Here is a 54548-nt window from a genome sequence, read left to right as displayed (position 1 = left end):
TGCAGGCGATCAAGGCGGCGCTGCAGGCGGGGCAGTAGTCCGGCGTCGTGCAGGGTGCGCGGTGCGCACCGTCTATTCTCTCCCGGGTGCGCGCGGCGCACCCTACGCCTCAATCTCCGCCGCCAGCCGGCGGATTTCCTCCTGACGCTCGGCGTACTGCCCGCGGATCGCCCCGTTCAACGTCGACCATTCGGGGTGGGCGCGCGCCCGCTGCAGCGCCGCCGGCAACTGGCCCTCGCGCCAGGCCTGCGCCTGCGGGGTGTCCAGGCGGATCTGCTGCTGCGCGGCGTGGCCGCGGGCCTCCAGCGCACCGAGCAGCTGGCGCTGGCGCAGGGCCAGCAGGCGCAGCACGGCGTCGTCGACGCTCAGCTCGCGCTGGCCGGTCAGCTTGCCCTTGATCCGGCCGCCGTAGTTGCGCAGGGTCTGCCAGGTGCCGCCGGCGATGGCCCCCAGCGCCGCTGCGGCGCCGAGGGTGATGCCGCCGGCCAGCAGGTCGATGCCGGCGCCGGCGGCGGCGCCCGCTGCCATGCCGCCACCGACCTTCACCCCCAGCTGCTTGAGGGTTGCCGGATGGAACAGGTCGTCGCCCCAGCGTCCGTCCAACAGCGGCAGCTCGCCGGCCTCGGCGTCGTCGCTGCGGAAGGCGTACAGGCGCAGCAGGTCGTCGACGCAGCGCTGTTCGCGGCTGCGCAGGTCGCTGCGCAGCTGCGTGGTGGCCGAGGCCAGGCTGGCCTCGTCGCCCGGCACCAGGCGGCGGCCGGCGGCGGCGTCCAGCAGCAGCTCGGCGATCAGCCGCGCAGCGGCCTGGCGGCGGGCGCGGCGCTGCGCCTCGTGGTCGACGATCAGGCGCTCCAGCTGCGGCCGCGCCCGCTCCAGCAGCAACGCCAGGCTTTCATACAGGCGCCGCTCGCCGTCCAGCGGCGGCGCCACGCTGTCGAAGCGCACCAGCGCGTGCAGGCCGAGGCGGGCCAGCGCCGTGCGCCAGTCAGCCTCGCGATGTTCGGCACTGGCGACGAAATTGAGCACCGGCAGCAGTGGCTTGCCGCAGTCGGCCAGCACCGCCAGCTCGTCGCGGTACTTGGCCAGCACCGGCTCGCGGGCGTCGATCACGTACAACCCGGCGTCGGAGGCGAGCAGCTGGCGCAGCACCTTGGCCTCCTGCTCGAAGCGGGCGCGCGCCTCGGGACTGGCCAGCAGGCGCTGGATGCGTTCGGGGCCGTCCAGGCGCACGCCGGGCGGCTCGAGGGCGTCGAGGTAGTCGCGCAGGGCGATGGCGTCCTCCAGACCGGGGGTGTCGTACAGCTCGAGCAGCGCCTCGCCGTCCACCGACAGCCGCGCGCCCTCCACGTGGCGGGTGGTGCTGGGGCGGTGGGAGACCTCGCCGAAGCCGACGTCGCGGGTCAGGGTGCGCAGCAGCGAGGTCTTGCCGACGTTGGTATGGCCGACCACGGCCAGCTTCAGCGGCTCAGTCATGTCCCGTCTCCAGCCAGCTCAGCGCGGCGTGGTTCGCCGCGGGCAGCTGCAGGCGCGCGAGGGCGGCGTGCCAGTCGCCGAGGCGCGCCGCGTCCAGCGCCTCGCCGGGCGGTGCTGGCAGCAGCCAGATGCGTGTTTCCGCGGCCGTGCGCGCCAGTTCGCCGAGCAGCGCCAGGGTGCCGCGATCCGGCGAGCGGCGCGGATCGCAGGCGACCAGCAGGCGCGCGGGCGGCTGGCGGGTCAGCTGCTCGAGCAGGGCGCGGCGCTGGCTGCGCTCGTCGAGGATGCCGGCATCGGTCACGCCGGCCGGCAACGCCGGCGGCCAGGGGCGGCGGTCGTCCAGTTCCACCGCGACCAGCAGGGCGCCCTGGCTGGCGGTCTGGGCATGACCGGCCGGCGGCTGGTGCAGCTGCGCCGGCGCCGCATCGCTGACACCGAGGCGCTCGCTGGAGGGCAGCAGGCGCTCGCGCAGGCGGCTGTAGCCGGGCTGCTCGAGGTCCAGCTGCAGCTCGCCCAGTCCGCGTTGCCACTGGAAGAAGCACAGCAGGGCGAGCAGCGCGCGCGGCAGCAGGCCGTAGACGACGAACACGCCGAGCAGCCAGCCGGCCCAGGTCTGCCGCGCCGTCTCGCCACCGACCACCGCCTCGCCGCTGGCGCGCAGCAGGTCGAGGTCGGGCTGCGGGAAGCCGAGCAGCGCCGGCAGGGCGCCGAGGCCGTGGATCAGGCTGGCGAAGCTCGGCGCCGGCAGCAGGGTGGTTTCCCACACGAAGCCGTAGCGGCGGGTGGCCAGCAGGGCCAGCAGCAGAAGCAGCGCGGCGAGCAGGGCGAGCAGCCACAGGCCGTGGCTGAGCAGGCCCAGCGCCCAGCGCTGCAGCCCGGCGCGGCCGAGCAGCAGGGACAGCGCCGGGCCGAGCAGGGCGCCGCGGCTGTCGCGCGCCAGGCGGCCGGTCAGCCCCAACCACAGGCGGCCGAGGGCGCTGCCGGCTGCGCCGCCGAAGACCAGGCCCAGCAGCCAGCCGAGCAGGGTCAGCAGGTGCAGGCCGAGCAGGCTGCCCAGCGCCCACAGCAGATTGACCGGGCGCACACCATCGCCCAGCGCGGCGAAGGCCAGCCCGCCACCGCTGAGCAGCGCCAGCACGCTGAGCAGGACGAGGCCGAGGCCGGCACCCTGGCGCCAGTGCTGCAGGGCCAGGTCGAGGCCGTCGCGGCGCGCCAGCTGGCTGGCGCGGGCGACGATGCGTCCGCGCAGCTCGCCGCCGGCGGCACGCGCCTGGCGGCAGGCTTCGGCGTCTTCCAGGGGGCCGCTGTGTTCTTCGGCGAGGCGCACGGCTTCGGCGAGCCAGAGGGCGTCAGGGATGTGCTTCAGGGGCAAACGGCCTCCTCGATCGGTTGAGTCCCAGGCGCCAGGATGGTGCGCAGGCGCTGGCTGAACGCCGAGTCCTGGCTGGCGGTGAGCAGCAGGTGCTCCAGCGAGCGGGTCATGCCGACGTAGAGCACGCGGCTTTCGTCGTCGACGGACTCGACCTTGGGGTGCGGCAGACGGCCGACGAAGGGGATGGCCACCGCCTCGAACTCCAGGCCCTTGCTGGCGTGCAGGGTCAACACCTTCACACTGTCCTCGACCAGTGCTGCCTGCGCGTCCTTCTGCGCCAGCAGGCCGGCGGGAATGCCGACGCGCTGCAAGTGGTCGCGGACTTTCTCGCAGTCGGCGTTGGTGCGCACCAGCACGGCCAACTGCCCCCAGCTGTCCAGGCCGGCGCGGCGCTCGCGCAGGAAGGCGGCCACCGCGGCGAGTTCGGCGGCCTCGTCGGCGCACTCGCGCCACAGCGGCTGCGGGCCGTGGCGGCCAACGCTCTGCGGCGGCACCCGCGGGATGCCGTCTTCCTCGGCGGTCTGCTCGGCCAGCCCGTCGCCGGCGAAGCGCGCGGCGACCTGGAGGATTTCGGCGGTGTTGCGGTAGTTCAGGCGCAGGATGGTGGTGCGCCCGCGGGCCTGGATGCCGACGCTGGAGAAGCTGAACTTGCGCCGCCGGTACAGGCTCTGGGCGTCGTCGTAGAGCACCAGCAGCGACTGGCTGGCGGGGTCGACCTGTTGGGTGGCGAGCTGGAACCACTCCGGCGCGAAGTCGTGGCCCTCGTCGATCAGGATGGCGCCGTACTGGCCGGTCGGGATCTGCCCGGCGGCGACGGCCTCGAGGGTTCTCGACACCAGTTGCTCGTTGTATGCGTTGGCGCCCCCTCGAGCCTGCGGCAGGGGGAGGCCGTGGCGGCGCAGCAGCTCGCCGCACCAGGCGTGGAAGTGGCGCACCTGGACCTTCTCGCCGACGCCATGGCCGTCCATCTGCAGCGCCAGGCGCGCGGCCAGTGCCTTGTTGAAGCACAGCACCAGGATCGGCGTGTGCAGCAGCCTGGCCAGATGCAGGGCGCGGTAGCCGAGGATCATGGTCTTGCCCGAGCCGGCCACGCCGTGGATCACCCGGTGGCCCTCGCCGAGGTTGCGCGCCAGCTGCTCCTGCTGCAGGTCCATGATGCGGATCAGGTCGGGTGCCGCGGCCGGCGGCTGGCCGGGGTCGGGGGCGTCCTCGAACAGGCTCTGCTGCGAGCTGCGCAGGCGCAGTTCGGGGAACAGGTGCCAGCGCACCCGGTCGACCTGGGCGGGGCCGAGGTGGCAGGGGAAGGCGACGGTGAACATGTCCCACAGGCGGGTCTGCAGGGCTTCCGGATCCTGGTCCTCGCCGAGTTCGTCCTTGCAGATCACCTGGCTGGGATTCATGGCCTCGCCGAGGCCGGCCGCGTCGAACTGCGCGCGGCTGATCTGGGTGAGGATCACCCCGTGGCCCCAGGGCAGCAGCAACTGGCCCTGGCGGGGACCGTCCCGGTGGACCAGCTGGGGGTCACGCTGCAGCAGGCCGGCCAGCACATGGCAGTACTGGCGTACCTGCTCCAGCGGGTTGCTGGCCTGTTTGGGCCCTGAGGGTAGCATGAGGGTGGCCTGCTTGCGGTCGAGCTTGTGCAGGGTGGACAGCTTCCAGTCCTTGACCTCCAGCAGCAGAATGCCGCGCAGCGGGTGCAGGAGGGTGAAGTCCGGACGCTGGCCGCGCGGGCCGAGCGGCACGTCGAACCAGCACAGGTAGTCCTCGTCGAGCAGGCGGTCGAACAAGCTGGCGACCTTTCGTTCGCCGCTTGTGGCCGGGCAGCCGTTGAGCGAGGTGAGCAGGGTGGCCATCACAACTCCATGTGTCTGTCTGATGCTGCGCAGGATACCGCAAAGGCCCCGCGCCATCGTCAGCGGCGCCCGCCGGCTGCTATCCTCGCCGCCATGAACACGACACCGCTCCCCCTCGCCCTGATCGCCGCGCTGGCCGACAACCGCGTGATCGGCATCGACAATCGTCTGCCCTGGCACCTGCCGGCGGATCTCAAGCACTTCAAGGCCGTGACCCTCGGCAAGCCGATCATCATGGGTCGCAAGACCTGGGATTCGCTCGGCCGGCCGCTGCCCGGGCGGCTCAACCTGGTGGTCAGCCGCCAGGCCGGCCTCACGCTGGAGGGCGCCGAGGTGTTCACCTCGCTGCCGGCCGCCATCGCCCGCGCCGACCAGTGGGCGCGCGCGCAGGGCGTCGACGAGCTGATGCTGATCGGCGGCGCCGAGCTGTACGCGCAAGGCTTGCCGCTGGCGCAGCGCCTGTACCTGACCCGCGTGCATCTGCAGCCGGACGGCGATGCCTTCTTCCCGGAGTTCGCCGAGGCCGACTGGCGGCTGGCCGAACGCGAGACGCACGAGCCGGCGGCGGATGTGCCGGGGCATGCCTACGAACTGTGGACGCGCGGCTGAGACGCCGCAGTGGGCCGCCGCGGGGCGCGCGAGGCGCCCCGCGGGCGGTTCAGAACTTGTCGGGGAACTGCTTGACCAGTGCTCCGGCCAGTGCATCGGCAACGCCGAGAATGTGCTCGCGCATGGCGTGCCAGGTCTTCGCCTCGCCGGCATAGTCCTTTTTGGCGAACTGGTCGATCTGGCTGAGGTGGTGTCCGCCGTGGGCGCTGAGCAGGGTCACCAGGGTGTCTTCCGGCAGGTAGGGGTTGGCCTTGGCGAGGAAGGCGGCGATGGCCTTGGCGTTGCTCACCAGGGTGTCCATGGCGGCTTTCTGCTTGGCCGCGTTCTTGACCACCGTAGCGTCACTGTAGTCCTTGATCGCCCCCCAGTGGCCGGCCAGCAGCTTGAGCATCTGGTCGGCGGCCGGCTGGCCGTACAGCGGTTGCAGGCTGTTGGCGATCGCCGTGGCGTTGGCTACCACCTCCTTGGCGGCGGTCTCGGCCTGGGCGGCCTTGCCGTTCTGGTTGGCCAGTGCGTAGTTCCTGACCCAGAAGATGTGCTCGACCCACAGGTCGCGCAGGGCCAGGCGGGTGGTCAGGGCGGCGTTCGGCTTTTCGGCCTGGGCGGCAGCGGGCGCTGCCGGGGTTTGGCTCCAGGCCAGCGGCGCGCAGCACAGCGTCAGCAGCAGGGCCAGGGTGCGGATGAGCATGTCGATACCCTCACGTGATGGATGGTTCCCCCTGCTCACTAGTGAAGGCCGGAATCGGCGAAAGGCGAACCCGCCGGACGGACGGCGCGGGAAGGTCGCAGGGTGGAAAATGACCGCAGGTCTTATCCGCCTTTGCGGCACAGAGAGCGGTGGAAAATCGCGCCGTGCGTTTTCCACAGGGTGGCCATCCACAGGGTGGCCATCCACGGGGTGGCCATCCACCTTACGAAAACAAACGCCCCGCGATTGCGGGGCGTTTGTCGTTACGGCGGCGGAAACGATCAGTCGTCGAGCAGCGCCTTGTTGCGCACCGCACCCTTGTCGGCGCTGGTGGCGAGCAGGGCGTAGGCCTTCAGCGCGGTGCTGACCTTGCGCGCGCGCGGCGCGGCCGGCTTCCAGCCCTTGTGGTCCTGGTGCAGGCGGCGGGCGTGCAGTTCGTCGGCACCGACCAGCAGGTTGATGCTGCGGTTGGGGATGTCGATGAGGATCTTGTCGCCTTCCTCGACCAGGCCGATGGCGCCGCCGGCGGCCGCTTCCGGCGAGGCGTGGCCGATCGACAGGCCGGAGGTGCCGCCGGAGAAGCGGCCGTCGGTGAGCAGGGCGCACTGCTTGCCCAGGCCCTTGGACTTGAGATACGAAGTCGGATAGAGCATTTCCTGCATGCCCGGACCGCCCTTCGGGCCTTCGTAGCGGATGATCACGATGTCGCCCGGCTTGACCTCGTCGGCGAGGATGCCCTTCACCGCGGCGTCCTGGCTCTCGTAGATCTTCGCCGTGCCTTCGAACACATGGATCGACTCGTCGACGCCGGCGGTCTTCACCACGCAGCCGTCCAGGGCGATGTTGCCGTACAGCACGGCCAGGCCGCCTTCCTGGGAGTAGGCGTTCGCCACGCTGCGGATGCAGCCCTCGAAGCGGTCGGTGTCCAGGCTCGGCCAGCGGGTCCCCTGGCTGAACGCCACCTGGCTGGGGATGCCCGCCGGGCCGGCCTTGAAGAAGGTGTGCACGGCCTCGTCGCTGGTCTGGGTGATGTCCCACTGGGCGATGGCGTCGGCCATGGTCTTGCTGTGCACGGTCGGCACGTCGGTGTGCAGCAGGCCGCCGCGGGCCAGCTCGCCGAGGATCGAGAAGATGCCGCCGGCGCGGTGCACGTCTTCCATGTGGTACTTCTGGATGTTCGGCGCCACCTTGCACAGCTGCGGCACGCGACGCGACAGGGCGTCGATGGCGCGCAGGTCGAAGTCGACCTCGCCTTCCTGGGCGGAAGCCAGCAGGTGCAGGATGGTGTTGGTCGAGCCGCCCATGGCGATGTCCAGGGTCATCGCGTTCTCGAACGCCTTGCGGTTGGCGATGTTGCGCGGCAGCACCGACTCGTCGCCCTCGCCGTAGTAGCGCTGGCACAGCTCGACGATCAGGCGGCCGGCGCGCAGGAACAGCTGCTCGCGGTCGGCGTGGGTGGCCAGGGTGGTGCCGTTGCCCGGCAGCGACAGGCCGAGGGCCTCGGTCAGGCAGTTCATCGAGTTGGCGGTGAACATGCCGGAGCAGCTGCCGCAGGTCGGGCAGGCGCTGCGTTCGTATTCGGCGACGGTCTCGTCCGAGCAGCTGTCGTCGGCGGCGGCGACCATGGCGTCGACCAGGTCGAGGCCGTGGGCGGCCAGCTTGGTCTTGCCGGCTTCCATCGGCCCGCCGGAGACGAACACCACCGGGATGTTCAGGCGCAGGGCGGCCATCAGCATGCCGGGGGTGATCTTGTCGCAGTTGGAGATGCACACGATGGCGTCGGCGCAGTGGGCGTTGACCATGTACTCGACGGAGTCGGCGATGATCTCGCGGCTCGGCAGCGAATAGAGCATGCCGTCGTGGCCCATGGCGATGCCGTCGTCGACGGCGATGGTGTCGAATTCCTTGGCCACGCCGCCGGCCTTCTCGATCTCGCGGGCGACCAGCTGGCCGAGATCCTTCAGGTGCACGTGGCCGGGCACGAACTGGGTGAAGGAGTTGGCGACGGCGATGATCGGCTTCTTGAAGTCCTCGTCCTTCATCCCGGTGGCGCGCCACAGCGCGCGGGCGCCGGCCATGTTGCGGCCGAAGGTGGAGGTTTTCGAGCGATAGTCAGGCATGGCGGGTTCCCGGAATGCAGGCAGATACGGAAGCTGTCAGGATACCGCGATTGGCGGATGGCTGCATCGGGCGGCTGGCCGGGGGGATCTGTGCCCCGGTCGAGCCGGCCCGGGCCACAGGGAGCGCTACAAGCACGCGAGTGTCACTTGATAGGGAGATCGTCGACATGGCCGAAAGGGGCGAGCGTCATCCATTAGGGCTTTATCTGGGGCTGGGGTTTTTCCAGGGGCTGGTGCTGTTGAGCGTGACGGAGTCCTGGGCCTCCGCAGGGGACGGACGAGCGCTGCTGGCCGGGTTGTTGACCTTCGTGCTGGTCGGCACGCTGCAGGTGCAACTGCTCGGGGGGCAGTGGCGCGAGGCACGGCGCGGGCGACTGGTGTTGGGTTGTGCGCTGCTGCTGGCGGTGCTGCTGGCCTGGTTCGTCTGGCAGAGCCGCGGACAAGAGTCGCTGCGCTGGAGCGACGCGCCGGGAAGCACGCTGTTGTTCGGCGAGCTGGTGTTGTTCTACATCCTCACGCCGTTCATCCAGGCGTGGGATTCGCGCTCGGGTGGGCGTTTCGATTACACGGTGCTCTACCGCCACGCCTGGAACAACGGCCTGATCCTGTTGCTGGCGGCCTTGCTGGTCGGTTTGTTCTGGCTGCTGATCGCCCTGTGGGCAGGGTTGTTCTCGGTGCTGGGCATCAAGCTCTTCGCGGCGTTGTTCTTCAACCGCGTGTTTGTCTGGCTCAGCTGTGCGTCGGTGTTCGCGGTGGGCGTGCGCATCGGTCTGCAACGCGACTCGGTGATCGAGGCACTGCGCGGCCTCCTGCTGGCGATCTGCCGGGCCTTGCTACCGCTGACCGTGCTGATCGTCCTGCTGTTCGTGGTGTGCCTGCCGTTCACCGGGCTGGAGCCCTTGTGGGCAACCAAGCGCGCCACGGCGATCCTGCTGGCGCTGGTGTTCGCACATCTGTGCCTGCTCAACGGGGTGTTCCAGGATGGCCGCCAGGCTTGCGGCTATGCCCGGCCGCTGCGCCTCATGGCCGATGCCAGCCTGCTGGTCCTGCCTTTGCTGGCTGCGCTGGCGGGGTATGCGCTGTGGCTGCGGGTGCAGCAGTACGGCCTGACGCCCTCGCGCGTGCTGGTCGGCCTGCTGGTCGTCATGGCGTTGCTGTATGCACTGGCCGCGGCAGGTGCCGTGCTGCGGCGCGCAGAGGTCTGGCTGGACGGCTTGCGGCGCAGCAATCCGCCCATCGCGCTGACCTTTGCCGTGCTGCTGGTGCTGCTGCAGACGCCCTGGTTCAGTCCGCAGGAGCTGAGTGCGGCCAGCCAGTTCCGCCGTCTGCTTTCAGGGCAGGTGGCGCCCGGGCAGTTCGATGCAGGCTTGCTACGCTTCCAACTCGGCGAGCCGGGACGGCGCTATCTGGCGCGCCTCGAGCAACTGCTCGAGCAGCCCGGCGCCTTGCCGGCGGAGCAGGCTGCGCCGTTGCGTGCGGATCTGCAGCGCTTGCAGCAGAGCAGGCAGTACGGGGAGTGGCGGCGCAACCGGCATGAGGAGGAGGCGCTTCCCCCACTCCAGCTGCAATGGCTGGGGACGGAGCCGGCCGATGTCGATGGCTTGTTCGCCCGGCTGGAGTCGTCCGGTTGTCGACGAACGGTCTGCAACCTGCTGCCCGTCGATCTGGACGGCGATGGTGCGCAGGAGGTGCTGGTGATCCGCAGCGGACAGGGTTCGGCGCTGCCATTGCCGATTTTCGCCCGCGACGACAAGGCGGGTGGTTGGCGGGGTGTCGGCGTGATGGCTGTGCCCGGGGGGCTGCGCCTGTCGGGCGCCGAGCTGGTCGAGCGGATGCGTCGCGGGGCAGTCAGGCCGGTAGCATCACGCTATCAGGCGCTGGAGGTCGGCGAGGTTCGTCTCGAACCCCGCCTGAACTGACTTCAATGCCCAGCGCGCCCACGCCGGAGCGTGGGCGCGCTGGGCATCCGCCTCAGTTCGGCAGGATGCGGCAGGTCAGGCTCTTGATGTAGCGGGTCTCGTGGATCGCCGGGTGCACCGGATGGTCCGGGCCCTGGCCGCCGCGCTCGAGCAGCTGGATGTGGCGGTCGAGGTGGCGCGCGCTCTGCAGCAGGATGTTCTGCAGGTCGTCCTCCGGCAGGTGCATCGAGCAGCTGGCGCTGACCAGGATGCCGTCCTTGTTGAGCAGGCGCATGGCGGCCTCGTTGAGGCGACGGTAGGCGGCCTCGCCGTTCTTCAGGTCCTTCTTGCGCTTGATGAAGGCGGGCGGGTCGGCGACGATCACGTCGAAGCGTTCCTCGGCGGCCTTCAGCTCCTTGAGCGCCTCGAACACGTCGCCCTCGACGCAGGCCAGCTTGTCGGCGACGCCGTTGAGCGCGGCGTTGCGCTCGACGCCGTCCAGCGCCAGCGCCGAGCCGTCCACGCACATCACTTCCGAGGCGCCGAACGCCGCGGCCTGCACGCCCCAGCCGCCGATGTAGCTGAACAGGTCGAGCACGCGCTTGCCCTTGACGTAGGGCGCCAGGCGCGCGCGGTTCATGCGGTGGTCGTAGAACCAGCCGGTCTTCTGGCCGCCCTGCACCGGGGCCTCGAACTTGACGCCGTTCTCTTCCAGCGCCACCCACTCCGGCACCTGGCCGTAGGCACTGTCGACGTAGCGCGGCAGACCCTCGGCATCACGGGCGGACGAATCGTTCTTGAGCAGGATGCCGGCCGGCTTGACCACTTGCACCAGCGCCTCGATCAGGTGGTGCTTGTGGTGCTCCATGGTCGCCGAGGCCATCTGCACCACCAGGTAGTCGCCGAAGCGGTCGACCACCAGGCCGGGCAGCAGGTCGGAGTCGCCGTAGACCAGGCGATAGAACGGCTTGTCGAACAGGCGCTCGCGCAGGCTGAGGGCGACGTTGATGCGGTGCACCAGCAGCGACTTGTCGAGCATGTGCTTGACGTCGCGGGAGATCAGCCGGGCGCAGATCAGGTTCTGCGGGCTGATCGCGACGATGCCCAGCGGCTTGCCGTTGCTCATCTCGAGGATGGCCTGGTCGCCGGCGGCGAACAGGCTGAGCGGAGTGGCCGCCACGTCCACCTCGTTGCTGTAGACCCACAGGTGGCCGGCGCGCAGGCGGCGCTCGGCGTTGGCTTTCAGTCGCAGGCTGGGCAGGGTCATGGGGCACTCTCGCAAAAAGCGCCGAGTATAGCGGAAGGCGGGGCGCCGGGCGCCTGCCGACTGGCGCCCGGAGGTGAGGCGCGCCGGCAATCCTGCTATGTTGGCGCCCCCTGTTGTGCCCGTGCCTATCGTCATGCCCGAACTGCCCGAAGTCGAAACCACCCGCCGCGGCATCGCCCCCTATCTCGAAGGCCATCGGGTGACCCGGGTGATCGTGCGCGAGCGCCGCCTGCGCTGGCCGATCCCCGAGGATCTCGACGTGCGCCTGTCCGGCCAGCGCATCCTGCGGGTCGAGCGGCGCGCCAAGTACCTGCTGATCGGCGCCGAGTGCGGCACCCTGATCAGCCATCTGGGCATGTCCGGCAGCCTGCGCCTGATCGAGGCCGGCCTGCCGGCGGCCAAGCACGAGCACGTCGACATCGAGCTGGATTCCGGGCTGGCGCTGCGTTACACCGACCCGCGGCGCTTCGGTGCGCTGCTGTGGAGCCAGGACCCGCTCGAGCACGAGCTGCTGCGCAAGCTGGGGCCCGAGCCGCTGGGCGATGCCTTCGACGGCGAGCGCCTGTACCAGCTGTCGCGCGGCAAGCGGGTGGCGGTCAAGCCGTTCATCATGGACAACGCGGTGGTGGTCGGCGTGGGCAACATCTACGCCACCGAGGCGCTGTTCGCCGCCGGCATCGACCCGCGTCGCGAGGCCGGCTCCATCGCGCGGGCGCGCTATGTGAAGCTGGCCGAGGAGATCAGGCGCATCCTCGCCCAGGCCATCGACTGCGGCGGCACCACCCTGCGCGATTTCGTCGGCGGCGACGGCAAGCCCGGCTACTTCCAGCAGGCACTGTTCGCCTACGGTCGCGGCGGCGAGTTCTGCAAGGTCTGTGGCGGCACCCTGCGCGAGGTCAAGCTGGGCCAGCGCGCCAGCGTGTACTGTCCGCGCTGTCAGCACTGACGGGCGACTTTTAGTCCAGGTGTGGCTGCGGCGATTGACGGCGTTCACGCTGGCGGCCGTCGAATCGCTGATATAGTTATCCCCACGTGCAACGCGGCAAAAGGACCCTGCGCATGAATCTGTTCCGTTCCACCGCTCTTGGCCTGATCCTGACCACCGGCCTGGCCACCCTTCCGCTGTCCGCGTCTGCTCAACAGGACAACGTCAGCGGCGATCCGACCTACACCCTGGAGGCCCCGCCGGCCTATGCCATGGTCGGCGACCTGCTGGTCGCCCGCCCGCTGCTGATCGCCGGCACCATCATCGGCGCCGCCGTGTTCATCGTCAGCCTGCCGTTCTCGGCGCTGGGCGGCAACGTCGAGGAGGCTGCAGACGCGCTGATCGGCACGCCGGGACGCGAGGCGTTCGTGCGCTGCCTGGGCTGCACCAGCGCCGAGAAGCCGTACCGTCAGGCTCAGCAGGATTCCCAAGGCCAGTACTGAGTCTGCAAAGGGTGTCCGTCCGGACGCCCTTTCCCCATCCCCCCTCCCGCGCTACTTTCGGGCAGAATTGCCACGCGATTGCCATGGGGTAGTCACGCTGCTGCCACACTGCTGCCCGCTTGGCGGTGTTGCGCACGGCCATTGCCTGAACGTGCCGAGTGCACACTGCTCCGGGGGGAGTCTTGTCCAGAAATTCCGCTAACGCGTTGCTGATGTGGCTGCTGGCCTTGGTGCTGGCCGCGTCGTTCTGGTTCAGTCCGGGGTGGGCGCGGCTGGCCGGTGGGCTGGCCCTGTTCCTGTTCGGCATGCAGTGCCTGGAGGAGGGGTTGCGCCTGCTGGCCGGCAGCGAGTTGGAGCGCTTCCTCGGCAAGGCCACCGACCGGGCCTGGAAGAGCCTGAGCTTCGGCATTCTCGCCACGATCATGCTGCAGTCGAGCACCTTGGTGTCGCTGCTGACCATCGCCTTCCTCGGTACTGGCCTGATCGGTCTGGCCGCTGGGTTGTGCATCGTCTTCGGCGCCAACCTCGGCACCACCAGCGGCATCTGGCTGCTGGCCTGGGTCGGCCAGAGCGCCAGCCTCGGCGCCATGGCCCTGCCGCTGGCGGTATTCGGCATTCTGCTCGGCTTCAACGGGCCTAAGTCCAAGGGCGCCGGCCGCGTGCTGCTCGGCGTGTGCTTCCTGTTCCTCGGCATCGACCTGATGAAGGATGGCTTCAGCGATGCCGGCGAATGGCTGGACCCGGCGCAGATCGCGTTGCCCGGCCTGCTGGGCGCGCTGCTGTTCGCCGGTGTCGGCCTGCTGGTGACCGCGGTGGTGCAGTCCAGTCACGCCAGCCTGATGTTGACCCTGACCGCGCTGGCCAGCGGCCAGATCGGCCTCGAGCAGGCCTTCGCGCTGGCCATCGGCGCCAATGTCGGCAGCACCGTCACGGCGGTGCTCGGTTCGCTCGGCGGCGCGCGTGCCGGCAAGCGTCTGGCCCTCGCCCATGTGCTGTTCAACGGCTGCACGGCGGTACTCACCCTCTTGCTGCTGGGGCCGCTGACCGCCTTGACCAGCCAGGCTGCCGTCAGGCTTGGTCTGGGCGGTGGCGGCGTGTTCGAGCTGGCGCTGTTCCATACCCTGTTCAACGGTTTGGGCCTGCTGCTGTTCCTGCCCTGGCATGGCCGTCTGGCCATCTGGCTGGAGCGCCTGCTGCCCGAGGTGGCCGAGCCCCGCGTGCTGATCGCCGAGGTGAGCAATGGCCATGCGCCACCGGAGCTGCCGCAGACCCGGGCCCGCTACCTCGACGAGAGCGCGCTGGGTTCGGCCGGCGCTGCGGTGCAGGCGGTGGCCCGCGAGCTGCAGCACCTGGCACGGCTGAGCCTGGAGGTGATCTGCCACGCCCTGTACCTGCCGGTCGACCAGCTGCGCAGCGTGCAGATCGACGAGGCGCTGCTGCAGGCCTCGGCGCAGACGGCCGGGCGCGCGCTGGATGCCGAGCAGCTGTACCAGCGGCATATCAAGGGGGTGTACGGCGACCTGCTGAGCTACATGGGGCGCCTGGAGGTCAATCTGGACGCGGCGCACAGCCGTGCCTGGATGGCCAGCCAGCTGGTGGCGCTGCAGCTGGTGGATGCGGTGAAGGATGCCAAGCACCTGCAGAAGAATCTCAGCCGCCTGCTGACCAACGGCGAACCGGCGGTCAGCGCGGCCTATGCCGACCTGCGCCGCCAGTTGCTCTGGGTGTTGCGCGAGATGCGTGCGATCAGCCTGCTGGATCTGCCGGCCGAAGCGCTCAGGGCGCGTCTGGAGGTGTTCGACACCCAGGCGGCCAACTTCGACGCGGCGTTCCGCGAGCGGCTGTTCGCCGCGGTGCGCGAGCAGCGTCTGGACGGCCTGCGCGCCGGCTCGCTGATGAACGATCTGGGCTATGCCAGCCGCATCGGCCAGAGCCTGCGCAACGTGCTGCTGCTGGGGCTGGGCGACGCCCACGAGATCATGCCGCAGCTGCCCTTCCGCAGCGGCGACGAGGCGCCGCTGATCCAGCTGGAGTAGAAACGACAACGCCGGCCACCCCTCGCGGGATGGCCGGCGTTGTGATCAGCCAGCGGAGATCAGGCCTTGCCGCTGATGATCAGGTACTTCTGCATCAGCTCGTCGCGGCTTTCCACATGGTTGGGGTCGAGCGGGATGCAGTCCACCGGGCAGACCTGCTGGCACTGTGGCTCGTCGTAGTGGCCGACGCACTCGGTGCACAGGTTCGGGTCGATCTCGTAGATCTCCTCTCCCTGGGAAATCGCGCCGTTGGGGCACTCCGGCTCGCAGACGTCGCAGTTGATGCAGTCGTCGGTGATGATAAGGGACATGGGAACTACTCCAGACGCAGGAACGGTCAACCTGCATATTGTGCCGCAACTGTGCGCGGCCTGCATGCGTCCGTATGCCTCAACCCGGGTAGCGTTCGTGCAGGGCCCGGGCGATCGCCGGGTGGACGAACTTGTCGATGTCGCCGCCGAGCGCCGCGATTTCCCGCACCAGGCTCGAGGAAATGTAGGAGTACTGCTCGGACGGGGTGAGGAACAGGCTTTCCACCTGCGGCGCGAGCTGGCGGTTCATGTTGGCCAGCTGGAACTCGTACTCGAAGTCCGACACCGCGCGCAGGCCGCGCAGCAGCACGTTGGCCTGCTGCTGCTGGGCAAACTGGGCGAGCAGGTTGGAAAAGCCGATCACCCGCACGTTGGGCAGGTGCGCGGTCACCGCCTCGGCCATGGCCACGCGCTGTTCCAGGCTGAACAGCGGGTTCTTCTTCGGGCTGGCCGCCACGGCGATGATCACTTCGTCGAACAGCCGTGCAGCGCGCTCGATCAGGTCACCGTGGCCCTTGGTGATCGGATCGAAAGTGCCGGGGTAAAGCGCTCGGTTCATCCTGAGGTCCTGCTTTCGAGGCGGAGGAGGCCCGGATGGTAGCGCAGCGCCGAGCGGGCGGCCAAGCCCAACCTGCGGCCTGCGGGGCTCAGGCGCTGATCGCTTCGGGCTCGCCGCACACCCGGTTGCGCCCATGCTCCTTGGCGGCGTACAGCGCCTGGTCGGCGCGCTGCAGCAGGGTCTCGCCACTGTCGCCGGGGCGCACGCTGCTGACGCCGAAGCTGGCGGTGACCTGGCCGACCCGCGCGAAGGGCGTGTCCTGCACCAGGTGACGCAGCACCTCGGCGAGGTACAGGGCCTGGCTGTGCTCGGTTTCCGGGCAGATGATGATGAACTCCTCGCCGCCGAAACGGCAGAACATGTCGAGCCGCCGCAGGCGAGCGCCGATGCGCCGGCACAGTTCCTGGAGCACCTGGTCGCCGACATCGTGCCCCCAGGTGTCGTTGACCCGCTTGAAGTGGTCGATGTCCAGCATGATCAGGCTGACCCCGCGCCGGGTCCGGGCATGGCGGGCCAGCTCGCGGCCCAGGTGGTCGAGAAAGTAGCGGCGGTTGTAGATGCCGGTCAGCGGGTCGGTGATGGTCAGCATGCGCAGCTCGTGCTCGACCTGCTTGAGGCTGCTGATGTCGGCGATGAAGCCGTGCCAGAGCACCGAGCCGTCGGCCAGGCGCTCCGGCATGGAGTCGCCGCGCAACCAGCGCAGGCCGCGCTGCGGCAGCAGCACGCGGTAGTCTTCCTGCCAGCGGGTCAGTTCATGGGCCGATTGCTGGATGGAACTGATGATCCGCTCGCGGTCCTGCGGGTGGATGCGCTCGAGGACCGCGGTGGCATCGCTGCGCACCTGCTCCGGCTCGACTTCGTAGACCTCGCGGATGCCGGCGCTGGCATAGGGAAAGCAGCTGCGCCCGTCGCTGAACAGGCGGTACTGGTAGATGCTGCCGGGCACCTGGGCGCCGAGCTTTTCCAGCAGCTGGCTGCGCTCCTCCAGGGCCTGGCGGGCGCGCAGGCGCTCGCCGATGTCGAGGGCCAGCAGCAGGTAGCCGCCGCGCTGGCCATCGGGCTCGATGATCGCGGAGAGCATCAGGGTGACCGGCAGCGGCTCGCGGTTGCGGCGCAGCAGGAAGGTTTCCAGTTCGCGGTGCTGGCGTCGGTTGCCGAGCAGCGCTTCCAGCAGCGCCAGGGCGCCGCCCGCGGGCACGTCGATGCCGGCGCTGGCGGCCAGGCGCGGGCAGTCCAGCAGCGGGTCGAGCGGCTGCTGCTGGATGTCCTCGCGCTCGTAGCCGAGCAGGCGCTGCGCACCGGCATTGAAGGTGCGGATCCGGCCGTCCGCGCCGACGGCGATGATCGCCACCTGGGTCGCCGCCTCGAGCAAGCCCTGCAGGCGCCCGTTGCTCTGGCGCAGCTCCAGCTCCAGGGCCTTGCGTACCGAGATATCGACGTGGGTGCCGATGATCCGCTTGGGCTGGCCATCGGCCAGACGTTCGACCACCTTGCCGCGGGCCAGTAGCCACAGCCAGCTGCCGTCCTTGCAGCGCAGGCGTTTTTCGCAGCGGTACCTGGGCGTGCGGCCGGCGAGGTGCTCGAGCAGGGCGTGCTGGCAGCGTTCGGCATCGTCCGGATGCAGGCGGCTGCGCCATTCCTCGGGGCTGTCGCCGATCTCGTCCTCGGCATGGCCGAGCAGGGCCTTCCATGCCGGCGAGAAGTACAGGCGGTCGGCGAGCAGATCCCAGTCCCACACGCCGTCGCCGGCCCCGTCCAGGGCCAGCGTCCAGCGCTCCTCGCTGATGCGCAGGGCTTCGCGGCTGCGTTGCAGTTCGGCGGTGCGCCGCGCGACCAGGGCCAGGGCACGCTGGCGCTGGCTGAGCAGGACGAACAGCAGGATGCCGAGCAGCAGGCTGAGGCTGGCGCCCGGCAGCGCCACGGTCCAGGCGGCCAGGCTCGGGTTCTGCAGCAGGAAGCCAGCCGTGGGCCGCAGGGTCAGGCGGTAGTGCCAGGTGCCGGAGCGGAGGTCGCGGCTGGCGTGTAGCGGGCTGTCGGTGGCGGGCGTGCCCACACGGTACAGCGGCGGGCTGCCGGCGTCCTCGAGGTCGTGGAGTTCCAGCGCTAGGCTGCTCTGGAACTCCGCGGCCAGCCCCTCTTCCAGCAGTTGGCGCAGGCTGACGGCGCTGAACAGCGCACCGAGCAGCGGCGCCTCGCCGCCACGGGTGTGCTGCGTGCTGGCCGGTGCCCGCAGCGGCGCGACGAACAGCAGGCCGAGGCGGTCCTGCTCGGCGCCGCTGGTGAAGCGCAGGACGGCACTGGCGCTGATCTGCTGGCTGCGCAGGGCGGCCTCGAGGGCGTCGCGGCGCGGGCCGGGCGAGGCCATGTCGAGCCCCAGCGGCAGGTCGGTGATGCTGCGCGAGACGCTGAACAGCAGCGGGAAGTACTGGTCGCGAGCCTGCAAAGGCTGCAGGTTGCCGGCAGGGTCGGCTTCGCGCAGCTGGAAGCGGCTGCCAACCAGGATTTCGGCGCGGTTGCTGAAGGCCTGCAGCTGTTCGCGGCGGGTAGCCATGTCGGTCTGCAGCAGCGGCGCCCAGGACAGCGCCAGATTGTCGCTCAGCAGCGGCCGGGTGAACTGCTCGAATTCGGCAGGGCTCACCTCGCCGGAGCTTTCGAACAAGTGGCGCACGCTGTCCAGGTCGCGCTGGCGTTCCCTCAGGCGTTCGTCGAGACGGCTGAAGCGCTCCTCGGCCAGCTGTTCGAAGTGCTGACGGTGAAAGGCCTGACTGTCGTGCCAGAGCTGCCGGGTAAGCAGCGCGGTCAGGGCGAAGCCGGCGAGGGTCAGCAGGCTGCACAGCAGCCATTGGCCGCGCCGGCTGCATAGGCTGGCGGTGGCGCGGGACGCGGCATTCCGGGGGGCTGGCAAGCAGAGCTCCTTGTCCGGGGAGCGGACGGGGCGATTTTTCTAATTGTGTGCGCAGCAGCGCCAGCACTGCCTTGCTGCTCGTCATGTGACGGGCTTGGCAGTTTGCCGTGTGAGGGCCGGGGACAGGCGTGGCGTGGCCGACGGGATTCGAGGGTGTCGCCGTCCCCTGGCAACACGCCCGCTATTGTAGCGCGCTCAGGCGTCGACGGTCATGGCCTGGCGCTGCCACAGCGCGTAGTGCACCTGACCGGTGTGCTTCTCGCGGTGCAGCCGCCAGTTGCCCGGCAGGCCGAGGCTGGAGGGCGCGTTCTCGCTTTCCGTATAGATCCAGGCGCGCTCGGTCAGCCAGCCGCGCGCTTCGAGCAGCTGGCAGGCCGGGGCGAGCAGCTCCTGGTGGAACGGCGGGTCGAGGAACACCAGGTCGAAGGGCTCGGCGGCCGCGCTCTGCAGCTGCTGCAGGGCGTCGGCCTGGCGCACTTCGGCGTTGCCGGCGCGCAGCAGCTCGAGGTTGCCGCGCAGGGCGGCAACGGCGCTCGGGTTCAGTTCCAGCGCCAGGCCGCGGCTGGCGCCGCGCGACAGGGCTTCCAGCAGCAGGGCGCCGCTGCCGGCGAAGGGGTCGAGCACGCGGGCGCCCTCGACGTAAGGGGCGAGCCAGTTGAACAGGGTCTCGCGCACCCGGTCCGGCGTCGGGCGCAGGCCGGGGGCGTCGGGAAAGCTCAGGCGGCGCGAGCGCCAGTCGCCACCGATGATGCGCAGCTGGCCCTGGGAGGCCGCCGGGGTGCGGGTGGATTTGCTAGGGGTACGGGCCATCAGTGCTCCGGTACGCCGGCGGTCTGCGCGGCGGGGCGTTCGACAGGGGGCGGCAGCGGTTGCTGGGCGACCGTGGGGCCGCTGCTGACCACCACGAAGGCGTCGGGGTCGAGGTGGCGGGCCATGGCCGCGCGCACCTGCTCGACGCTGAGCTGCTGCACCTGGTTCATGAAGTCCTCGAGCTGGGTGCTCGGCAGGTCGTAGAAGCCGATGGCGCCGAGCTGGCCGACGATGTCGGCGTTGCTGGCGGTGGACAGCGGGAAGCTGCCGGCCAGCTCGCGCTGGACCTGGCTCAATTCCTTCGCGGTCGGCCCGCTGGCGATGAAGTCGCGCACCAGCGAACGCACCAGCTCGAGGGTGGCCTCGCTGAGTTCGGCGCGGGTCTGCACGTTGATCATGAACGGCCCGGCCACCTGCATCGGACTGAAGGCGGAGTAGATGCCATAGGTCAGGCCGCGCTTCTCGCGCACCTCCTCCATCAGGCGGGTGCCGAAGCCGCCGCCGCCGAGGATCTGGTTGCCGACGTAGAGCGCGGCATAGTCCGGATCGCGGCGGTCGATGCCCAGCTGGGCCAGCATCAGGTGGGTCTGCTGCGAGGGGAACTCAATGTGCTGGCGACCGGCGGCCGGTGCGGCGGGCGCCGCCGGAGCGGGTAGCGCCGCGCCCTTGGGCAGGCTGGCGGACAGCTGGGCGGCGATGGCCTCGGCTTCGCTGCGCGACAGGTCGCCGACCAGGGCGATCACCGCATTGCCGGCGGCGTAGGCGCGGGCATGGAAGGCGGCCAGCTGTTCGCGGCTGATCGCCGGCACGCTCTGCGCGGTGCCGTCGCTCGGCTGGGCGTAGGGATGCCGGCCGTACAGCTGCTGGAACAGGGCGATGCTGGCCAGCTTGCCGGGGTTCTGCTTCTGCAGCTCGAAGCCGGAGAGCAGCTGGTTCTTCATTCGTGCCAGCGCGGCGTCGGGGAAGGTCGGCGCGCCGACCACCCGGGCGAACAGGTCCAGCGCCGGCGTGCGCAGCTCGGCCGCCGACAGGCTGCGCAGCGAGGCCACCGCCATGTCGCGGTAGGCGCCGTTGCCGAAGCCGGCGCCGAGGCTCTCGAAGCCGGCGGCGATGGCCGTGGTGTCCTGGTCGGCGATGCCCTCGTTGAGCATGGAGTTGGTCAGCATGGCCAGGCCGGGGGTGGCGCCGTCCTGGCTGCTGCCGGCGGCGAAGGTCAGGCGCAGGTCGAACATCGGCAGCTCGCGGGCCTCGACGAACAGCACGCGGGCGCCTTCGGCGGTGGTCCAGCGCTGGATGTCCAGGGCGCGCCGGGCCGGGGCCTGGCCGTCGAGCTTGGCCAGCGAGGCGATCGGCGCCGTGCTGGCCGGTGCGGCGCTGCTGACGGCAGCCGGCGTCGCCGGTGCGGAGGGCGGGTTGTCCGACTCGGCCGCCGGACGGCTGATGAACAGCAGCAGGCCGAGCAGGCTCAGCAGCGCGGCGAGCAGCAGCAGGTGGCGCTTATTCATGGCGGGTCTCCCGGGCGAGCGGCGCGGCACTGTCCTGCGGCAGCACCTGCGCCACGGTCAGGCGTTCGCGCTGGAACAGGCGCTGGGCGGCGCCCTGGATGTCGGCGGGGGTCACCGCCTTGAGGGCTTCGAGGTCCTGGTCGAGCAGCTGCCAGGACAGGCCGACGGTTTCCAGCTGGCCGATGCTGGTGGCCTGGCTGGCGATGGAGTCGCGCTCGTAGACCAGCCCGGCGATCACCTGGGCCTGCACCCGCGCCACTTCCTCGGCGCTCGGAGCCTGGGTCTTGAGGGTCTCCAGCTCGTGCCAGAGGCCGGCCTCGACCTGGGCGAGGGTCTTGCCCTGCTGCACGTTGGGGCGCGCGGAGAGGACGAACAGGCTGTCGCCGCGGGTGAAGGGGTCGTAGGACGCCGAGGCGCCGCTAACCAGCTCCTGCTCGCGCTCCAGGCGGGTGGCCAGGCGGGCGCTGTAGCCGCCGTCGAGCAGGGCGGCGATCAGGCGCAGGGCCTGCACCTCGCGCGGGTTGTCGGCACTGGCCAGGCCGGGCACGTTGAAGCCCATCAGCAGGCTGGGCAGCTGGGTCTTGACCTTGAGGGTCAGCCGCCGCTCACCGAGCGCCGGCAGCTCCAGCGGCGCCCTGGCCGCCGGCAGCGGACGCGCCGGGATGGCGGCGAAGTGGCGCTGGGCGAGGGTCTTCACCTCGTCGGCGCTGACGTCGCCGACCACCACCAGGACGGCATTGTTCGGGCTGTACCAGTCGTTGTGCCAGACGCGCAGGTCGTCCACCGTCATACGCTCGAGGTCGGCCATCCAGCCGATGGTCGGCGTGCGGTAGCCGGTGGCGGGGAAGGCGGCGGTTTTGAAGCGCTCCCAGGCCAGCGACGAGGGGTTGTCCTCGGTGCGCAGGCGGCGCTCCTCCTTGATCACCTCGATCTCGCGGGCGAACTCGTCGGCAGGCAGGCGCAGACCGGCCAGGCGGTCGGCCTCCATCTCCAGGGCGATTTCCAGGCGATCACGCGCCAGCACCTGGTAGTAGGCGGTGTAGTCGTCGCTGGTGAAGGCGTTCTCCTCGGCGCCCAGCTCGCGCAGGATGCGCGAGGATTCGCCGGGGCCGAGCTTGGCGCTGCCCTTGAACATCATGTGCTCGAGGGCGTGGGACAGGCCGGTGAAGCCAGGCCGTTCGTAGCTGGAGCCGATGCGGTACCAGAGCTGAGAGACCACCACCGGCGCGCGATGGTCCTCGCGCACGATGACCTTGAGGCCATTGTCGAGCTTGAACTCGTGAGTCGGCTGGCCAGTGCTGGCGAAGGCGCTCAGCGGCAGGCAGATGACGCCCAGCAGCAGGCTGGCGGCGCGGCGCGCGAATGCATTCATGAATAGTGACCTGTCAGACTGCCGGCCGGTTTTGGCGCCGGCGGGCGAGGAGGTGCTAGGATACCCAACCGATTTTCTGGCGGCCACGTCAGTGCGCAGCCGCTCACTTGAGATACAAGCCGTCATGTTTGGTTCCAAAGACGACAAGAAGACTCCGGATAGCGGAGAAAAGAAAGGCCTGTTCGGCTGGTTCCGCAAAAAAGCGCAGCCTGAGGTCGTCGAACAGCCCGTCGCCGTCGAGCCCGAGCCGGTGTCGCCCGCCGTCGCCCCGCCGGCCGAACCGCTGGCCGCCGCCGTCGAGGTCGAGCAAGCCGTGCGCGCCGAGCCGCTGCCGGTGGCCGAGGAGCCTGTCGCGCCGGTGGTCGCCGCACCGCCCGCCGCCGTGGTCGAGACGGCGCCTGCGCCGCAGGTGGCCGTCCCCGTCGAGGTCCCCGAGCCGGTCGCTGCTGCGGTCCCGGCTGCCGCCGAAGAGAAGCCGGCCAAGCTGGGCTTCTTCGCCCGCCTGCGCCAGGGCCTGGCCAAGACCAGCGCCAGCATCGGCGAGGGCATGGCCAGCCTGTTCCTCGGCAAGAAGGCCATCGACGACGACCTGCTCGACGAGCTGGAAACCCGCCTGCTCACCGCCGACGTCGGCGTCGAGGCGACCACCGCGATCATGCAGAACCTCACCAGGCGCGTGTCGCGCAAGGAACTGGCCGACAGCGACGCGCTGTACAAGGCGCTGCAGGAAGAGCTGGCCGCGATCCTGCGTCCGGTCGAGCAGCCGCTGGTGATCGCGTCCGCCGGCAAGCCCTACGTGATCCTGGTGGTCGGCGTGAACGGCGCCGGCAAGACCACCACCATCGGCAAGCTGGCCAAGAAGCTGCAGGACGAGGGCAAGAAGGTCATGCTCGCCGCCGGCGACACCTTCCGCGCCGCCGCGGTCGAGCAGCTGCAGGTATGGGGCGAGCGCAACAGGATCCCGGTGATCGCCCAGCACACCGGCGCCGACTCCGCCTCGGTAATCTTCGATGCGGTGCAGGCCGCCCAGGCGCGCGGCATCGACGTGCTGATCGCCGACACCGCCGGCCGCCTGCACACCAAGGACAACCTGATGGAGGAGCTGAAGAAGGTCCGTCGGGTGATCGGCAAGCTCGACGACAGCGCGCCGCACGAGACCCTGCTGGTGCTGGACGCCGGCACCGGGCAGAACGCCCTCAGCCAGGCGCGGCTGTTCCACCAGGCGGTCAACCTCAGCGGCCTGGTACTGACCAAGCTGGACGGCACCGCCAAGGGCGGGGTGATCTTCGCCCTGGCCAAGCAGATGCCGACGCCGATCCGCTACATCGGCGTCGGCGAGGGCATCGACGATCTGCGTCCGTTCGAGGCCGATGCCTTCGTACGCGCACTTTTCGCAGGACAGGAGTCCGCATGATCCGTTTCGAGCAGGTGGGCAAGCGTTATGCCAATGGCCACGTCGGCCTGCACGAGCTGAGTTTCCGGGCCCGGCGTGGCGAGTTCCTGTTCGTCACCGGCCACTCCGGTGCCGGCAAGAGCACCCTGCTGCGCCTGCTGCTGGCGCTGGAGCGGCCGACCAGCGGCAAGCTGCTGTTGGCCGGCCAGGATCTGGGCGAGATCAGCAACGCGCAGATCCCCTTCGTGCGCCGGCAGATCGGCGTGGTGTTCCAGAACCATCACCTGCTGTTCGACCGCAGCGTGTTCGCCAACGTCGCTCTGCCGCTGCAGATCCTCGGTCTGCCGCGCGCGGAGATCGAGCGGCGGGTGAGCGAGGCGCTGGAGCGGGTGTCACTGAAGGACATGGGCGAACTGCTGCCCGCCGACCTGTCGAGTGGCCAGCAGCAGCGCGTCGGCATCGCCCGCGCGGTGGTGCACCAGCCGGCGCTGTTGCTGGCCGACGAGCCGACCGGCAACCTCGACCCGCGGCTGGCCGCCGAGATCATGGGCGTGTTCGAGGACATCAACCGTCTGGGGACCACCGTGCTGATCGCCAGCCATGACCTTGCCCTGATCGCGCGCATGCGCCATCGCCTGCTGACCCTGCAACGCGGTCGCCTGATCGGCGACGGGGAGCCCGACTGATGAGTGCGACCAAGCAACTGCCGCGCGGCGCCGAGGAAGGCTCTCCGGAGCAGCGCCAGCGGCGCCTGCAGCAGGAGGCCGAGGCCACCGACTGGGGCGGCCTGCTGCGCGCCTACCTGGAAAGCCACCGCGCCAGCCTGGTCGACAGCCTGCGCCGTCTGGTGCACCAGCCATTCGGCAGCTTCCTTACCTGCCTGGTGATGGGTATCGCCCTGTCGCTGCCCATGGGCCTGTCGCTGCTGCTGGACAACGTCGAGCGCCTCGGCGGCTCCTGGCAGCGTGCCGCGCAGATCTCGGTGTTCCTCAAGCTCGAGGTGGCCGAGGTCGAGGGCCAGGCCCTGCGCGAGCAGATCGCCGGCATGGACGACGTGCTGCAGGCCGAGTGGATCGGCCGCGAGCAGGCGCTGGCGCAACTGCAGCAGCACTCCGGCCTCGGCGACGCCCTCAAGGATCTGCCGGAAAACCCGTTGCCGGCGGTGGTGCTGGTCACCCCGCAGGAAATCGACAAGGCCGCCCTGGAGGCCCTGCGCGAGCGCCTGGCAACGCTGCCGGGGGTCGAGCAGGCGCAGCTCGACCTGCTGTGGGTCGAGCGTCTCGGTGCGATCCTCAAGCTCGGCGATCGCTTCGTCTTCGGACTGGCGGTGGTGCTGATCCTCGCCCTGCTGCTGGTGATCGGCAACACCATCCGCCTGCACATCGAGAATCGCCGCGCCGAGATCGAGGTGATCAAGCTGGTCGGCGGCACCGACGGTTACGTGCGCCGACCGTTCCTGTATGCCGGTGCCTTCTATGGGGTGGGCGCCGGCGTGCTGGCCTGGGGGCTGCTGGAGTACGGCCTGGGCTGGCTGAACCAGTCGGTGGTGAGCCTGGCCGGTCTGTATGGCAGCGACTTCGCCCTGGCCGGGGTGCCGGCCGAAGACGGCCTGTCGCTGCTGGTCGGCGCGGTGCTGCTGGGCTGGGTCGGCGCCTGGCTGGCGGTCGCCCGGCATCTGCGCCAGCTCGAGCCCCAGTGATAACCTGTTGATTTTATTGGGTTTTTTTAGGTGTAAGAGAACTTTTCACGGCCATTCACAGTCTTATCGACACAGTGCTATAGTCATGAGCTGATTCGGTAACTCGGAGGATGTCCATGTCCACGTCTCTGCAACCTGTCTATGCCCTGGCTCCCGGCGCCAACCTGGAGGCCTACGTGCATTCGGTCAACAGCATTCCGCTGCTGTCGGTCGAGCAGGAGCGCGAGCTGGCCGGGCGTCTGTACTACGAGCAGGACCTCGAGGCCGCCCGGCAGATGGTGCTGGCCCACCTGCGCTTCGTGGTGCACATAGCCCGCAGCTACTCCGGCTACGGCCTGGCCCAGGCCGACCTGATCCAGGAAGGCAATGTCGGCCTGATGAAGGCGGTCAAGCGTTTCAACCCGGAAATGGGCGTGCGCCTGGTGTCCTTCGCCGTGCATTGGATCCGCGCCGAAATCCACGAATTCATCCTGCGCAACTGGCGCATCGTCAAGGTCGCCACCACCAAGGCGCAGCGCAAGCTGTTCTTCAACCTGCGTAGCCAGAAGAAGCGCCTGGCCTGGCTGAACAACGACGAAGTCAACGCCGTGGCCGCGACCCTGGGGGTCGAGGCGCGCGAAGTGCGCGAGATGGAAAGCCGCCTGACCGGCCATGACATGGCCTTCGATCCGGCGGCCGATGCCGACGACGACGCGGCCTTCCAGTCGCCGGCGCACTATCTGGAAGACAATCGCTACGACCCGGCGCGCCAGCTGGAGGAGGCCGACTGGAGCGACAGCTCCAACGCCAGCCTGCACGATGCCCTGGAGGGTCTCGACGAGCGCAGCCGCGACATCCTCCAGCAGCGCTGGCTGTCCGAGGAAAAGGCCACCCTGCACGAGCTGGCCGCCAAGTACAACGTCTCCGCCGAGCGCATCCGCCAGCTGGAAAAGAACGCGATGAACAAGCTCAAGGGCCATCTGCTGGCCTGATCGGCAGACGCTGCCCACCATGAAAAAAGCCGCATCCCCGGATGCGGCTTTTTTGTGCGCGCTGATCGGCCGCGCTTGCCGGCCCGCGCCGGGAGCGGCGCGGTTGCCGAGGTTGCCCGCGGCCTACAGGCGGTTGAGGTAGTGGCTGCCGCCCAGCTGGCGCATCTGCCGGCGGATCCAGCCGGCGCGCTGCTGCACGTAGCCGCTCGGCCGGCTGGCGCTCCAGTCGCGCGGATTGGGCAGCACGGCGGCCAGCAGGCTGGCCTGCTGGCTCGACAGGTAGGGCGCCCCCTTGCCGAAGTGATGCTGCGCCGCCGCTTCGGCGCCGAACACGCCCGTACCCCATTCGGCGCTGTTCAGGTACACCTCGAGGATGCGCTGCTTCGGCCACAGCGTCTCGATCAGCACGGTGAACCAGGCTTCCAGGCCCTTGCGCAGCCAGCTGCGGCCGGACCAGAGGAACAGGTTCTTGGCCACCTGCTGGCTGAGGGTGCTGGCACCGCGCAGGCTGCCGCCGCGTTCGTTGTGCGCCAGGGCGGCGCGGATCGCGGTCATGTCGAAACCCCAGTGCTCGGCGAAGCGCTGGTCCTCGGCGGCAATCACCGCCACCTTGAGGTCGTCCGGCAGTTCCGCCCACGGGCGCCAGTCGCGCTGCAGGTCGATCGGCTGGCCGTCGATCCAGGATTCGACCTTGCGTTCGACCATCAGCGCGCTGCCGGGTGGCGGCAGCCAGCGCAGCAGCAGCACCAGCAGGACACTGGCGGCCAGGCAGCAGAGGAGGATCTTGGCGAAGCGGCGAAACAGGCGGCGCGGCATGGCGGCGAAGGGTTCGGCGGGAGGGGCAGGCATTATAGCGGGGCGGCGCTGTCTGGCGGTGACTCGCGTCGCCAGCGTCGCCCGCCGCCCGCGGCGCGGTTTGCCTGGCGACAGCCAAGCGGCGATCATGCGCAGTCCTTGTTCCCGCCCACGGAGTCCATCCATGTCGCGTCCCTTCGTCCTGCTCGCCGCCTTCTTCGGCTTCACCGGCGTGGCCCTCGGCGCCTTCGCCGCCCACGGCCTGCGCGGCCGCCTGAGCCCGGAGTACCTGACGGTGTTCCAGACCGGCGTGCTCTACCAGCTGATCCACGCCCTGGCGCTGCTCGGCCTCGGCGCGCTGGCGCTGCACTGGCGCTCGCGCCTGCTGCGTGCGGCCGGCAGCCTGTTCGCCGCCGGCATCCTGCTGTTCTCCGGCAGCCTGTACCTGCTGACCCTCAGCGGCGTCGGCAAGCTGGGCATGGTCACCCCGCTTGGCGGCAGCTGCCTGCTGGCCGGCTGGCTGTGCCTGGCGCTGGCGGCCTGGCGCGCCCAGTCACGCCAGCGCTGAATCGGCAGTCCGGCGGTCCGCCGGCGCCTTGGTCATCGGCGCCGATCGGCGCTAGAATGCCGGCCTTTCCCCCCGATGTTGCGAGTGGCCAAGCATGCGCATTCAGCTCAATGGCGAAGCTGTGGAACTGCCCGAAGGGCATTCCGTCGCCGACCTGCTGGCCGGCCTCGAGCTGGCTGGCCGGCGCGTGGCGGTCGAACTCAACCTGGATATCGTGCCGCGCAGCCAGCACGCCGACACCCTGCTGCGCGAAGGTGACCGCGTCGAGGTGGTGCATGCCATCGGCGGCGGCTAGTCGTCCCGTCCCCCCCTCCACGATCCGCCCGCGCACGCCTGCAGAGGAGCTCCCGATGAGCCAGTCTTTCCCGATCGACAAGCCGCTGGTCCTGGCCGGCCGTACCTATCACTCGCGCCTGCTGGTCGGCACCGGCAAGTACAAGGATCTCGACGAGACCCGCCTGGCCATCGAGGCCTCCGGCGCCGAAATCGTCACCGTCGCCGTGCGCCGGACCAACATCGGCCAGAATCCCGGCGAGCCGAACCTGCTCGATGTGATCAGCCCCGAGCGCTACACCATCCTGCCCAACACCGCCGGCTGCTACGACGCCGTGGAGGCGGTGCGCACCTGCCGCCTGGCCCGCGAGCTGCTCGACGGCCACAAGCTGGTCAAGCTGGAAGTGCTGGCCGACCAGAAGACCCTGTTCCCCAACGTGATCGAGACCCTCAAGGCCGCCGAAACCTTGGTCAAGGACGGCTTCGACGTGATGGTCTACACCAGCGACGACCCGATCATCGCCCGCCAGCTGGCCGAGATCGGCTGCATCGCGGTGATGCCGCTGGCCGGCCTGATCGGCACCGGCCTCGGCATCTGCAACCCGTACAACCTGCGCATCATCCTCGAGGAAGCGACTGTGCCGGTGCTGGTCGACGCCGGGGTGGGCACCGCGTCGGATGCCGCCATCGCCATGGAGCTGGGCTGCGAGGCGGTGCTGATGAACAGCGCCATCGCCCACGCCCAGCACCCGGTGCTGATGGCCGAGGCGATGAAGCACGCCATCGTCGCCGGTCGCCTGGCCTACCTGGCCGGGCGCATGCCGAAGAAGCTCTACGCCAGCGCCTCGTCGCCGCTCGAAGGGCTGATCCGCTAAGCGGCTTTTCCATGGGCAGGCCCCTGGCGCTGCCCCGACTTCAGCACAGCGAGTCCGGTCCGCGAGGGCAGGGCTCGTTTGTCTTTACAGCGAATGTGTTCATGACTGACGAAATCCAACAAGCGCCGCAAGCTGCCGGCGAAGCGCGCCGCCTGCGCACCATCAAGAGCTTCGTGATGCGCGCCGGGCGGGTGACCGAGGGCCAGCAGCGCGGTCTCGAACTGGGCTGGCCGAAGTTCGGCCTGCAACTGGAAGACGGCCTGCGCGACTTCGACCAGCTGTTTGGTCGCCAGGCGCCGCGCACCTTCGAGATCGGCTTCGGCATGGGCCACGCGACCCTGGAGATGGCGGCCGCCGCGCCCGAGCAGGACTTCATCGGCGTCGAGGTGCACCGGCCTGGCGTCGGCGCCCTGCTCAGCGGTGCCCTGGCGCAGGACCTGAGCAATATCCGCGTGTACAGCTGCGATGCGCTGGACGTGCTGCGCCAGTGCGTGGCCGACGCCAGCCTGGATCGCGTGCTGCTGTTCTTCCCCGATCCCTGGCACAAGGCCAAGCACAACAAGCGGCGCATCGTGCAGCCGGCGTTCGCCGAGCTGGTACGCCAGAAGCTCAAGGTCGGCGGTGTGCTGCACATGGCCACCGACTGGCAGCCCTACGCCGAGCACATGCTGGAGGTGCTGAGCGCCGCGCCCGGCTATCGCAACCTGGCCGCGGACGGCACCTACGTGCCGCGCCCCGAGGAGCGCCCGGTGACCAAGTTCGAACGCCGCGGCGAGCGCCTCGGCCACGGGGTGTGGGACCTGAAGTTCCAGCGCGTGGAGTGAATCGGTGCTGAAACAACGAAGCCGGGCATTGCCCGGCTTCGTTGTTTCTGGCCGCGGTGGAGCATGCAGGGTGGAAAACGACCGCAGGTCTTTTCCACCGGGTGGTCATCCACTCTACGCGGGGTAGCGGATCAGCGCCGCTCGGCGATCACGCCGATGCCGATGAACACCAGCAGCAGCGCCGGCGCCAGGGTGTAGTTGTTCAGCTGCGCCAGGCCCTTCTCCAGCCAGGGGGTGGCATGGACGATGACCATGCCGTAGCCCAGTGCGCAGAGCAGGATGAACAGCAGGGTACGGAACACGAAGTTCAGGCTGCCGACCTGACGTTGCAGCCAGGCATTGACCAGCGGGCCGAACAGCACCAGCAGCGCGGCGACCACCGCCAGGGCGATCTCGTCGAGATGGCTGCGGCACCAGCGCGACAGGGTGACGAACAGGTCGAGTAGCAGATCCATGCGGACTCCTGACTAGTACGGGAAGGCTTGGGCTAGTGTACCCGCTGCGACGTGACGGGCCTGCCACGCCGCACACGCTTGGGGCAGAAAGTGCTGCGGCAGCAGCGCAGGGTAGATGGCCACCCCGTGGAAAATACGCGTGGCGATTTTCCACCCTGCCCGCGGTGCGCGGGGCGTTCAGTCGAGAAAGTGCTGCAACAGGTCGTTGAGGAACAGCTGGCCGCGTGGCGTCGGGCGCAGCACCTGAGGATCGGCGTCGAGCAACCCGGCCGCGCGCGCCGCGGCGCAAGCGTCACTGATGCTGGCCAGCGGCAGGCCGGTGCGCTGCTCGAACAGCGCCGCCGGCACCCCGCCGGTCAGGCGCAGGGCGTTCATCATGAACTCGAACGGCAGTTCGGCGGCTTCCAGCAGGCGCTCGCCGGCCTGGAAGGGTTTGCCCGGATCGAGGTAGTCCCTGGGCAGGCGGGTCTTCCAGCTGCGGCGGATCTGGCCGTGCGGGTCGCTCAGCTTGGCATGGGCGCCGGCGCCGATGCCGAGGAAGTCGCCGAAGCTCCAGTAGTTGAGGTTGTGCCGCGCACGGCGATTGTCTCGCGCGTAGGCCGAGGTCTCGTACTGGGCGAAGCCGTGCTCGGCCAGCAGGGCCTGGCCGGCCTCCTGGATGTCCCAGAGGATGTCGTCCTCGGGAATCTGCGGCGGCTGGCTCCAGAACACCGTGTTCGGCTCCAGGGTCAGCTGGTACCAGGACAGGTGGGTCGGCGCGAGGGCAATGGCCTGGCGCAGGTCGGCCAGCGCGCCGGCGACGTCCTGGCCGGGCAGGCCGTGCATCAGGTCGAGGTTGAAGTTGTCGAAGCCGGCGCGCCGCGCCATCTCGGCGGCGCGGATCGCTTCGGCGCCGTCGTGGATGCGCCCCAGCGCCTTGAGCTGCTCGCCGTGGAAGCTCTGCACGCCGATCGACAGGCGATTGATGCCGAGCGCGCGATAGTCGACGAACTTGGCCTGCTCGAAGGTGCCCGGGTTGGCCTCGAGGGTGATCTCGATGTCGGCGGCGAAGGCCAGGCGCCGGTTGACGCCCTGCAGCAGGCGGTCGAGGGCGCGCGCGGAGAACAGGCTGGGGGTGCCGCCGCCGAAGAAGATCGAGCCCAGCGCACGGCCGTGGGCGGCCGGCAGGTCGATGTCGAGGTCGGCGAGCAGGGCGTCGACATAGGCCTCTTCCGGCAGTTCCGGCCCGGCGGCGTGGGAGTTGAAGTCGCAGTACGGGCACTTGCGCACGCACCACGGGATGTGGATGTACAGCGCCAGCGGCGGCAGCTGGAACTGCCCCGGCGTGGCCGGGGCGAGCGTTGCCGAACTCAAGCGAGGGCCAGCCGCTGCTTGAGCAGGGCCATGGCCCGCGCGCGGTGGCTGAGCTGGTTCTTCTCGGTCGAGGCCAGTTCGGCACTGGCGCACTCGCGCTCCGGGACCCAGAACAGCGGGTCGTAGCCGAAGCCGCCTTCGCCGCGGGGCTCGTGGAGGATGCGGCCGTGCCACAGGCCCTCGCAGATGATCGGCAGCGGGTCGTCGGCGTGCTGGACCAGCGCCAGGGCGCAGACGAACTGGGCGCCGCGTTCGGCGTCCGGCACGTCCTGCAGCGCGGCCAGCAGCTTGGCGTTGTTGGCCGCATCGCCCAGGCCGTCGGCGTAGCGCGCCGAGCGGATGCCCGGGGCACCGCCGAGGGCGTCCACCGCCAAGCCCGAGTCGTCGGCCAGCGCCGGCAGGCCGGAGACCCGCGCGGCGTGGCGGGCCTTGAGGATGGCGTTCTCGACGAAGGACAGGCCGGTTTCCTCCGGCTCGTGGCTGCTGAACTCGGCCACCGAGCGCACGCGCACGGCGTCGCCCAGCATGGCCTGCAGTTCTTTGAGTTTGCCGGCGTTGTGGCTGGCCAGTACCAGTTCGGTCAGGGCTTTCATTCGTCGGGGAATACTTCCTGGTTGAAGGTCAGGCTGTGGCTGGTACCGCCGTCCTGCACCTTGAGGTCGAAGGTCAGCACTTCGCGGCTGGTCATGGTGAACTGCGCCAGATGATAGACCGCCTGCTGGTCGCCCTCACCTTCGCTGACGCGCTGGAAGTTGAGCGGCTTGCTCTGGCCGAGCAGGTTCTTCACCGTGCCGCTGACGCTGGCCGCGGGCACGGCCTTGCCGGCGCGCATCACCGCGACGTTGACCACGCCCTGGGTCTTGCTGCGGGTCAGACCGGAGGCGGCGGCGATGTCCGGCTGCAGGAAGCTGGAGTTGAAGACGTTGTAGTGCACCTCGAGATCGCCGAAGCGCTGCAGGCGTTCGGCGGCGGCTGGCAGGGCCAGGCTGAGGGTGAGCAGGAACAGGGCTAGACGACGCATGGGCTTATCTCCTATTGGGACGCCTTGGTCAGCGGGTGACACGGTAGATACCGATCTCACCCAACAGATTAGGCCACAGGCGCGCGAGTGCATGCAGCCGGTGGTCGCGGTCCACCGCCAGACGATCGAGCACCCGCAGGCGCTGCTCGCGGCACAACGCCTCGAAGTCGCGGAAGGTGCAGAAGTGGATGTTCGGCGTGTTGTACCAGGTGTAGGGCAGGAAGTCCGAACGAGGCATCTCGCCGCGGCGCGCCAGGTACCAGCGGCAGCGCCAGTGGCCGAAGTTGGGGAAGGTGATGATGCAGGTCTTGCCGACCCGCAACATGTCCCTGAGGATGCGGTCGGGATAGTGCACCGCCTGCAGGGTCTGGGTCATCACCACCACGTCGAAGCTGTCGTCGCCGAAGTGGTCGAGACCGAGGTCGAGATCCTGCTCGATGACGTTGACCCCGCGGTCCAGGCACTGGGCGATCTTGTCCGGGTCGCGCTCCAGGCCGTAGCCGTGCACCTGCTTGTGCTCGCGCAGCCAGGCCAGCAGCTCGCCATTGCCGCAGCCGAGGTCGAGGACCCGGCTGCCGGCGGGGATCCATTCCTGAATGATTTCCAGATCGGCACGCATGTTCGGCGGCAGTCCTTACACGGCAATACGGTTCATGTAGCGACCGAAACCCTGGATGTAGCGCGGGCTCGGGATGAGGAAGGCGTCGTGGCCGTGGGCCGACTCGATCTCCAAGTAGCTGACGTTCTTCTTCGCCGCCACCAGCGCATCGACGATCTCCCGCGAGCGGGCCGGCGAGAAGCGCCAGTCGGTGGAGAAGGAGATCACGCAGAAGTTCGCCTGCGCCGGCTCCAGGGTCTTCACCAGGTCGTCGCCATGGGCGGCGGCCGGGTCGAAGTAGTCCAGCGCCTTGGTCATCAGCAGGTAGGTGTTGGCGTCGAAGCGCCCGGAGAACTCCTCGCCCTGATAGCGCAGGTAGCTCTCGACCTGGAACTCGACACTGTGGAAGTCGTAGTTGAGCTGGTCGGTCTTCAGCTCGCGGCCGAATTTCTCGCCCATGGCGTCGTCGGACAGGTAGGTGATGTGGCCGACCATGCGCGCCAGCATCAGGCCGCGCTTGGGGATGGTGCCCTGCTCCTGGAAGTGGCCGCCGTGGAAGTCCGGGTCGGTGAGGATGGCCTGGCGCGCCACTTCGTTGAAGGCGATGTTCTGCGCCGACAGCTTGGGCGCCGAGGCGATCACCAGGCAGTGGCGCACGCGCTCGGGGTAGCTGATGCTCCACTGCAGCGCCTGCATGCCGCCGAGGCTGCCGCCGACCACCGCGGCCCACTGTTCGATGCCGAGGGCGTCGGCCAGGCGAGCCTGGCTGTGCACCCAGTCCTCCACGGTCAGCACCGGGAAGTCGGCGCCGTAGGCGCGGCCGGTGTCCGGGTTGCGGCTGCCGGGGCCGGTGGAGCCGTTGCAGCCGCCGAGGTTGTTGAGGCTGACGACGAAGAACTTGCGGGTATCGATCGGCTTGCCCGGGCCGATGCAGCTGTCCCACCAGCCCGGCTTGCGATCGTCGGGGCTGTGGTAGCCGGCGGCGTGGTGGTGGCCGGAGAGGGCATGGCAGATCAGCACGGCGTTGCTGCGTTCGGCGTTCAGCGTGCCGTAGGTTTCGTAGACCAGCTCGTAGTCGGCCAGCTGGCGGCCGCCGGCGAGCGGCAGGGGTTCCTTGAAATGCAGGACCTGGGGGCTGACCAGGCCGACGGAATCTTCGGCGAAGACGGTGGGCATCGACCCTGCTCTCGAAAAATGAAGTGCGCCAGTCTAAAGAGCGCTGCCCACAGGGGCAAGGGCGCGCCCGGCGGGGCGCGGGGTGCGCCGTGTGCCTCTGGATCGGCAGTGCGCATGGCGCACCCTACGTCGGGCGCTCGGCCTCGAGCTCGGCGGCCAGCTCCGCCGGCAGTTTCTGCGGCGCATGGATGCGCACGCGCTTCTGCCGGTTGAGTTCGCCGCTCTCCAGGCTGACCTGGCTCTTGGCGACGCCGAAGGCCTTGCCGAGGAATGCCAGCAGGTGGGCGTTGGCCTTGCCTTCCACCGGTGGCGCCGTCAGGCGGATCTTCAGACGGTCGCCGTGCAGTCCGGCGAACTCGTCCTTGCTCGCCTTGGGCTGCAGGTGGCAGGCGAGGACCAGGTCTGCGCCGTCCCAGCGGAACCAGCTCATCAGAGGAACGGGCTGAGCAGCTGCGGCATGTGGCTCATGGCCGCGAGGTTGCGGATCACCAGCATGTCGATCAGCTGCAGGGCGATGAAGGCGAAGATCGGCGAGATATCCAGGCCGCCGAGGTTGGGCAGCAGGCGGCGGATCGGCATCAGCAGCGGTTCGCAGATCTGGTTGACCAGCTGGGCGCCGGGATTGTAGCTGCCCGGGGCGACCCAGGAGAGGATCACGCTGACGATCAGGGCGAAGAAGAAGATCTTCAGGAGCAGCGCGGTGACGCCGATCACCGCCCAGATCAGCAGCTGCGGCAGCAGGCCGCCGATGCCGTAGCCCATCAGCAGCAGGGTCAGGGCCATCAGCAGCAGCTGGATCAGCAGGGCCAGCACCAAGGATGCCAGGTCCAGGCCGCCGAAGCCGGGAATCACCTTGCGCAGCGGGTTGAGCAGCGGCTTGGTGGCCTTGACCGCGAACTGGCAGAGCGGGTTGTAGAAGTCGGCGCGCACCAGTTGCAGGGTGAAACGCAGCAGCACGATCAGCAGGTACAGGCTGCCGAGGGTCTGCAGCACGTAGATGGCGGCAGTGTTGAGTCCGTTCATCGGGGCTCCTTATTGACCGAGCTGTTCGGCCATTTCGGCCGAGCGGTGGGCGGCAGCCTGCAGCGCCTGGTCGACCAGCGCCTCGAAGCCGCCGGCCTGGAAGGCCTTGATCGCCGCCTCGGTGGTGCCGTTGGGCGAGGTCACCCGGCGGCGCAGCTCGGCCGGATCGAAGTCGCTGACCAGCGCCATGCGTGCCGCGCCGAAGGCGGTCTGGCGGGCCAGCAGGCTGGCGGTTTCGGCGGGCAGGCCGAGGCGCTCGCCGGCGGCGGTCATCGCCTCCATGAGCAGGAAGAAGTAGGCCGGGCCGCTGCCGGACACTGCGGTCACCGCGTCGATCAGCTGCTCCTCCTCCAGCCACAGCACCAGGCCGACCGCATCCAGCAGGGCCTCGGCCTGCTCGCGCTGTGCCGTGCTGGTGCGCGCGTTGGCGTACAGGCCGCTGGCGCCTTCGTGCAGCAGCGCCGGGGTGTTGGGCATGCAGCGCACGATGGCCTGCTCGCCGAGCCAGCGCTCGAGGCTGGCGCAGGGGATGCCGGCGGCGATGGAGACGATCAGCACGCCGGCCGGCAGCGCCGGCGCCAGGGCCAGGCAGACTTCCTTCATCACCTGCGGTTTGACCGCCAGCACCACGATCTCGGCGCCGGCCACGGCGATGGCGTTGTCCTCCAGTACCGCGATGCCGTGCTCGCGGGCGATGCGCTGGCGCTGCTCGGCCTGCGGCTCGCTGGCGGTGAGGCGGTCGGCAGGCACGCCGCGGGCGATCAGGCCGCCGATCAGGCTGGTGGCCATGTTGCCGGCGCCGATGAAAGCAATGCGGGGGTGATTCATGAGGCGATTCCTTGTCGGTGGGCGGGACGCCGATTCAGCGGGCGTCACGCGCGGATGATGTCTGAGGGTAGTCGCGGGCGCCGAACAGCGCGCTGCCGATGCGCACCCAGGTGGCGCCCTCGGCGATGGCAGCCTCCAGGTCGTCGCTCATGCCCATCGACAGGGTGTCGAGCGGCAGCGGCAGGCTGTCCTTCAGCTGGTGCAGGCGGGCGAAGGCGGCGCGCTGGGCGCTGACGTCGGCGGTCGGCTCGGGAATGGCCATCAGCCCGCGCAGGCGCAGGTTGGGCAGCGCCGCCACCGCGGCGGCCAGTGCCGGTAGCTCTGCGGGGCTGCAGCCGGATTTGCTGGGCTCAAGGCTGACGTTGACCTGCAGGCAGATGTTCAGGGGCGGCAGTTCGGCGGGGCGCTGGGCGGACAGGCGTTCGGCGATCTTCAGGCGGTCCACCGAGTGCACCCAGGCGAAGTGCTCGGCGAGCGGCTTGGTCTTGTTCGACTGGATCGGGCCGATGAAGTGCCAGGTCAGCTCGAGGTCGGCCAGCTCGGCCTGCTTGGCGAGGGCCTCCTGCAGGTAGTTCTCGCCGAAGTCGCGCTGGCCGGCGGCGAACGCCGCGCGCAGCGCCGCGGCCGGCTTGGTCTTGCTCACCGCCAGCAGCTGCACGCCGTGCGGATCGCGGCCGGATGCTTGCGCCGCCTCACGGATGCGTGTGCGGACCTTTGCAATATTGTCGTGGATCGTGGACATTTGGTTCCGCTTTTCGCCCGGCCGCTGCCTGTCGCGGCATTCTACCCGCTTGTTTGTGATTGGGGACCCCCATGGATATTACCGAGCTGCTGGCCTTCAGCGCCAAGCAGGGCGCATCGGACCTGCACCTCTCTGCCGGACTGCCGCCGATGATTCGCGTCGACGGCGACGTGCGTCGCATCAACCTGCCGCCGATGGAGCACAAGCAGGTGCATGCGCTGATCTACGACATCATGAACGACAAGCAGCGCAAGGACTTCGAGGAGTTCCTCGAGACCGACTTCTCCTTCGAGGTGCCCGGCGTGGCGCGCTTCCGGGTCAACGCGTTCAACCAGAACCGTGGCGCCGGCGCGGTGTTCCGGACCATTCCCTCGCGCGTGCTGACCATGGAAGACCTCGGCATGGGCGAGGTGTTCAAGAAGATCACCGACGTACCGCGCGGCCTGGTGCTGGTCACCGGTCCGACCGGTTCGGGCAAGTCGACCACCCTGGCGGCGATGCTCGACTACCTGAACAACACCAAGTATCACCACATCCTCACCATCGAGGACCCGATCGAATTCGTCCACGAGTCGAAGAAGTGTCTGGTCAACCAGCGCGAGGTGCACCGCGACACCCTCGGCTTCTCCGAGGCGCTGCGCTCGGCCCTGCGTGAGGACCCGGACATCATCCTGGTCGGCGAGATGCGCGACCTGGAGACCATCCGCCTGGCGCTGACCGCCGCGGAAACCGGTCACCTGGTGTTCGGCACCCTGCACACCACCTCGGCGGCCAAGACCATCGACCGGATCGTCGACGTGTTCCCCGCCGAGGAGAAGTCGATGGTCCGCTCGATGCTCTCCGAATCGCTGCAGGCGGTGATCTCGCAGACCCTGCTGAAGAAGGTCGGCGGCGGCCGGGTAGCGGCCCACGAGATCATGATCGGCACTCCGGCGATCCGCAACCTGATCCGCGAGGACAAGGTGGCGCAGATGTATTCGTCGATCCAGACCGGTGGTGCGCTGGGCATGCAGACCCTCGATGCCTGCCTGAAGACCCTGGTCAGCAAGGGGCTGGTCAGCCGCGACGCGGCCAAGGAAAAGGCCAAGTCGCCGGAGAGCCTGTAATCGTTCGGCAGGTCGCCCCGTCGGGTGACCTGCCTGTCACGCTGCCCGGGCAGCGGCAAGCATCAAGGGAAAACCATGGAATTCGAGAAACTGCTGCGCCTGATGGTCGAAAAGGGTGGCTCCGACCTGTTCATCACCGCGGGCGTGCCGCCGTCGATGAAGATCAACGGCAAGATCCTGCCGGTGACCAAGAGCCCGATGGCGCCGGAGCAGACCCGCGAGACCGTGCTGTCGGTGATGAACGAGCAGCAGCGCCGCGAGCTGGCCGAGACCCACGAGTGCAACTTCGCCATCAGCGCCCGTGGCGTCGGCCGTTTCCGCGTCAGCGCCTTCTACCAGCGCAACCTGATCGGCATGGTGCTGCGCCGCATCGAGACCACCATTCCCACCTTCGAAGACCTCAACCTGCCCGATGTGCTCAAGCAGCTGTCGATGACCAAGCGCGGCCTGGTGCTGTTCGTCGGCGCTACCGGCGCGGGCAAGTCGACCTCGCTGGCGGCGATGATCGGCTACCGCAACAAGAACTCCCAGGGCCATATCATTTCCATCGAGGACCCCATCGAGTTCATCCACCAGCACCAGGGTTGCATCGTCACCCAGCGCGAGGTGGGCATCGATACCGAGTCCTACGACGTGGCGCTGAAGAACACCCTGCGCCAGGCACCGGACGTGATCATGATCGGCGAGGTGCGGACCCGCGAGACCATGGACTACGCCGTGGCCTTCGCCGAGACCGGCCACCTGTGCCTGGCCACCCTGCACGCCAACAACGCCAACCAGGCGCTGGACCGCATCATCCACTTCTTCCCGGCGGACCGTCACGAGCAGGTGTGGATGGACCTGTCGCTCAACCTGCGCGCCATCGTCGCCCAGCAGCTGGTGCCGACCCCGGACGGCAAGGGCCGCCGCGCGGTGATCGAGGTGCTGATCAACACCCCGCTGATGGCCGACCTGATCCGCAAGGGCGAGGTGCACGAGCTCAAGCCGCTGATGAAGCGCTCCGCCGAGCAAGGCATGCAGACCTTCGACCAGGCGCTGTACCAGCTATACAGCAATGGCGAGATCACCTACGAGGATGCCCTGGCCCATGCCGACTCGGCCAACGACCTGCGCCTGATGATCAAGCTGGGCTCGGAAACCGACGCCGAGCACCTGGGCAACCTGACCCAGAGCCTCAGCCTCGAGCAGAGTGCCGAGGACGCGCCGGGCCTGCGCCGCCGCTGAAGGGGAACGCAGGCCCGATCTGCCGGTCGAACCCGGTGATAGCCTTGGCTGTCACCCTCTGACCCTTGCCAGGAGGCAGCATGACGACACTGAACCGGGACACCCACAGCAAGACCATCGGCTATCTGTTGTGGCTGTTCGGCTTTCTCGGTGCGCACCGCTTCTACTACGGGCGCCCGGTGACCGGCACCATCTGGTTCTGCACCCTCGGCCTGTTCGGCATCGGCTGGCTGATCGACCTGTTGCTGATCCCCGGCATGGATCGTCAGGCGGACCTGCGTTTTCACGCCGGGCGTACCAGCTACAACGTGGCGTGGATCCTGCTGACTTTCCTCGGCGTGTTCGGCGTGCACCGCATGTACATGGGCAAGTGGCTCACCGGCATCCTCTACCTGTGTACCGGCGGCTTCTTCCTGATCGGCGTGCTCTACGACTTCTGGACCCTCAACGACCAGATCTCGATTCGCAACGCCTGGCGCTTCTGAGCGCATCGCCAGAATGCACAAGGCCCGCCGAATTGGCGGGCCTTGTCGTTTGCAGGGGAAGCGCTCAGCCTTCGTGGCTGATGCGCCCGCCCTGCAGGGTGTAGCGCACGGCGCCGGGCAGGCAGTGGCCGAGGAACGGGCTGTTGCCGCCGCGCGACAGCCAGCGCTCGCCGGCCAGGGTCTGCGCCTGGGCGTCGAACAGCACCAGATCGGCCGGCGCGCCGACCGCCAGGCGGCCGGCCGGCAGGCGCAGGGCGTCGGCGGGACCGCAGGTGAGGCGCGCCAGCAGGCTCGGCAGGTCGAGCAGGCCGTCCTCGACCAGGGTCAGGGCCAGCGGCAGGAGGATTTCCACGCTGCTGATGCCCGGTTCGGTGGCGCCGAACGGCGCCAGCTTGGCGTCCGGCTCGTGGGGCTGGTGGTGGCTGGCGATGGCGCCGATCACTCCGCTCTGCAGCGCCGCGCGCAGGCCGTCGCGGTCGCGGCGCGAGCGCAGCGGCGGTTGCACGTGATACAGGCTGGAGAAACCAGCCAGCGCCTCGTCGGTGAGGATCAGCTGGTACAGCGCCACATCGGCGGTCACCGGCAGGCCGCGGGCCTGGGCGGCGGCGATCATCTCCGCGCCGCGGGCGCTGGTGATCTGGCTGAAGTGGGCGCGCACGCCGCTCTGCTCGACCAGCAGCAGGTCGCGGGCCAGGGCCACGGTCTCGGCGGTTTCCGGGATGCCGCTCAGGCCGAGGAAGCTGGCGGTCGGCCCCTCGTGGGCCAGGCCGCCGGCGGCGAGGTCGGCGTCCTGGGAGGTGAACACCACGGTGAGGTCGAAGGTGGCGGCGTACTCCAGGGCGCGGCCCAGCACGCGGTTGTCGACCAGCGGTGCCAGGCCGTTGGTGAAGGCCACGCAGCCGGCGTCGCGCAGGGCCACCAGTTCGGCCAGCTGCTCGCCGGCCAGGCCTTTGGTCAGGGCGCCGATGGGGAACACGCGGGTGTGGTTGGCGGCGACGGCGCGGTCGAGGGTCAGCTCGACCACCGCTGGCGTGTCCAGCACCGGCTTGGTCTGCGGCGGGCAGCACAGGCTGGTGACGCCGCCGGCGGCGGCGGCGCGGGTTTCGCTGGCGATGGTGCCCTTGCGGGTGTAGCCCGGCTCGCGCAGGCTCACCGCCAGGTCGACCAGGCCGGGCGCGGCGACCAGGCCGTGGGCGGCGATCTGCTGTTCGGCGGCGAAGCCGGCCGGGGCAGCGCCGAGGGCGACGATGCGGCCGCCGTCGATGTGGATGTCGCAGGTGCGGTCGAGGGCGCTGGCCGGGTCGATCACGCGGGCGCCGTGGATGCTGATTTTCACTGGGCGTCTCCCTGTTCGAGCTGGCGCTGGGCCTGCTGGCCGCTCATGGCCATGGACAACACGGCCATGCGGATGGCGATGCCGTAGGTTACCTGGTTGAGAATCACCGACTGGGCGCCGTCGGCCACCGCCGATTCGATCTCCACGCCGCGGTTGATCGGCCCCGGGTGCATGACGATGGCGTCCGGCTTGGCCAGCGCCAGGCGCTGCTCGCTGAGGCCGTAGAGACGGTAGAACTCGCCTTCGCTGGGCAGCAGGCCACCCTGCATGCGCTCGCGCTGCAGGCGCAGCATGATCACCACGTCGACGTCCTTGAGGCCGGCGGCGAGGTCGGTGTAGGCGCGCACGCCGTACTGCTCGATGCCGATCGGCAGCAGGGTCTTCGGCGCGATCACGCGGATGTCCGGGCAGCCGAGGGTCTTCAGTGCCAGCATGTTGGAGCGCGCCACCCGCGAGTGGAGGATGTCGCCGACGATGGCCACCGAGAGGTTCTCGAAGCCGCCCTTGTGGCGGCGGATGGTCAGCATGTCGAGCATGCCCTGGGTCGGGTGGGCGTGGCGGCCGTCGCCGCCGTTGATCACCGCGACATGCGGGCAGACGTGCTCGGCGATGAAGTGCGCCGCGCCGGAGTCGGCATGGCGCACCACGAACATGTCGGCAGCCATCGCCTCGAGGTTGCGCAGGGTGTCGGTCAGCGTCTCGCCCTTGCTGGTCGAGGAGGTCGACACGTTGAGGGTGATCACGTCGGCGGACAGCCGCTTGGCGGCCAGCTCGAAGGTGGTGCGGGTGCGCGTGGAGTTCTCGAAGAACACGTTGCACACGGTCTTGCCGCGCAGCAGCGGCACCTTCTTCACCGCGCGGGCGCCGACCTCGAGGAAGGAGTCGGCGGTGTCGAGGATCTCGGTGAGCAGCTCGCGGGGCAGGCCGTCGAGAGAGAGGAAGTGGCGCAGCTGGCCCTGGTCGTTGAGCTGCAGCGGGCGCTTGGCGTCGGTCGGCGTCATCGCGGTAATTCTCAGTGGGGGGCGGCGAGGGTCTGCAGCTCGAGGGCGAGCGGCGCGGGACCGTGCAATTTTACCCGCTGGTCGGCGGCCAGCGACAGGGTGGCGCCGAGCACGTCGGCGCGGATCGGCAGCTCGCGGGCGTCGAGATCGAGCAGACAGACCAAGGTCACGCTGGCCGGGCGGCCGTAGTCGAACAGCGCGTTGAGGGCGGCGCGCACGGTGCGCCCGCTCATCAGCACGTCGTCGATCAGCACCAGGTGCTGGCCTTCGATGTCGAACGGCAGCTCCGAGGGGCGCACCTGCGGGTGCAGGCCATGCTGGCTGAAGTCGTCGCGGTAGAAGGACACGTTGAGCACGCCCAGCGGCGCCTCGCTCCGGCCAAGCTGGGCGAGCAGGGCGCTGGCGACCCACACGCCGCCGGTGTGGATGCCGACGAAGCGCGGCTCGTGGATGCCGCGGCGGGCCAGGTGGGCGCGCAGGTCGGCGGCCATCTGCGCGAGCAGAACGGCGGGGTCAGGCAGGGTCATGGACTCTCCTCGGAAAATCAAAGCGGTTGAGCGAGCTGCTGCTCCAGCCAGCCTTCCAGCAGCAGGGCGGCGGCCAGGGCATCCACCGGGCGCTCGCGATAGCCGCCGCGCTGGCCTTGGGTCAGGCGCTGGCCCTTGGCCTCGTAGGTGGTCAGGCGCTCGTCGTGGGTGAATGCCGGCAGGTTGAAGCGGCCGTTGAGGCGGCGGGCGAACTTCTCGGCGCGGGCGCTCATCTCGCTGGGCGTACCGTCCATGTTCAGCGGCAGGCCGACGACGAGGGCATCCGGCTGCCACTCCTGGATCAGCTTCTCGATCTGGCTCCAGTCCGGCACGCCGTTCTGCGCCTTGAGCACGCACAGCTCGCGGGCCTGGCCGGTGATCGCCTGGCCGACGGCGACGCCGATCTGTTTGCTGCCGTAGTCGAAGCCAAGGAGCAGGCGCGGTGCACTCATGCGTGGCCAGCCTGGCTGGACAGCAGGCTGAGGTCGATGCCCAGCGGCGCCGCCGCGCGCTGCAGGCGCTGCGCGACGTCGACATCGAACAGCACGGCGGGGTCGGCCGGGCAGGTCAGCCAGGCGTTGTCGAGCAGTTCGTCCTCCAGCTGGCCGGCTTCCCAGCCGGCATAGCCAAGGGCGATGAGAAAGCGCTCGGGGCCGCTGTGGTCGGCGATCGCCAGCAGCACGTCCTGCGAGGTGGACAGCGCCAGTTCGCCGAGCTCGAGGGTGGACTGGTAGCTCCAGCCGTGGGGATGCAGGACGAAGCCGCGGTCGGTGTGCACCGGGCCGCCGGCATAGATCGGCAGCTGGTGGCAGCGAGCGTCCGCCGCGGTATCCGGGCTGAGCTGTTCGAGCACGTCGGCGAGGTTGAGTTCGCTGGGGCGATTGACCACCAGGCCCATGGCGCCGTGCTGGTTGTGTTCCACCAGGTAGATCACGCTCTGGGCAAAGTTCGGATCGGCCATGTGCGGCATGGCGATCAGGAAGTGATGCTTGAGATAGCTGGGGGATGAGCTGTTCATGGCGCTAGTTTCGGCGCTCGCGCCGCCGGCTGCAAGCGCTGCACGGCGGCTCAGTTGCTGGCCAGGCGGTCGCCGCGCTCGAAGCGCCAGGTGCGGATGATTTCCAGCACGTCGACGTCGCTGAGATCGCCGCTGAACGGCGCGAACGGTGCCGACAGGCGCACGATGCGCAGGGCGGCCTGATCGAGGAGCGGCTGGCCGGAGGACTCGAGCACGGAAACCTCGCGCAGGGTGCCGTTGCTGTTGATCGACACCAGCAGGCGCAGGCTGCCGTAGATGCGCTGGCGGCGTGCCTCGTCCGGGTAGTTGAGGTTGCCGACCCGCTCGACCTTGCGCCGCCACTCGTCCTTGTACCAGGCGCCCTTGTCGCGCATGGTCGAGGCCGCGTTGAGGCGATGGATGCGCGGGCGCTTGGCATACAGCTGCTGTTCGTGGCTGAGTTGGGCCTCGAGGCTGGCGATCTCGGTCGACAGCTGGCTGCTGTCGAACTCCGGCGTTTGCGCGACAGGCTCGGCCGGGCGGGGCGGTTGTGCCTTGCTGGCGGTCTTCTCGCGCTGCGGTGCGCGGGTGGCGACGGCGGCACGGCTGGTCGGCGGCGGGGTGTTCGCCTTGGGCTGGGCCTGCGGCTCGACCTTGCGGATCTGGCTGTCCTGGAAGGGTGCCAGCTCGGTGGTCTTCGGCGTGGCCTTGTGCTCCAGGCTGCCGCTGCCCTGCTGGTCGTGCTGGGCGAGGAAGTCGGCCTGTTTCGGCTTTTCCGCACTCTTGAAGCTGGCGATGGTGATGTCGAGGGTCTTGCTGACCAGATTCGGCCCGGGCAGGCTGAAGCTCACGCCGAGCAGCAACGCCAGGTGCACGATGGTCGCCAGGAGCAGGGTGAAGCCCAGGCGATCCGCCGGACGCACGCCGGCGGAGCTAGGGAGGAGAGTGTGGGCAGCTGCGTTCATCGGTGGGCGCATGGCAGATAACCGGCGCAGTCTGCCGCCGGCTCCGGCAAAAGTCCATGAAGCACTGCGCGCCTTGACGCTTTGCCTGGCTCAGTTCTGACGTGCGGCGAGCTTGGTGGCGATGCAGTCCATCAGCTGGCCGGCGATGTCGGTGTTGAAGGTGGCGTCGATCTCGCGGATGCAGGTCGGGCTGGTCACGTTGATCTCGGTGAGCTGCTCGCCGATCACATCGAGGCCGACGAACAGCAGGCCCTTCTCGCGCAGGGTCGGGCCGACCTGGGCGGCGATCCAGCGGTCGCGCTCGGTCAGCGGGCGGGCCTCGCCGCGGCCGCCGGCGGCCAGATTACCGCGTGTCTCGCCGTGCGCCGGAATGCGCGCCAGGCAGTACGGCACCGGCTCGCCGTCGATCATCAGGATGCGCTTGTCGCCGTCCTTGATCGCCGGCAGGTAGCGCTGTGCCATGATCTGCCGGCTGCCGTGGCCGGTCAGCGTCTCGAGGATCACCGACAGGTTGGGATCGCCCTCGCGGTGGTGGAAGATCGACGAGCCGCCCATGCCGTCCAGGGGTTTGAGAATGATGTCACGCTGCTCGGCGGCGAACTCGCGCAGAATGTCGACGCGCCGGCTCACCAGGGTCGGCGGCGTGCATTGCGGGAACTGGGTGGCGAACAGCTTCTCGTTGCAGTCGCGCAGGCTCTGCGGGCGGTTGACCACCAGCAGACCTTCGCGCTCGGCCTGTTCCAGCAGTTGCGTGCAATAGAGGAATTCGTTGTCGAACGGCGGGTCCTTGCGCATCAGGATCACGTCCAGCTCGTGCAGGGCCAGATCCTGCTCGTCATCGAAATGGAACCAATGCTTGGCATCATGGATGACCTGCAGCGGGCGCGTGCGGGCCCGCACCTGGCCGTCGCGCAGGTACAGGTCCTGCTGCTCCATATAGAACAGCGACCAGCCGCGGGCTTGGGCGGCGAACAGCATGGCCAGCGAGCTGTCCTTCTTGAAGGCTATGCGGGCGATGGGGTCCATGACGATGCCCAGGCGAACGCTCATAGGGGTAGTCCTCTGCAACGAAACAACGGCCTGAAGGCCGTACAAGGCGATTGACGGTTGCCCAAGGTGGCCGCGAGTTTGCCTTGAGTCAAGGAAAAACCTTACGCATCCGGGGCTTATGGCTTGCCGCCGGAGAGTGTGCTAAAAAGCCCCGTCGATCAGGTCGCACCCTGCGGCATGACACAGCGCGCAAGCGCGTCGGGCGACGGAAAACAACGACTCACCGAGGCAATGGTAGGGCAGACATGGAACAGCATTCCGAGAGCTTGAAGGTCATGGTCATCGACGATTCGAAAACGATTCGTCGTACTGCCGAAACCCTGCTGAAGAAAGTGGGTTGTGACGTCATCACGGCCGTCGACGGCTTCGATGCCCTGGCCAAGATCGCCGATTCGCATCCTGGCATCATCTTCGTCGACATCATGATGCCGCGTCTGGATGGCTATCAAACCTGCGCCCTGATCAAGAATAATAGTGCGTTCAAATCCACGCCGGTGATCATGCTGTCCTCCAAGGATGGCCTGTTCGACAAGGCCAAGGGGCGCATCGTCGGCTCCGATCAGTATCTGACCAAGCCCTTCAGCAAGGAAGAACTGCTCGGTGCCATCAAGACGCACGTTCCGGGCTTCGTGCCGGTGGAACAAGCTACAACCTGACGTCCGGCCGACTGGCTGCCGACGCGTGCCTTTATTGGGGAATTTCATGGCTCGAATTCTGATTGTTGATGACTCGCCGACCGAGATGTACAAGCTCACCGCCATGCTCGAGAAGCATGGGCATCAGGTGTTGAAGGCGGAAAACGGTGCCGATGGTGTCGCTCTCGCGCGCCAGGAAAAGCCCGATGTCGTGTTGATGGACGTGGTCATGCCGGGCCTCAACGGTTTCCAGGCAACCCGCCAGCTGACCAAGGACGCGGAAACCGGTCACATTCCGGTGATCATTGTCACCACCAAGGATCAGGAAACCGATAGGGTCTGGGGCAAGCGCCAGGGCGCCCGCGACTACCTGACCAAACCGGTCGATGAAGACACCCTGCTGAAGACTATCGCTGCCGTTCAGGCGGGCTGATCGTTCATTCATCGCAGGAAGCGACAAGCAGAAAAAGGCCAGCAGCGGCATGTCCGACGTCATGACACCCTTCCAGCACCTGATCGAGATCGACCAGCTCTGCCGCCGCCATTCCGCGGGCTTGCCAGCCCAGCAGGAGGCCGCCCAGAGCTGGAGCGGCATCGGCTTTCGCATGGGCACGCGCCTGTTCGTCGCCCCTATGGGGGAGGTCACCGAGGTCCTGCACGAGCCGCGCCACACCCTGCTGCCGGGCGTCAGAACCTGGGTCAAGGGCGTCGCCAACGTGCGCGGCCGGCTGTTGCCGATTATGGACCTGTGCGGTTTCTTCGGCAGCGAACTGTCGCCGCTGCGCAAGCAGCGGCGGGTGCTGGTGGTCGAGCACGGTGAAGTCTTTGCCGGTCTCATCGTCGATGAAGTGTTCGGCATGCAGCACTTCTCCGTGGATGCCTTTGCCGAGCAGCTGCCACCGCTCGAGGCCTCCATCCAGCCGTTCATCCATGGCGTGTTCCAGCGTGAGCGCCCCTGGCTGGTGTTCAGCCCGCATGCGTTGGCCAGGGCGCAGGCGTTCCTCGATGTTGCGGTAAATAACTAGATCTACCGGATGGGGCGGTATTGCCGGCCCGTGTCGTTACTTGGGAACAGTTTAGTGTGGAAGGTCCAGGCGGGGGCCAGACAATGAAAAAACTCAACGCAGGCAATCTCTTCTCGGGCACGCGCAGCAGCAGTCTGATCGGTGGTCTTTTCGCCATCCTGATCGTGTCTGTGGTGCTGCTGTTTGCCAACTTTGCGTACCTCAACCAGCAGTCCGAATACGACAAGCAGTACATCGCTCACGCCGGTGAGCTGCGCCTGCTGTCCCAGGGGATCGCCAAGAACGCCGTCGAGGCGGCGGCGGGCAAGGCCGATGCCTTCGCCCTGCTGAAGAGCGAACGCGACGACTTCCAGCAGCGCTGGGAGTGGCTGAGCCAAGGTGACGCCGACACCGGCCTGCCGGCCAGTCCGGAAGCGGTAGCCAGCAACCTCGCCACCGTGCAGGCCGACTGGGAGCGCCTGCGCACCAGTACCGACGCCATTCTGGCCAGCCAGCAGACCGTGCTGTCGCTGCACCAGGTGGCCAGCACCCTGGCGGAAACCATTCCGCAGCTGCAGGTCGAGTACGAAGAGGTCGTGGATATCCTGCTGGAGAACGGTGCGCCGGCCGACCAGGTTGCCGTGGCCCAGCGCCAGTCGCTGCTCGCCGAACGGATTCTCGCCGCGGTGAACAAGGTGCTCGCCGGTGCCGAAGACTCGGTGCAGGCGGCCGACAGCTTCGGTCGCGACGCCAGCCTGTTCGGTCGCGTACTGACCGGCATGCACGAAGGCAACCCGGCCATGTCGATCACCAAGGTGACCGATGCCGAGGCCATCACCCGTCTGAAGGAGATCACCGAACTGTTCTCCTTCGTTTCCGGCTCGGTGGACGAGATCCTGGAAACCTCGCCGGAACTGTTCCAGGTGCGCGAATCCGCCAACAACATCTTCGGCGAGTCGCAGAAGGTGCTGGAGGGCACTACCCAGCTGGCCGGTGGCTTCGAGAACCTGGCCGTCAGCCGGACCTTCAATACCCTGGCCGGCTACCTGCTGGGCCTGCTCGCCCTGGCCTCGATCATGCTGATGGCGCTGATCCTGGTGCGCGAGACCCGCGGCCGCCTGGTGGAAACCGCCGAGAAGAACGACCGCAACCAGTCGGCGATTCTGCGTCTGCTCGATGAAATCGGCGACCTGGCGGACGGTGACCTGACCGTGCAGGCCACGGTAACCGAGGACTTCACCGGTGCCATCGCCGACTCCATCAACTACTCCATCGACCAGCTGCGCGACCTGGTAGAGACCATCAACCAGACCGCCGTACAGGTGGCTGCCGCCGCCCAGGAAACCCAGGCGACGGCGATGCACCTGGCCGAGGCTTCCGAGCACCAGGCCCAGGAAATTGCCGGTGCTTCCGCGGCGATCAACGAAATGGCGGTGTCCATTGACCAGGTGTCGGCCAACGCCGCCGAATCCTCCGCGGTAGCGGAGCGCTCGGTAGCCATCGCCAACAAGGGTAACGAGGTGGTGCAGAACACCATCGCCGGCATGGACAACATCCGCGAGCAGATCCAGGACACCTCCAAGCGGATCAAGCGCCTCGGCGAATCGTCCCAGGAGATCGGTGACATCGTCAGCCTGATTAACGACATTGCCGACCAGACCAACATCCTGGCACTGAACGCGGCGATCCAGGCCTCCATGGCCGGTGACGCCGGTCGCGGCTTCGCGGTGGTAGCGGACGAGGTACAGCGCCTCGCAGAACGCTCCTCGGCGGCGACCAAGCAGATCGAGGCACTGGTGAAGACCATTCAGACCGACACCAACGAGGCGGTCATCTCGATGGAACAAACCACCACCGAGGTGGTGCGCGGTGCCCGCCTGGCGCAGGACGCCGGTGTGGCCCTGGAAGAGATCGAGAAGGTATCGCGCAGCCTGGCAGCGCTGATCCAGAACATTTCCAACGCCGCCCGCCAGCAGTCCTCCTCGGCCGGTCACATCTCCAACACCATGTACGTGATCCAGGAGATCACCACGCAGACCTCCTCGGGTACCACCGCAACCGCGCGCAGCATCGGCACCTTGGCCAAGATGGCCACCGACATGCGCAAGTCGGTTTCCGGCTTCACCCTCCCCGAACACCGGGAACAGGCCTGATAGCACGGTGGGCGGCAGCCTGACCGGGTTGTCGCCAAGTGACCACGAACGAGGGGCGCGGCATGCAGCCAAGCGCGGTCTGGGCCATGAAGCCGCTGCCCGATATCACGGCGGCGGAATTCAGGGCCTGGCAGGAGTTGCTGGAAACGCGTAGCGGCATGGTGCTCAACGAGCAGCGCCGCGCGTTCCTGCAGACCATTCTGGGGGCCCGGCTGCGTGAACTGGGACTGGACAGCTACGCCAGTTATTTCCAGCAGGTAACCGACGGCCCGCGCGGCGCGGTCGAGTGGTCGAACCTGATGGACCACCTGACGGTGCAGGAAACCCACTTCTTTCGTCATCCGCCGTCGTACCAGCGGCTGGCCGTCCACCTGCGCGAGCGTCTGGGCGTGGTGCAGGAAGGCCGTGCGTGGCAGCTGTGGAGTGTCGGCTGCGCCAGTGGCGAGGAAGCCTATTCGCTGGCGCTGGTGGCCGCCGAGGTGCAGCGCGAGGCGGGTCTGAGCGGCCGCTTTGGCGTCACCGGGACCGACATCAGTCTCAACGCCTTGGCCCGTGCCCGCAGTGGCCGTTACGCCGCGCGGCGGGTCGGCGAGGTGGGCGGCGAGTTGCTCGAGCGCTATTTCCTCGAGCAGCCCGATGGCGGTTTCCAGGTCTGCGAGTCCCTGCGTGAACGTACCTGTTTTGTCCGTCTGAATGTGCTCGATCTGGCGCGTGCGCCGCAGCGTGGCATGGACGTCATCTTCTGTCAGAACCTGCTGATCTACTTTCGGCGCTGGCGCCGGCGCGACATTCTTGCGCGCCTGGCCGAGCGTCTGGCCCCCGGCGGGCTGCTGGTGATTGGAGTTGGCGAAGTGGCCGACTGGAGTCATCCCCTGCTGCTGCCGGTTGCCGATGAGCAAGTGCTGGCCTTTACCCGAAAGGGGTAATCATGATCAATGTGTGGAGTCTGTATGGGTGATCGGCACGACTATGTCGCCCTGGATTGGGTCAAGGGCGAAATCGCGGAAACCCTCAAGCAGGCCCGCCAGGCCCTGGAAGCGTTCGTCGAGAGTTCGCAGGATCTGACGCGCCTGCGTTTCTGTCTGAGCTACGTCCACCAGGTGCAGGGCACCCTGCAGATGGTCGAGTTCTACGGCGCGGCGCTGCTGGCCGAGGAAATGGAGCAGCTGCTGCAGGCGCTGATCGATGGCCGGGCCAGCACTCAGGGCGACGCCTTGCCGGTGCTGATGCAGGCGATCCTGCAGCTGCCGGCCTACCTCGACCGCATCCAGAGCGCCCGCCGCGACCTGCCGTTGGTGGTCCTGCCGCTGCTCAACGATCTGCGCAATGCGCGCGGCGAGAAACTGCTGTCGGAAACCAGCCTGTTCGCTCCGGACCTTTCGGCCCGGGTAGCCGCACTGCCGGCGAGCACCCTCGAACGCCTGGAGGCCGCCGGCCTGCCGACCCTGCTGCGCAAGCTGCGGCAGATGTTGCAGGTGGCGCTGGTCGGCTTCATGCGCAACCAGGAGCCGGCGACCCAGCTGGCCTACATGGCCAAGGTGTTCGCCAAGCTGGAAAGCCTGTGCAAGGGGGCGCCTATCGGTGCCCTGTGGCCGGTGGCCGCCGGCGTGGTCGAGGGCCTGAGTGACGGCAGCGTGGCCTCGGGCAGCACGGTGTGCACCCTGCTGCGCGAGGTCGACCACGAGCTCAAGCGCCTGATCGACGAGGGTGTCGGCGCGCTCAACCAGCCAGCGCCCGACGAGCTGCTGAAGAATCTGCTGTTCTACATCGCCAAGAGTCCGAGCAGCGAAGGCCGTATCGCCGCGCTGAAGGAACACTATCGGCTGGCCGAGGCGATGCCCGACAGCCAGGTAGTCGACGAGGAGCGGGCCCGCATGGCCGGTCCCGACCGCGATGCCATGCGCTCGGTGGTCGGTGCCCTGTGCGAGGAGCTGGTGCGGATCAAGGACAGCCTCGATCTGTTCGTGCGCAGCGACCGCCGTCAGGTGGGGGATCTGGCGGCCCTGCAGGGGCCGCTCAAGCAGGTCGCCGACACCCTGGCCGTGCTGGGTTTCGGCCAGCAGCGCAAGGTGGTGGCCGATCAGTTGGCGATGATTGCCCTGTTGATCGGCGGCCAGCAGCAGCCCAGTGACGCGGTGCTGATGGATATCGCCGGCGCCCTGCTGTTCGTCGAGGCCACTCTGTCCGGGATGGTCGGCCCGGCGGAGGGAGAGCGTGCCGAGGAGAACCTGCTGCCGACCACCGATGTCGGCCAGATTCACCAACTGGTCATCAAGGAAGCGCGTACCGGGCTCGAGCAGTCCAAGGACGCGATCATCGAGTTCATCGCCTCGCAGTGGAATCACGAGCACCTGGCCCGCGTCCCCGAGCTGCTGACCCAGGTGCGTGGCGGACTCGGCATGATTCCGTTGCCGCGGGTCGCCGCGCTGCTGGATGCCTGCTGCCGCTACATCCGCGAACAGCTGCTGGTCCGCCAGGCCGTGCCCAGCTGGCAGAGTCTGGATACCCTGGCCGATGCGATCACCAGCGTCGAGTACTACCTCGAGCGGATTTCCGAAGATCATGCCAGCCAGGGCGAGCTGATCCTCGACGTTGCCGAGGAAAGCCTCAGCTCGCTGGGCTACGGGCTGCAGCCGACCCGCTCGATTCTCGACACGCCCAGCGAGGTTCTGGTCACGGACGTGCCGCTCTTCGCGCCGGCCGAGTCGACGGTCGTCGTCCCCGAAGCCGCCGCGGTCGTGGCCGCCGCAGCGGATACGCCGTCCACGGCACCCTGCGAGCCGGTTGTTGTCCCTCCGGCTGCCGCGGCCGAGCTTGCGGCTGAGCCAGCGCCTGTTGCCGAGGTAGCGTCTGAGGTCATGGCCCAGCCGGCACCCATGCCCGTCGAGGCGGCGGAGCCGCCAGCGCTGGAAGCCGTGGCGCTGGCGGCCGAGGTCGAAGCTGTTGCCACGCCGACGCTGGCCGAGGTGATGGCGGCGCCGGTCGTGGCCATCAATCCGCCTGCCGGGGACGTGCCACCTCAGCTGCTGCCGCCGCCGGCCGACGAAGAGCCGATGGACGAGGATCTGCAGGAAGTGTTCATCGAGGAGGCTGGCGAGGTCCTCGATACCCTCAACGAATATCTGCCGCAGTGGTCTGCCGACACCGGCAATCGTGAGGCGCTCACCGAGGTGCGGCGCGCCTTCCACACCCTCAAGGGCAGTGGGCGCATGGTTCGCGCCCTGGTCATCGGCGAGCTGGCTTGGTCGATCGAGAACATGCTCAACCGGGTCATCGACCGGACCATCCAGCCCGACGCGGCGCTGCAGCAGGTGATCCGCGCTGTCGTCGACCTGCTGCCGGCCCTGGTCGAGGAGTATGCCGCCAAGAGCCAGCGCCAGCGCGACGATGTCGATCTGCTGGCTGCCGCTGCCCACGCGCTGTCCAAGGGCCAGCCGCTGCCAGCGGCAGGCGTGGCCGCGGTGCTGGTCGCGCCTGTCGGCGAAGCCGCGGTTGCTGCCCCGTCGCCGGTCATGGTCGAGACTTCGCCGGTGGTGACGCCGGTTGCCGACGACGGTGACGTCGCTCTGCTCGACCCGCAGCTGCTGGAGATCTTCCGCGCCGAGGCCGAGGCTCATCTCGAGGCGCTGGACCGCTATCTGGCCGCCTGCGAGCGGGAGCTGCCGCAACCGGTCACCGATGAGTTGCAACGCGCCCTGCACACCCTCAAGGGCAGTGCCTACATGGCCGGCATCCAGCCAATCGCCGAGGTGGCGGCGCCCCTGGAGAAGCTGGCCAAGGAGTTCAAGACCAACCTGATCCCCTTCGGTCTGGTGGCCGCCGAACTGCTGCGCGATGCGGCAAAGATCCTGCGCCATGGTCTCGAGCAGCTCGGTACGCAGCCGCTGTCGAGCCTGCCGGGCAGCACCCCGCTGCTGCAGCGGGTACAGCAGCTGCAGCAGGAACAACTGGAGAATGCCGAAGCCGAGTGGCGCAGTCGCGAAGGCGACAGCCGCGATCCCCAACTGATCAGCCAGTTCCTCGCCGAGGGCATGGATATCCTGCTGGATGCCGACGAGCTGCTGGTCCGCTGGCGCCAGCATCCGGCCGAGCACGAGGAGCTGGATGCCCTGCGCAACGAGCTGGCCACCCTGGCCCAGGGGGCCCGGCAGGCCGAGCTGCCGCAGGTCGACCTGCTCTGTGCGGCCTTGCTGGCTATCTACGTCGCCGTCAGCGAGTCGCGTCTGGCGGTCGATGAGGCGTTCTTCCGCGAGGTCGAGGCGGCCCACGAGGCACTGATCGGCATGATGGATCAGGTGGCGGCCGGCCTCGAGGTCACGCCGCAGCCGGAACGCGTACAGGCGCTGCAGCAGCTGCTCGACCATTCTGCCGCTGCCGCTGCCGCTGCCGCTGCCGCTGCCGCTGCCGCTGCCGCTGCCGCTGCGCTGGAAGTCCCGCCAGTCGACTTGCTGCTGGAGTCGGCGCCCTTCGACCATCCGGCTGAGGCTGAGGCTGAGGCTGAGGCTGAGGCTGAGGCTGAGGCTGAGGCTGAGGCTGCGCCCGAGCCCGAGCCCGAGCCTGAGCCTCAGGTTGAGTCCCTGGCCGTGTCGGCCCCGCTGGCTGAGGCCGACGCGGAGTTCGAACTGGCGCCCGCCCTCCTGGTCGAGCCCGAATGGCCCGCGGCGCTCGTCGAGCTGCCGGCGGTGGAGATGGCGCCGTTGTCTGTCGAGGAAGACGCCGCCGACCCGGAAATGGTCGAGATCTTCCTCGAGGAGGCTGGCGACATTCTCGACAGCGCGGCCGGCGCACTCGAGCGCTGGCTGAACGAGCCACAAGCCCGCGCTGCACTGGCAGCCCTGCAGCGCGACCTGCACACCCTCAAGGGCGGGGCGCGGATGGCCGGCGTGCGCGCCATTGGCGATCTGGCCCACGAGCTGGAATCGATCTACGAGGGGCTCAGCGATGGCCGGTTTGCCATGGCGGCCGCCTTTGCCCGTGTGCTGCACGATGGCCACGACCTGCTGGCTCGTCAGGTGGAGGAGTTGCAGCAGGGGCTGCCGCTGACCGCCGCAGGCACCTTGCTCGAACAGATGCGCGCTCTGCGCCAGTGCGACGTGCCGCAGTTGCCGGTGAGCCTCGGCGAACCACATCCTGAAGCCGAAGCCGAAGCCGAAGCCGAAGCCGAAGCCGAAGCCGAAGCCGAAGCCGAAGCCGAAGCCGAAGCCGAAGCCGAAGCCGAAGCCGAAGCCGAAGCCGAAGCCGAAGCCGAAGCCGAAGCCGAAGCCG

52 protein-coding genes and 1 pseudogene (2 of these 53 running past the window's edge) are annotated in these 54548 nt (G+C 68.7%); 23 read left to right on the top strand and 30 right to left on the bottom strand.

Annotated features, from left to right (window positions below; all coding sequences use genetic code 11):
• Positions 1-38, top strand: partial view of a hypothetical protein gene (locus tag KRX52_RS15300; protein ID WP_217682582.1) — the end only. The gene continues 703 nt to the left of window position 1, outside the view; 38 of the gene's 741 nt are visible here — the last part of the coding sequence; its start codon lies beyond the left edge, outside the window; it ends in the stop codon at positions 36-38.
• Positions 39-102: 64 nt separating this feature from the next.
• Here KRX52_RS15300 and KRX52_RS15295 read toward each other — a convergent pair whose 3' ends face one another.
• From KRX52_RS15295 to KRX52_RS15285, 3 genes are read right to left on the bottom strand one after another with little or no spacing between them, the layout of a single operon-like run.
• Positions 103-1473: a DUF3482 domain-containing protein gene (locus KRX52_RS15295; RefSeq protein ID WP_217682581.1), complete on the bottom strand. Its 1371-nt coding sequence runs from the start codon at positions 1471-1473 to the stop codon at positions 103-105.
• Positions 1466-2845: a DUF2868 domain-containing protein gene (locus KRX52_RS15290; protein ID WP_437439708.1), complete on the bottom strand. Its 1380-nt coding sequence runs from the start codon at positions 2843-2845 to the stop codon at positions 1466-1468. Before KRX52_RS15290 ends, KRX52_RS15295 begins: the two co-directional genes overlap by 8 nt.
• Positions 2836-4698 (bottom strand): DEAD/DEAH box helicase, encoded by a 1863-nt coding sequence (locus KRX52_RS15285; RefSeq protein ID WP_217682580.1) that lies wholly within the window; start codon positions 4696-4698, stop codon positions 2836-2838. The genes KRX52_RS15290 and KRX52_RS15285 overlap by 10 nt, the downstream gene beginning before the upstream one ends.
• A 93-nt stretch (positions 4699-4791) precedes the next feature.
• Between KRX52_RS15285 and KRX52_RS15280 the strand changes: the two genes are divergently transcribed.
• Positions 4792-5307 (top strand): dihydrofolate reductase, encoded by a 516-nt coding sequence (locus tag KRX52_RS15280; RefSeq protein WP_217682579.1) that lies wholly within the window; start codon positions 4792-4794, stop codon positions 5305-5307.
• 49 nt (positions 5308-5356) lie between these two features.
• Here KRX52_RS15280 and KRX52_RS15275 read toward each other — a convergent pair whose 3' ends face one another.
• Complete coding sequence (locus tag KRX52_RS15275; protein WP_217682578.1) at positions 5357-5995, bottom strand: hypothetical protein; 639 nt, start codon at positions 5993-5995, stop codon at positions 5357-5359.
• A gap of 281 nt (positions 5996-6276) precedes the next feature.
• Entirely contained in the window at positions 6277-8115 is a 1839-nt protein-coding gene (gene ilvD / locus KRX52_RS15270) for a dihydroxy-acid dehydratase (protein ID WP_217682577.1), read from the bottom strand.
• 167 nt (positions 8116-8282) lie between these two features.
• Here ilvD and KRX52_RS15265 point away from each other — a divergent pair, with 167 nt between their 5' ends.
• Positions 8283-10034, top strand: coding sequence for a DUF4153 domain-containing protein (locus KRX52_RS15265; RefSeq protein ID WP_217682576.1), 1752 nt, complete (start codon positions 8283-8285; stop codon positions 10032-10034).
• Between the two features lie 52 nt (positions 10035-10086).
• On the opposite strand, the gene KRX52_RS15260 is transcribed toward KRX52_RS15265, so the two are convergent.
• Complete coding sequence (locus tag KRX52_RS15260) at positions 10087-11280, bottom strand: class I SAM-dependent rRNA methyltransferase (RefSeq protein WP_217682575.1); 1194 nt, start codon at positions 11278-11280, stop codon at positions 10087-10089.
• Between the two features lie 133 nt (positions 11281-11413).
• Here KRX52_RS15260 and mutM point away from each other — a divergent pair, with 133 nt between their 5' ends.
• From mutM to KRX52_RS15245, 3 genes are all read left to right on the top strand, one after another.
• Entirely contained in the window at positions 11414-12226 is an 813-nt protein-coding gene (gene mutM, locus KRX52_RS15255; protein WP_217682574.1) for a bifunctional DNA-formamidopyrimidine glycosylase/DNA-(apurinic or apyrimidinic site) lyase, read from the top strand.
• Between the two features lie 113 nt (positions 12227-12339).
• Complete coding sequence (locus tag KRX52_RS15250) at positions 12340-12708, top strand: multidrug transporter (RefSeq protein ID WP_217682573.1); 369 nt, start codon at positions 12340-12342, stop codon at positions 12706-12708.
• A 212-nt stretch (positions 12709-12920) separates the two neighbouring features.
• Entirely contained in the window at positions 12921-14744 is a 1824-nt protein-coding gene (locus tag KRX52_RS15245) for a Na/Pi cotransporter family protein (RefSeq protein ID WP_217682694.1), read from the top strand.
• A 59-nt stretch (positions 14745-14803) separates the two neighbouring features.
• Here KRX52_RS15245 and KRX52_RS15240 read toward each other — a convergent pair whose 3' ends face one another.
• From KRX52_RS15240 to KRX52_RS15215, 6 genes are all read right to left on the bottom strand, one after another.
• A complete protein-coding gene (locus KRX52_RS15240) occupies positions 14804-15055 on the bottom strand; it encodes a YfhL family 4Fe-4S dicluster ferredoxin (protein ID WP_090212384.1) in 252 nt (83 codons plus the stop codon).
• Positions 15056-15134: 79 nt separating this feature from the next.
• A complete protein-coding gene (gene coaD, locus KRX52_RS15235) occupies positions 15135-15614 on the bottom strand; it encodes a pantetheine-phosphate adenylyltransferase (RefSeq protein ID WP_217682572.1) in 480 nt (159 codons plus the stop codon).
• A gap of 88 nt (positions 15615-15702) precedes the next feature.
• Positions 15703-18519, bottom strand: a complete 2817-nt coding sequence (locus tag KRX52_RS15230; RefSeq protein WP_217682571.1) for a diguanylate cyclase — start codon at positions 18517-18519, stop codon at positions 15703-15705.
• A 195-nt stretch (positions 18520-18714) separates the two neighbouring features.
• Positions 18715-19329 carry a 16S rRNA (guanine(966)-N(2))-methyltransferase RsmD gene (gene rsmD / locus KRX52_RS15225; RefSeq protein WP_217682570.1) on the bottom strand — a complete coding sequence of 205 codons (615 nt, stop codon included), beginning with the start codon at positions 19327-19329 and terminating at the stop codon, positions 18715-18717.
• Positions 19329-20834, bottom strand: a complete 1506-nt coding sequence (locus tag KRX52_RS15220) for a M16 family metallopeptidase (protein WP_217682569.1) — start codon at positions 20832-20834, stop codon at positions 19329-19331. Before KRX52_RS15220 ends, rsmD begins: the two co-directional genes overlap by 1 nt.
• Complete coding sequence (locus KRX52_RS15215; protein WP_217682568.1) at positions 20827-22206, bottom strand: M16 family metallopeptidase; 1380 nt, start codon at positions 22204-22206, stop codon at positions 20827-20829. Before KRX52_RS15215 ends, KRX52_RS15220 begins: the two co-directional genes overlap by 8 nt.
• 124 nt (positions 22207-22330) lie before the next feature.
• On the opposite strand from KRX52_RS15215, the gene ftsY reads away from it, so the two are divergent.
• From ftsY to rpoH, 4 genes are all read left to right on the top strand, one after another.
• On the top strand, positions 22331-23620 hold the full coding sequence (ftsY, locus tag KRX52_RS15210) for a signal recognition particle-docking protein FtsY (protein ID WP_217682567.1): 1290 nt from the start codon (positions 22331-22333) through the stop codon (positions 23618-23620).
• On the top strand, positions 23617-24285 hold the full coding sequence (gene ftsE, locus KRX52_RS15205) for a cell division ATP-binding protein FtsE (protein WP_217682566.1): 669 nt from the start codon (positions 23617-23619) through the stop codon (positions 24283-24285). Before ftsY ends, ftsE begins: the two co-directional genes overlap by 4 nt.
• On the top strand, positions 24285-25298 hold the full coding sequence (gene ftsX / locus KRX52_RS15200; protein ID WP_217682565.1) for a permease-like cell division protein FtsX: 1014 nt from the start codon (positions 24285-24287) through the stop codon (positions 25296-25298). The genes ftsE and ftsX overlap by 1 nt, the downstream gene beginning before the upstream one ends.
• A gap of 116 nt (positions 25299-25414) precedes the next feature.
• The gene (gene rpoH, locus KRX52_RS15195; protein WP_217682564.1) at positions 25415-26269 is read left to right on the top strand and encodes an RNA polymerase sigma factor RpoH; all 855 of its coding nucleotides are present in this window, start codon (positions 25415-25417) and stop codon (positions 26267-26269) included.
• Between the two features lie 123 nt (positions 26270-26392).
• Here the strand turns inward: rpoH and mtgA are convergent, their stop codons facing one another.
• A complete protein-coding gene (gene mtgA / locus KRX52_RS15190; RefSeq protein ID WP_217682693.1) occupies positions 26393-27085 on the bottom strand; it encodes a monofunctional biosynthetic peptidoglycan transglycosylase in 693 nt (230 codons plus the stop codon).
• 163 nt (positions 27086-27248) lie between these two features.
• Here mtgA and KRX52_RS15185 point away from each other — a divergent pair, with 163 nt between their 5' ends.
• The 4 genes from KRX52_RS15185 to trmB all read left to right on the top strand — a co-directional run bounded on the left by KRX52_RS15185 (position 27249) and on the right by trmB (position 29604).
• Complete coding sequence (locus KRX52_RS15185; protein WP_217682563.1) at positions 27249-27632, top strand: DUF423 domain-containing protein; 384 nt, start codon at positions 27249-27251, stop codon at positions 27630-27632.
• A 94-nt stretch (positions 27633-27726) separates the two neighbouring features.
• Positions 27727-27927 carry a sulfur carrier protein ThiS gene (thiS, locus tag KRX52_RS15180; RefSeq protein WP_217682562.1) on the top strand — a complete coding sequence of 67 codons (201 nt, stop codon included), beginning with the start codon at positions 27727-27729 and terminating at the stop codon, positions 27925-27927.
• Positions 27928-27982: 55 nt separating this feature from the next.
• A complete protein-coding gene (locus tag KRX52_RS15175) occupies positions 27983-28780 on the top strand; it encodes a thiazole synthase (RefSeq protein ID WP_217682561.1) in 798 nt (265 codons plus the stop codon).
• Positions 28781-28881: 101 nt separating this feature from the next.
• A complete protein-coding gene (trmB, locus tag KRX52_RS15170; RefSeq protein WP_437439707.1) occupies positions 28882-29604 on the top strand; it encodes a tRNA (guanosine(46)-N7)-methyltransferase TrmB in 723 nt (240 codons plus the stop codon).
• Positions 29605-29735: 131 nt separating this feature from the next.
• On the opposite strand, the gene KRX52_RS15165 is transcribed toward trmB, so the two are convergent.
• The 10 genes from KRX52_RS15165 to KRX52_RS15120 all read right to left on the bottom strand — a co-directional run bounded on the left by KRX52_RS15165 (position 29736) and on the right by KRX52_RS15120 (position 36800).
• The gene (locus KRX52_RS15165; RefSeq protein WP_217682560.1) at positions 29736-30059 is read right to left on the bottom strand and encodes a DUF3392 domain-containing protein; all 324 of its coding nucleotides are present in this window, start codon (positions 30057-30059) and stop codon (positions 29736-29738) included.
• A gap of 177 nt (positions 30060-30236) precedes the next feature.
• A complete protein-coding gene (gene hemW / locus KRX52_RS15160; protein WP_217682559.1) occupies positions 30237-31412 on the bottom strand; it encodes a radical SAM family heme chaperone HemW in 1176 nt (391 codons plus the stop codon).
• Positions 31409-32005, bottom strand: coding sequence for an RdgB/HAM1 family non-canonical purine NTP pyrophosphatase (gene rdgB, locus KRX52_RS15155; RefSeq protein WP_217682558.1), 597 nt, complete (start codon positions 32003-32005; stop codon positions 31409-31411). The genes hemW and rdgB overlap by 4 nt, the downstream gene beginning before the upstream one ends.
• The gene (locus KRX52_RS15150; protein ID WP_217682557.1) at positions 32002-32433 is read right to left on the bottom strand and encodes a DUF4426 domain-containing protein; all 432 of its coding nucleotides are present in this window, start codon (positions 32431-32433) and stop codon (positions 32002-32004) included. The genes rdgB and KRX52_RS15150 overlap by 4 nt, the downstream gene beginning before the upstream one ends.
• Before the next feature lie 28 nt (positions 32434-32461).
• Entirely contained in the window at positions 32462-33052 is a 591-nt protein-coding gene (metW, locus tag KRX52_RS15145; RefSeq protein WP_217682556.1) for a methionine biosynthesis protein MetW, read from the bottom strand.
• Between the two features lie 15 nt (positions 33053-33067).
• On the bottom strand, positions 33068-34207 hold the full coding sequence (gene metX / locus KRX52_RS15140) for a homoserine O-succinyltransferase MetX (protein ID WP_217682555.1): 1140 nt from the start codon (positions 34205-34207) through the stop codon (positions 33068-33070).
• Positions 34208-34331: 124 nt separating this feature from the next.
• Complete coding sequence (locus tag KRX52_RS15135; protein ID WP_217682554.1) at positions 34332-34637, bottom strand: DUF167 domain-containing protein; 306 nt, start codon at positions 34635-34637, stop codon at positions 34332-34334.
• Positions 34637-35230: a YggT family protein gene (locus KRX52_RS15130; RefSeq protein WP_217682553.1), complete on the bottom strand. Its 594-nt coding sequence runs from the start codon at positions 35228-35230 to the stop codon at positions 34637-34639. The genes KRX52_RS15135 and KRX52_RS15130 overlap by 1 nt, the downstream gene beginning before the upstream one ends.
• Before the next feature lie 9 nt (positions 35231-35239).
• Positions 35240-36058, bottom strand: coding sequence for a pyrroline-5-carboxylate reductase (gene proC / locus KRX52_RS15125; RefSeq protein WP_217682552.1), 819 nt, complete (start codon positions 36056-36058; stop codon positions 35240-35242).
• Between the two features lie 34 nt (positions 36059-36092).
• The gene (locus KRX52_RS15120) at positions 36093-36800 is read right to left on the bottom strand and encodes a YggS family pyridoxal phosphate-dependent enzyme (RefSeq protein ID WP_217682551.1); all 708 of its coding nucleotides are present in this window, start codon (positions 36798-36800) and stop codon (positions 36093-36095) included.
• A 71-nt stretch (positions 36801-36871) separates the two neighbouring features.
• Between KRX52_RS15120 and KRX52_RS15115 the strand changes: the two genes are divergently transcribed.
• The 3 genes from KRX52_RS15115 to KRX52_RS15105 all read left to right on the top strand — a co-directional run bounded on the left by KRX52_RS15115 (position 36872) and on the right by KRX52_RS15105 (position 39615).
• On the top strand, positions 36872-37906 hold the full coding sequence (locus KRX52_RS15115) for a type IV pilus twitching motility protein PilT (RefSeq protein WP_217682550.1): 1035 nt from the start codon (positions 36872-36874) through the stop codon (positions 37904-37906).
• A gap of 75 nt (positions 37907-37981) precedes the next feature.
• Positions 37982-39130, top strand: a complete 1149-nt coding sequence (locus KRX52_RS15110; protein WP_217682549.1) for a PilT/PilU family type 4a pilus ATPase — start codon at positions 37982-37984, stop codon at positions 39128-39130.
• An 80-nt stretch (positions 39131-39210) separates the two neighbouring features.
• Entirely contained in the window at positions 39211-39615 is a 405-nt protein-coding gene (locus tag KRX52_RS15105; protein ID WP_217682548.1) for an NINE protein, read from the top strand.
• A 64-nt stretch (positions 39616-39679) separates the two neighbouring features.
• On the opposite strand, the gene KRX52_RS15100 is transcribed toward KRX52_RS15105, so the two are convergent.
• From KRX52_RS15100 to gshB, 7 genes are all read right to left on the bottom strand, one after another.
• Positions 39680-40951, bottom strand: a complete 1272-nt coding sequence (locus tag KRX52_RS15100; protein ID WP_217682547.1) for a dihydroorotase — start codon at positions 40949-40951, stop codon at positions 39680-39682.
• A complete protein-coding gene (locus tag KRX52_RS15095; RefSeq protein WP_217682546.1) occupies positions 40948-41952 on the bottom strand; it encodes an aspartate carbamoyltransferase catalytic subunit in 1005 nt (334 codons plus the stop codon). Before KRX52_RS15095 ends, KRX52_RS15100 begins: the two co-directional genes overlap by 4 nt.
• Positions 41953-41963: 11 nt before the next feature.
• Complete coding sequence (gene pyrR / locus KRX52_RS15090) at positions 41964-42479, bottom strand: bifunctional pyr operon transcriptional regulator/uracil phosphoribosyltransferase PyrR (protein WP_217682545.1); 516 nt, start codon at positions 42477-42479, stop codon at positions 41964-41966.
• A gap of 17 nt (positions 42480-42496) precedes the next feature.
• Positions 42497-42931, bottom strand: a complete 435-nt coding sequence (ruvX, locus tag KRX52_RS15085; protein WP_217682544.1) for a Holliday junction resolvase RuvX — start codon at positions 42929-42931, stop codon at positions 42497-42499.
• Entirely contained in the window at positions 42928-43497 is a 570-nt protein-coding gene (locus KRX52_RS15080; RefSeq protein ID WP_217682543.1) for a YqgE/AlgH family protein, read from the bottom strand. The genes ruvX and KRX52_RS15080 overlap by 4 nt, the downstream gene beginning before the upstream one ends.
• 50 nt (positions 43498-43547) lie before the next feature.
• A complete protein-coding gene (locus tag KRX52_RS15075; protein WP_217682542.1) occupies positions 43548-44441 on the bottom strand; it encodes an energy transducer TonB in 894 nt (297 codons plus the stop codon).
• A 90-nt stretch (positions 44442-44531) separates the two neighbouring features.
• Positions 44532-45491: a glutathione synthase gene (gshB, locus tag KRX52_RS15070; RefSeq protein ID WP_217682541.1), complete on the bottom strand. Its 960-nt coding sequence runs from the start codon at positions 45489-45491 to the stop codon at positions 44532-44534.
• Positions 45492-45736: 245 nt separating this feature from the next.
• Here gshB and pilG point away from each other — a divergent pair, with 245 nt between their 5' ends.
• From pilG to KRX52_RS15040, 6 genes and pseudogenes are all read left to right on the top strand, one after another.
• A complete protein-coding gene (gene pilG, locus KRX52_RS15065; protein WP_217682540.1) occupies positions 45737-46147 on the top strand; it encodes a twitching motility response regulator PilG in 411 nt (136 codons plus the stop codon).
• A gap of 46 nt (positions 46148-46193) precedes the next feature.
• On the top strand, positions 46194-46559 hold the full coding sequence (pilH, locus tag KRX52_RS15060) for a twitching motility response regulator PilH (protein WP_217682539.1): 366 nt from the start codon (positions 46194-46196) through the stop codon (positions 46557-46559).
• 49 nt (positions 46560-46608) lie between these two features.
• A complete protein-coding gene (locus KRX52_RS15055) occupies positions 46609-47151 on the top strand; it encodes a chemotaxis protein CheW (protein WP_217682538.1) in 543 nt (180 codons plus the stop codon).
• Between the two features lie 83 nt (positions 47152-47234).
• Complete coding sequence (locus KRX52_RS15050; protein WP_217682537.1) at positions 47235-49283, top strand: methyl-accepting chemotaxis protein; 2049 nt, start codon at positions 47235-47237, stop codon at positions 49281-49283.
• 62 nt (positions 49284-49345) lie between these two features.
• Entirely contained in the window at positions 49346-50209 is an 864-nt protein-coding gene (locus tag KRX52_RS15045; protein WP_217682691.1) for a CheR family methyltransferase, read from the top strand.
• Between the two features lie 24 nt (positions 50210-50233).
• Positions 50234-54548: pseudogene (locus KRX52_RS15040) on the top strand (Hpt domain-containing protein); it runs 3044 nt beyond the window's last position.

It is taken from the genome of Geopseudomonas aromaticivorans, from assembly GCF_019097855.1.
Lineage (GTDB): Bacteria > Pseudomonadota > Gammaproteobacteria > Pseudomonadales > Pseudomonadaceae > Geopseudomonas > Geopseudomonas aromaticivorans.
Note: the sequence above shows the minus strand (reverse complement) of the source record. Positions and strands in the feature narration are given on the sequence as shown.

What these genes read in the sequence shown, in the direction of transcription:
- KRX52_RS15295 (WP_217682581.1), bottom strand. Translation starts at nt 1,473, where the DNA reads ATGACTGAGCCGCTGAAGCTGGCCGTGGTCGGCCATACCAACGTCGGC.
- KRX52_RS15285 (WP_217682580.1), bottom strand. Translation starts at nt 4,698, where the DNA reads ATGGCCACCCTGCTCACCTCGCTCAACGGCTGCCCGGCCACAAGCGGC.
- KRX52_RS15280 (WP_217682579.1), top strand. Translation starts at nt 4,792, where the DNA reads ATGAACACGACACCGCTCCCCCTCGCCCTGATCGCCGCGCTGGCCGAC.
- KRX52_RS15275 (WP_217682578.1), bottom strand. Translation starts at nt 5,995, where the DNA reads ATGCTCATCCGCACCCTGGCCCTGCTGCTGACGCTGTGCTGCGCGCCG.
- ilvD (WP_217682577.1), bottom strand. Translation starts at nt 8,115, where the DNA reads ATGCCTGACTATCGCTCGAAAACCTCCACCTTCGGCCGCAACATGGCC.
- KRX52_RS15265 (WP_217682576.1), top strand. Translation starts at nt 8,283, where the DNA reads ATGGCCGAAAGGGGCGAGCGTCATCCATTAGGGCTTTATCTGGGGCTG.
- KRX52_RS15260 (WP_217682575.1), bottom strand. Translation starts at nt 11,280, where the DNA reads ATGACCCTGCCCAGCCTGCGACTGAAAGCCAACGCCGAGCGCCGCCTG.
- mutM (WP_217682574.1), top strand. Translation starts at nt 11,414, where the DNA reads ATGCCCGAACTGCCCGAAGTCGAAACCACCCGCCGCGGCATCGCCCCC.
- KRX52_RS15250 (WP_217682573.1), top strand. Translation starts at nt 12,340, where the DNA reads ATGAATCTGTTCCGTTCCACCGCTCTTGGCCTGATCCTGACCACCGGC.
- KRX52_RS15245 (WP_217682694.1), top strand. Translation starts at nt 12,921, where the DNA reads ATGTGGCTGCTGGCCTTGGTGCTGGCCGCGTCGTTCTGGTTCAGTCCG.
- KRX52_RS15240 (WP_090212384.1), bottom strand. Translation starts at nt 15,055, where the DNA reads ATGTCCCTTATCATCACCGACGACTGCATCAACTGCGACGTCTGCGAG.
- coaD (WP_217682572.1), bottom strand. Translation starts at nt 15,614, where the DNA reads ATGAACCGAGCGCTTTACCCCGGCACTTTCGATCCGATCACCAAGGGC.
- rsmD (WP_217682570.1), bottom strand. Translation starts at nt 19,329, where the DNA reads ATGGCCCGTACCCCTAGCAAATCCACCCGCACCCCGGCGGCCTCCCAG.
- KRX52_RS15220 (WP_217682569.1), bottom strand. Translation starts at nt 20,834, where the DNA reads ATGAATAAGCGCCACCTGCTGCTGCTCGCCGCGCTGCTGAGCCTGCTC.
- KRX52_RS15215 (WP_217682568.1), bottom strand. Translation starts at nt 22,206, where the DNA reads ATGAATGCATTCGCGCGCCGCGCCGCCAGCCTGCTGCTGGGCGTCATC.
- ftsY (WP_217682567.1), top strand. Translation starts at nt 22,331, where the DNA reads ATGTTTGGTTCCAAAGACGACAAGAAGACTCCGGATAGCGGAGAAAAG.
- ftsE (WP_217682566.1), top strand. Translation starts at nt 23,617, where the DNA reads ATGATCCGTTTCGAGCAGGTGGGCAAGCGTTATGCCAATGGCCACGTC.
- ftsX (WP_217682565.1), top strand. Translation starts at nt 24,285, where the DNA reads ATGAGTGCGACCAAGCAACTGCCGCGCGGCGCCGAGGAAGGCTCTCCG.
- rpoH (WP_217682564.1), top strand. Translation starts at nt 25,415, where the DNA reads ATGTCCACGTCTCTGCAACCTGTCTATGCCCTGGCTCCCGGCGCCAAC.
- mtgA (WP_217682693.1), bottom strand. Translation starts at nt 27,085, where the DNA reads ATGCCGCGCCGCCTGTTTCGCCGCTTCGCCAAGATCCTCCTCTGCTGC.
- KRX52_RS15185 (WP_217682563.1), top strand. Translation starts at nt 27,249, where the DNA reads ATGTCGCGTCCCTTCGTCCTGCTCGCCGCCTTCTTCGGCTTCACCGGC.
- thiS (WP_217682562.1), top strand. Translation starts at nt 27,727, where the DNA reads ATGCGCATTCAGCTCAATGGCGAAGCTGTGGAACTGCCCGAAGGGCAT.
- KRX52_RS15175 (WP_217682561.1), top strand. Translation starts at nt 27,983, where the DNA reads ATGAGCCAGTCTTTCCCGATCGACAAGCCGCTGGTCCTGGCCGGCCGT.
- trmB (WP_437439707.1), top strand. Translation starts at nt 28,882, where the DNA reads ATGACTGACGAAATCCAACAAGCGCCGCAAGCTGCCGGCGAAGCGCGC.
- KRX52_RS15165 (WP_217682560.1), bottom strand. Translation starts at nt 30,059, where the DNA reads ATGGATCTGCTACTCGACCTGTTCGTCACCCTGTCGCGCTGGTGCCGC.
- rdgB (WP_217682558.1), bottom strand. Translation starts at nt 32,005, where the DNA reads ATGAAAGCCCTGACCGAACTGGTACTGGCCAGCCACAACGCCGGCAAA.
- KRX52_RS15150 (WP_217682557.1), bottom strand. Translation starts at nt 32,433, where the DNA reads ATGCGTCGTCTAGCCCTGTTCCTGCTCACCCTCAGCCTGGCCCTGCCA.
- metW (WP_217682556.1), bottom strand. Translation starts at nt 33,052, where the DNA reads ATGCGTGCCGATCTGGAAATCATTCAGGAATGGATCCCCGCCGGCAGC.
- metX (WP_217682555.1), bottom strand. Translation starts at nt 34,207, where the DNA reads ATGCCCACCGTCTTCGCCGAAGATTCCGTCGGCCTGGTCAGCCCCCAG.
- KRX52_RS15135 (WP_217682554.1), bottom strand. Translation starts at nt 34,637, where the DNA reads ATGAGCTGGTTCCGCTGGGACGGCGCAGACCTGGTCCTCGCCTGCCAC.
- KRX52_RS15130 (WP_217682553.1), bottom strand. Translation starts at nt 35,230, where the DNA reads ATGAACGGACTCAACACTGCCGCCATCTACGTGCTGCAGACCCTCGGC.
- proC (WP_217682552.1), bottom strand. Translation starts at nt 36,058, where the DNA reads ATGAATCACCCCCGCATTGCTTTCATCGGCGCCGGCAACATGGCCACC.
- KRX52_RS15120 (WP_217682551.1), bottom strand. Translation starts at nt 36,800, where the DNA reads ATGTCCACGATCCACGACAATATTGCAAAGGTCCGCACACGCATCCGT.
- KRX52_RS15115 (WP_217682550.1), top strand. Translation starts at nt 36,872, where the DNA reads ATGGATATTACCGAGCTGCTGGCCTTCAGCGCCAAGCAGGGCGCATCG.
- KRX52_RS15110 (WP_217682549.1), top strand. Translation starts at nt 37,982, where the DNA reads ATGGAATTCGAGAAACTGCTGCGCCTGATGGTCGAAAAGGGTGGCTCC.
- KRX52_RS15105 (WP_217682548.1), top strand. Translation starts at nt 39,211, where the DNA reads ATGACGACACTGAACCGGGACACCCACAGCAAGACCATCGGCTATCTG.
- KRX52_RS15095 (WP_217682546.1), bottom strand. Translation starts at nt 41,952, where the DNA reads ATGACGCCGACCGACGCCAAGCGCCCGCTGCAGCTCAACGACCAGGGC.
- pyrR (WP_217682545.1), bottom strand. Translation starts at nt 42,479, where the DNA reads ATGACCCTGCCTGACCCCGCCGTTCTGCTCGCGCAGATGGCCGCCGAC.
- ruvX (WP_217682544.1), bottom strand. Translation starts at nt 42,931, where the DNA reads ATGAGTGCACCGCGCCTGCTCCTTGGCTTCGACTACGGCAGCAAACAG.
- KRX52_RS15080 (WP_217682543.1), bottom strand. Translation starts at nt 43,497, where the DNA reads ATGAACAGCTCATCCCCCAGCTATCTCAAGCATCACTTCCTGATCGCC.
- KRX52_RS15075 (WP_217682542.1), bottom strand. Translation starts at nt 44,441, where the DNA reads ATGAACGCAGCTGCCCACACTCTCCTCCCTAGCTCCGCCGGCGTGCGT.
- gshB (WP_217682541.1), bottom strand. Translation starts at nt 45,491, where the DNA reads ATGAGCGTTCGCCTGGGCATCGTCATGGACCCCATCGCCCGCATAGCC.
- pilG (WP_217682540.1), top strand. Translation starts at nt 45,737, where the DNA reads ATGGAACAGCATTCCGAGAGCTTGAAGGTCATGGTCATCGACGATTCG.
- pilH (WP_217682539.1), top strand. Translation starts at nt 46,194, where the DNA reads ATGGCTCGAATTCTGATTGTTGATGACTCGCCGACCGAGATGTACAAG.
- KRX52_RS15055 (WP_217682538.1), top strand. Translation starts at nt 46,609, where the DNA reads ATGTCCGACGTCATGACACCCTTCCAGCACCTGATCGAGATCGACCAG.
- KRX52_RS15050 (WP_217682537.1), top strand. Translation starts at nt 47,235, where the DNA reads ATGAAAAAACTCAACGCAGGCAATCTCTTCTCGGGCACGCGCAGCAGC.
- KRX52_RS15045 (WP_217682691.1), top strand. Translation starts at nt 49,346, where the DNA reads ATGCAGCCAAGCGCGGTCTGGGCCATGAAGCCGCTGCCCGATATCACG.